Source organism: Clostridium beijerinckii HUN142 (genome assembly GCF_000621745.1).
Lineage (GTDB): Bacteria > Bacillota > Clostridia > Clostridiales > Clostridiaceae > Clostridium > Clostridium beijerinckii_A.
In genome coordinates this window covers 173,015-219,209 of the sequence record NZ_JHXK01000013.1, presented here as the reverse complement: position 1 = coordinate 219,209, position 46,195 = coordinate 173,015, and the positions used below count along the sequence as shown (strand labels likewise).

General features: G+C 28.5%; 43 protein-coding genes and 1 rRNA gene. 8 read left to right on the top strand and 36 right to left on the bottom strand.

Annotated features, from left to right (window positions below; all coding sequences use genetic code 11):
* The 3 genes from T483_RS0108840 to T483_RS0108830 all read right to left on the bottom strand — a co-directional run.
* Positions 1 to 220: ribosomal RNA gene (locus T483_RS0108840) — 16S ribosomal RNA — on the bottom strand; the annotation flags it as partial.
* Positions 221 to 945: 725 nt separating this feature from the next.
* Positions 946 to 1,365, bottom strand: a complete 420-nt coding sequence (locus tag T483_RS0108835) for a hypothetical protein (protein WP_026886535.1) — start codon at positions 1,363 to 1,365, stop codon at positions 946 to 948.
* A gap of 114 nt (positions 1,366 to 1,479) precedes the next feature.
* The gene (locus T483_RS0108830; protein WP_026886534.1) at positions 1,480 to 1,779 is read right to left on the bottom strand and encodes a hypothetical protein; all 300 of its coding nucleotides are present in this window, start codon (positions 1,777 to 1,779) and stop codon (positions 1,480 to 1,482) included.
* Positions 1,780 to 2,069: 290 nt separating this feature from the next.
* Here T483_RS0108830 and T483_RS0108825 point away from each other — a divergent pair, with 290 nt between their 5' ends.
* Entirely contained in the window at positions 2,070 to 2,483 is a 414-nt protein-coding gene (locus tag T483_RS0108825; RefSeq protein ID WP_026886533.1) for a DUF1284 domain-containing protein, read from the top strand.
* 149 nt (positions 2,484 to 2,632) lie between these two features.
* On the opposite strand, the gene trpA is transcribed toward T483_RS0108825, so the two are convergent.
* The 7 genes from trpA to trpE form a co-directional block, all read right to left on the bottom strand.
* Positions 2,633 to 3,409, bottom strand: a complete 777-nt coding sequence (gene trpA / locus T483_RS0108820; protein ID WP_026886532.1) for a tryptophan synthase subunit alpha — start codon at positions 3,407 to 3,409, stop codon at positions 2,633 to 2,635.
* Positions 3,409 to 4,584, bottom strand: coding sequence for a tryptophan synthase subunit beta (gene trpB, locus T483_RS0108815; protein ID WP_026886531.1), 1,176 nt, complete (start codon positions 4,582 to 4,584; stop codon positions 3,409 to 3,411). The genes trpA and trpB overlap by 1 nt, the downstream gene beginning before the upstream one ends.
* A 21-nt stretch (positions 4,585 to 4,605) precedes the next feature.
* Entirely contained in the window at positions 4,606 to 5,295 is a 690-nt protein-coding gene (locus T483_RS0108810) for a phosphoribosylanthranilate isomerase (RefSeq protein WP_026886530.1), read from the bottom strand.
* Between the two features lie 42 nt (positions 5,296 to 5,337).
* Entirely contained in the window at positions 5,338 to 6,141 is an 804-nt protein-coding gene (gene trpC / locus T483_RS0108805; protein ID WP_026886529.1) for an indole-3-glycerol phosphate synthase TrpC, read from the bottom strand.
* 35 nt (positions 6,142 to 6,176) lie between these two features.
* Complete coding sequence (trpD, locus tag T483_RS0108800) at positions 6,177 to 7,181, bottom strand: anthranilate phosphoribosyltransferase (protein WP_196244862.1); 1,005 nt, start codon at positions 7,179 to 7,181, stop codon at positions 6,177 to 6,179.
* 88 nt (positions 7,182 to 7,269) lie between these two features.
* A complete protein-coding gene (locus T483_RS0108795; protein WP_026886527.1) occupies positions 7,270 to 7,857 on the bottom strand; it encodes an anthranilate synthase component II in 588 nt (195 codons plus the stop codon).
* On the bottom strand, positions 7,854 to 9,245 hold the full coding sequence (gene trpE, locus T483_RS0108790; RefSeq protein WP_026886526.1) for an anthranilate synthase component I: 1,392 nt from the start codon (positions 9,243 to 9,245) through the stop codon (positions 7,854 to 7,856). Before trpE ends, T483_RS0108795 begins: the two co-directional genes overlap by 4 nt.
* A gap of 786 nt (positions 9,246 to 10,031) precedes the next feature.
* Between trpE and T483_RS0108785 the strand changes: the two genes are divergently transcribed.
* On the top strand, positions 10,032 to 10,217 hold the full coding sequence (locus T483_RS0108785) for a hypothetical protein (RefSeq protein WP_026886525.1): 186 nt from the start codon (positions 10,032 to 10,034) through the stop codon (positions 10,215 to 10,217).
* A 70-nt stretch (positions 10,218 to 10,287) separates the two neighbouring features.
* Here T483_RS0108785 and T483_RS0108780 read toward each other — a convergent pair whose 3' ends face one another.
* Positions 10,288 to 10,716 (bottom strand): RrF2 family transcriptional regulator, encoded by a 429-nt coding sequence (locus T483_RS0108780; RefSeq protein WP_011969072.1) that lies wholly within the window; start codon positions 10,714 to 10,716, stop codon positions 10,288 to 10,290.
* 324 nt (positions 10,717 to 11,040) lie between these two features.
* Between T483_RS0108780 and T483_RS0108775 the strand changes: the two genes are divergently transcribed.
* A complete protein-coding gene (locus tag T483_RS0108775; protein ID WP_026886524.1) occupies positions 11,041 to 12,150 on the top strand; it encodes a DEAD/DEAH box helicase in 1,110 nt (369 codons plus the stop codon).
* A gap of 279 nt (positions 12,151 to 12,429) precedes the next feature.
* Here the strand turns inward: T483_RS0108775 and T483_RS0108770 are convergent, their stop codons facing one another.
* Positions 12,430 to 13,122, bottom strand: a complete 693-nt coding sequence (locus T483_RS0108770) for a cyclic nucleotide-binding domain-containing protein (protein ID WP_026886523.1) — start codon at positions 13,120 to 13,122, stop codon at positions 12,430 to 12,432.
* Positions 13,123 to 13,293: 171 nt separating this feature from the next.
* Here T483_RS0108770 and T483_RS0108765 point away from each other — a divergent pair, with 171 nt between their 5' ends.
* Both T483_RS0108765 and T483_RS0108760 read left to right on the top strand, forming a co-directional pair.
* Positions 13,294 to 13,716: a DMT family transporter gene (locus T483_RS0108765; protein WP_026886522.1), complete on the top strand. Its 423-nt coding sequence runs from the start codon at positions 13,294 to 13,296 to the stop codon at positions 13,714 to 13,716.
* A gap of 21 nt (positions 13,717 to 13,737) precedes the next feature.
* Positions 13,738 to 14,199 (top strand): DMT family transporter, encoded by a 462-nt coding sequence (locus T483_RS0108760; RefSeq protein ID WP_026886521.1) that lies wholly within the window; start codon positions 13,738 to 13,740, stop codon positions 14,197 to 14,199.
* A gap of 97 nt (positions 14,200 to 14,296) precedes the next feature.
* Here the strand turns inward: T483_RS0108760 and T483_RS0108755 are convergent, their stop codons facing one another.
* The 7 genes from T483_RS0108755 to T483_RS0108725 all read right to left on the bottom strand — a co-directional run bounded on the left by T483_RS0108755 (position 14,297) and on the right by T483_RS0108725 (position 21,604).
* Positions 14,297 to 15,076, bottom strand: a complete 780-nt coding sequence (locus T483_RS0108755) for a M48 family metallopeptidase (RefSeq protein ID WP_026886520.1) — start codon at positions 15,074 to 15,076, stop codon at positions 14,297 to 14,299.
* 81 nt (positions 15,077 to 15,157) lie between these two features.
* Positions 15,158 to 17,176, bottom strand: coding sequence for a GTP-binding protein (locus T483_RS0108750; RefSeq protein WP_026886519.1), 2,019 nt, complete (start codon positions 17,174 to 17,176; stop codon positions 15,158 to 15,160).
* A gap of 271 nt (positions 17,177 to 17,447) precedes the next feature.
* The gene (locus tag T483_RS0108745; protein ID WP_026886518.1) at positions 17,448 to 18,149 is read right to left on the bottom strand and encodes a lysophospholipid acyltransferase family protein; all 702 of its coding nucleotides are present in this window, start codon (positions 18,147 to 18,149) and stop codon (positions 17,448 to 17,450) included.
* Between the two features lie 266 nt (positions 18,150 to 18,415).
* Positions 18,416 to 19,342 carry a ribonuclease Z gene (locus tag T483_RS0108740; RefSeq protein ID WP_026886517.1) on the bottom strand — a complete coding sequence of 309 codons (927 nt, stop codon included), beginning with the start codon at positions 19,340 to 19,342 and terminating at the stop codon, positions 18,416 to 18,418.
* A 72-nt stretch (positions 19,343 to 19,414) separates the two neighbouring features.
* Positions 19,415 to 20,194 (bottom strand): peroxide stress protein YaaA, encoded by a 780-nt coding sequence (gene yaaA, locus T483_RS0108735; RefSeq protein ID WP_026886516.1) that lies wholly within the window; start codon positions 20,192 to 20,194, stop codon positions 19,415 to 19,417.
* Between the two features lie 126 nt (positions 20,195 to 20,320).
* Positions 20,321 to 20,476 (bottom strand): hypothetical protein, encoded by a 156-nt coding sequence (locus tag T483_RS31560; RefSeq protein ID WP_196244861.1) that lies wholly within the window; start codon positions 20,474 to 20,476, stop codon positions 20,321 to 20,323.
* 531 nt (positions 20,477 to 21,007) lie between these two features.
* Positions 21,008 to 21,604 (bottom strand): FMN-dependent NADH-azoreductase, encoded by a 597-nt coding sequence (locus tag T483_RS0108725; protein ID WP_026886515.1) that lies wholly within the window; start codon positions 21,602 to 21,604, stop codon positions 21,008 to 21,010.
* Between the two features lie 363 nt (positions 21,605 to 21,967).
* Between T483_RS0108725 and T483_RS0108720 the strand changes: the two genes are divergently transcribed.
* Both T483_RS0108720 and T483_RS0108715 read left to right on the top strand, forming a co-directional pair.
* Complete coding sequence (locus tag T483_RS0108720) at positions 21,968 to 22,456, top strand: RNA polymerase sigma factor (protein ID WP_026886514.1); 489 nt, start codon at positions 21,968 to 21,970, stop codon at positions 22,454 to 22,456.
* A complete protein-coding gene (locus tag T483_RS0108715) occupies positions 22,449 to 23,840 on the top strand; it encodes a hypothetical protein (protein WP_026886513.1) in 1,392 nt (463 codons plus the stop codon). The genes T483_RS0108720 and T483_RS0108715 overlap by 8 nt, the downstream gene beginning before the upstream one ends.
* Positions 23,841 to 23,943: 103 nt before the next feature.
* On the opposite strand, the gene T483_RS0108710 is transcribed toward T483_RS0108715, so the two are convergent.
* Positions 23,944 to 25,179 carry a hypothetical protein gene (locus tag T483_RS0108710; RefSeq protein WP_026886512.1) on the bottom strand — a complete coding sequence of 412 codons (1,236 nt, stop codon included), beginning with the start codon at positions 25,177 to 25,179 and terminating at the stop codon, positions 23,944 to 23,946.
* 496 nt (positions 25,180 to 25,675) lie between these two features.
* Between T483_RS0108710 and T483_RS0108705 the strand changes: the two genes are divergently transcribed.
* Positions 25,676 to 25,978: a hypothetical protein gene (locus T483_RS0108705; protein ID WP_026886511.1), complete on the top strand. Its 303-nt coding sequence runs from the start codon at positions 25,676 to 25,678 to the stop codon at positions 25,976 to 25,978.
* Between the two features lie 176 nt (positions 25,979 to 26,154).
* Here the strand turns inward: T483_RS0108705 and T483_RS0108700 are convergent, their stop codons facing one another.
* The 16 genes from T483_RS0108700 to T483_RS0108625 all read right to left on the bottom strand — a co-directional run bounded on the left by T483_RS0108700 (position 26,155) and on the right by T483_RS0108625 (position 46,061).
* Positions 26,155 to 27,669, bottom strand: coding sequence for a sensor histidine kinase (locus T483_RS0108700; RefSeq protein WP_026886510.1), 1,515 nt, complete (start codon positions 27,667 to 27,669; stop codon positions 26,155 to 26,157).
* 2 nt (positions 27,670 to 27,671) lie between these two features.
* Positions 27,672 to 28,349 carry a response regulator gene (locus T483_RS0108695; protein ID WP_026886509.1) on the bottom strand — a complete coding sequence of 226 codons (678 nt, stop codon included), beginning with the start codon at positions 28,347 to 28,349 and terminating at the stop codon, positions 27,672 to 27,674.
* Between the two features lie 153 nt (positions 28,350 to 28,502).
* Positions 28,503 to 29,009, bottom strand: a complete 507-nt coding sequence (locus T483_RS0108690) for an NUDIX hydrolase (RefSeq protein WP_026886508.1) — start codon at positions 29,007 to 29,009, stop codon at positions 28,503 to 28,505.
* A 305-nt stretch (positions 29,010 to 29,314) separates the two neighbouring features.
* On the bottom strand, positions 29,315 to 30,538 hold the full coding sequence (locus T483_RS0108685) for a macrolide family glycosyltransferase (RefSeq protein ID WP_026886507.1): 1,224 nt from the start codon (positions 30,536 to 30,538) through the stop codon (positions 29,315 to 29,317).
* A 160-nt stretch (positions 30,539 to 30,698) separates the two neighbouring features.
* Positions 30,699 to 31,151: a hypothetical protein gene (locus tag T483_RS0108680; protein WP_026886506.1), complete on the bottom strand. Its 453-nt coding sequence runs from the start codon at positions 31,149 to 31,151 to the stop codon at positions 30,699 to 30,701.
* Positions 31,152 to 31,332: 181 nt separating this feature from the next.
* Positions 31,333 to 32,223 carry a UTP--glucose-1-phosphate uridylyltransferase GalU gene (gene galU, locus T483_RS0108675; protein WP_026886505.1) on the bottom strand — a complete coding sequence of 297 codons (891 nt, stop codon included), beginning with the start codon at positions 32,221 to 32,223 and terminating at the stop codon, positions 31,333 to 31,335.
* Positions 32,220 to 33,974, bottom strand: coding sequence for a glycosyltransferase family 39 protein (locus T483_RS0108670; RefSeq protein ID WP_026886504.1), 1,755 nt, complete (start codon positions 33,972 to 33,974; stop codon positions 32,220 to 32,222). The genes galU and T483_RS0108670 overlap by 4 nt, the downstream gene beginning before the upstream one ends.
* A gap of 238 nt (positions 33,975 to 34,212) precedes the next feature.
* Positions 34,213 to 36,426, bottom strand: coding sequence for a glycosyltransferase family 39 protein (locus T483_RS0108665; RefSeq protein ID WP_026886503.1), 2,214 nt, complete (start codon positions 36,424 to 36,426; stop codon positions 34,213 to 34,215).
* A gap of 13 nt (positions 36,427 to 36,439) precedes the next feature.
* Positions 36,440 to 37,426, bottom strand: coding sequence for a glycosyltransferase family 2 protein (locus tag T483_RS0108660; protein WP_026886502.1), 987 nt, complete (start codon positions 37,424 to 37,426; stop codon positions 36,440 to 36,442).
* A gap of 302 nt (positions 37,427 to 37,728) precedes the next feature.
* On the bottom strand, positions 37,729 to 39,447 hold the full coding sequence (locus tag T483_RS0108655; protein WP_026886501.1) for a methyl-accepting chemotaxis protein: 1,719 nt from the start codon (positions 39,445 to 39,447) through the stop codon (positions 37,729 to 37,731).
* 423 nt (positions 39,448 to 39,870) lie between these two features.
* On the bottom strand, positions 39,871 to 41,037 hold the full coding sequence (locus T483_RS0108650; RefSeq protein ID WP_026886500.1) for an iron-containing alcohol dehydrogenase: 1,167 nt from the start codon (positions 41,035 to 41,037) through the stop codon (positions 39,871 to 39,873).
* Between the two features lie 809 nt (positions 41,038 to 41,846).
* Entirely contained in the window at positions 41,847 to 43,004 is a 1,158-nt protein-coding gene (locus T483_RS0108645) for a metallophosphoesterase (protein ID WP_026886499.1), read from the bottom strand.
* A gap of 174 nt (positions 43,005 to 43,178) precedes the next feature.
* On the bottom strand, positions 43,179 to 43,790 hold the full coding sequence (locus T483_RS0108640; protein WP_026886498.1) for a histidine phosphatase family protein: 612 nt from the start codon (positions 43,788 to 43,790) through the stop codon (positions 43,179 to 43,181).
* Between the two features lie 25 nt (positions 43,791 to 43,815).
* Positions 43,816 to 44,826 (bottom strand): type II toxin-antitoxin system antitoxin SocA domain-containing protein, encoded by a 1,011-nt coding sequence (locus T483_RS0108635; protein ID WP_026886497.1) that lies wholly within the window; start codon positions 44,824 to 44,826, stop codon positions 43,816 to 43,818.
* 37 nt (positions 44,827 to 44,863) lie between these two features.
* Positions 44,864 to 45,265, bottom strand: a complete 402-nt coding sequence (locus tag T483_RS0108630) for a hypothetical protein (RefSeq protein ID WP_026886496.1) — start codon at positions 45,263 to 45,265, stop codon at positions 44,864 to 44,866.
* Positions 45,266 to 45,452: 187 nt separating this feature from the next.
* Complete coding sequence (locus T483_RS0108625; RefSeq protein WP_026886495.1) at positions 45,453 to 46,061, bottom strand: thioester domain-containing protein; 609 nt, start codon at positions 46,059 to 46,061, stop codon at positions 45,453 to 45,455.
* Positions 46,062 to 46,195 lie beyond the last annotated feature (134 nt).

The window sequence follows — 46,195 nt, the reverse complement described above, 5'->3', positions numbered from 1 at the left end:
TAGCGGATTACTCCTTTAATTGCTATGCCATGCGGCACTACAATCTTATGCGGTATTAATCTTCCTTTCGGAAGGCTATTCCCCTCTATGAGGCAGGTTACCCACGTGTTACTCACCCGTCCGCCGCTAATCCGTTCCCGAAGGAACTTCATCGCTCGACTTGCATGTGTTAAGCACGCCGCCAGCGTTCGTCCTGAGCCAGGATCAAACTCTCAATAAAAAGTTTAATCTTAGCTTACTCAAATAAAAATTGCTGGTTTACTTAAATGTATTTATGTTATTCTGTTCAATTTTCAAAGACCAATTTTTCTTTCTAAAGCCTGTTATTATAAGGCATTACAAGTTCCTGTCGTTTCTGACAGCTTACTCAGTATATCATCGCCTTCAGACTTTGTCAACAACCTTTTTTAAAAACTTTTCCAACATTCTTTGTTGTATGCTTTATTACCTTAAGTTATTGAATTTTGTGCTTTTCAGCAACGAATTACATCATACCATCGCTATTTATTCTTGTCAATAACTTTCCCAAAAGTTTTTCTATCTCAATTTCAAAGTAGTTTTGTAAAATATAGTTGTTTTAATATCTTTAACTATATATTTTCTCTTACACTATTACTATACCCAGTGACTTTAAATTTATACTATAAAATCAGATTATTTTTATATTTCATTATAATTCTATATTTATCTGATTATAGTACTTAGTTATACACTTGTATTAGGCATTTTGTATAATAATGACTTTTCTTTGATCTTACATTATAAATTGCTCCTATATTTAGTGCTTCGAACTTGCTGTATATAAAATAACCTAAAATATAATACACTATCAATTCATTCTAATTGTATTTTATTTTTTTATTAACACATAGAAGATTATAAAAATTACAGAAAAAAAATAAGTTTCCATTAATATGAAAACCTACTTGCTTTTGAAAAAATATTTTAATTATTATTCCTTGGTATAAATCCTCTTATAACTAATGTTGACCAATCACTATTCGTATTTTCAATCCACTCACATTGAATATCAAGAAACTTAAGCCAAGCATTAAGTCCATGACTTTTTTTACTAACATTTGGTGACTTTCTTCCGTGTATTTCTTTTATATCTTCTAATAATTTAACTTGTTCATCTTTTTCTAATTCTTTATTTAACAATTGCTTTAATATTTCTAAACTCTCACTATAAGCTACAGCGTCACCTATATACAATTCATCTGCATGTACTTGTCTTTCCTTATTTAACAAATCACTTATTTCATTAATTTCATCTTTATTTGATAAATATTGTTTAACCCTTCTTAAGGCCTCAATATCATTATCCAATTTGTTTATGGTTTTTTCTAAATTTTCAAATCTCATTTATTCTTCTCTCTTTACATTTATATTTTAATCATTAATTACTTAATGAAAATCAATTTATTATAACACTAATATTTATATTTTATCTATATAATTTAAATAATCTCTGATAAATTATAATTTCGAGGTAATTTTATCATAAAGATAAACTAAATACTCAACATTTACATTATTATCAGCTAACTTATCAATTCTATTTCTGGCAATCCCTAAGGTATCTCTTGCCTCTCTTAGATCTTTATCCTTTATGCAATTATTAGCATATGTTAATAAATAATCTATTTTCAGCACATCTTCAGCTAAATCTTCCCTATCAGCATTTACTAGTTCCACTAATAAGGAATAAACTTTAGGAGATGTTGTATTTTTAGTATCTTTTAATATATCTGTATTTCTGCTAGTCTTTTTTGTCATAAACTTAAACACCTCATTTCCTCAAAATTATAACATTATTACTTACAATTTACTATTGATATTCTATACACTTTAATAAAACTATTTTTAATTGATATATTTATTATATTTTGCTCCTATAAAAAATTCATATTCAGGCATTTTATAACCTTCTTTATCCTAAACTTTATTTTCAATTAAAGTATTTTATAAGATGGATTACGCAAATAGTCAACCTTGTTATTTTATCAAGTTGACAAACTATTTTTATATACTATATACTGGAATAAAAACTAGATGGAGTTATAAAAATGTTATTACTTAGACCACATCATATAAATTGTTTATTTTTTTATCAGGGACTAGGCTATAGTAAAAACTTTACAAAATGTATGGATAAATTAGTAACTTTAATTAAGGAAAATCCTTATTCCAAAGTTATGTTCAATGTAGAATGTGATATCCTATGTCATAATTGTCCTAGCAGGCAAATTAATAATCGCTGCATAACTCAAAATAAAGTTAATGAATTAGATTATAGTACTTTACAAACATACAATATCAAAGAACATGAAGTTTATACGTTTCATGAAATTATAGATACTATTTACAAAAATTTTAGTGAAACTAAATTTAATAAAATATGTAGATCATGTAACTGGTACAAAAGAGGAATATGTACTGAAAGTATAATTAGTTATCAAATTGAAAAATGGAGCTTGTAAAACAAATAACCTGTTTATACTTTTTACTCTTTCAGTCCTTTAACATCAGAATAAGAAACCCACTTTATCTTTACGATAAGGTGGGTTTAACTGAAATTATCCTGTAATAAATATGAGCTTTTTTATGGCTTATTATAATATATTTTTTATTATTTAAGACCATCGCTTAAATCTTTTACGAAATCTATTACCGCTTGTTTACTTTCTGCCATTCTCTTAACTATTGCACTACCTACAATCACTCCATCGCAATATTCTTTAACTTCTTTTACTACTTCTTTTGAAGAAATCCCAAAACCAATGCACATTGGTATATCTACGTTCTTTCTAACTTCTGCTAAATATTCATAAGTTCCAGAATCTAAAGTTTTTCTTTCCCCTGTAGTTCCATTTGTAGATACGCAATATACAAAACCTTTTGCCCCTTTTGTTATTGCCGCTATTCTATCTTTTGAAGTTCTAGCTACTAGAGGAATTAAGTATATGCCATTATCTTCACATACTTTATCAAGATCTCCCCTTTCCTCAAGAGGAACATCTGGAACTATAAGTCCATCTACACCGCTTTTGGCTGCTGTTTTCATGAAACTTTCTATTCCAGTAAAGTATACAACATTAAAATACACCATTAATACAATTGGAACTTCTGATCTTTTTCTTATTAGCTCTACACATTTAAATACATCTTTCACTTTTGTTCCATTTTGAAGTGCTTTAGTATATGCATTTTGTATTATTGGACCATCAGCCAGAGGATCTCTAAAAGGAACTCCAATTTCAACTACAGTTGCTCCTTCTTTTTCTAAAGACACTACCAAGTCAGCTGTTTCTTCAATTGTAAAATCTGCTCCACATGTTACAAAAGGTATTAAAGCTTTTCTATTTTCTTCTTTTACTTTATTAAATGATACATCTATTCTATTCATTATTTTTCACCTAGATATGCAAGCACAGCATCCATATCTTTATCTCCTCTCCCTGAAATATTAACAATTATGATTTTATCACCACCAAGTTTTGATGCTAATTTTTTAGCATATGCTACAGCATGAGATGATTCAAGTGCTGGTACTATTCCTTCTATTCTTGTTAAATACATAAATCCATCTCTTACAGCTTCTTCATCTGTTATACTTGCATATTCAGCCCTATTAGTTTCAGCTAAATATGCATGTTCAGGTCCAACTCCTGGATAATCAAGACCAGCTGATATTGAATATGCTTCAAGTACTCCACCATCATTATCCTGAAGTACATAGCTTAACATTCCATGTAAAATTCCTTTTTCCTTTTTTGTAATAGTTGCTGCATGTTCTCCAGTTTCAATGCCTTTACCTGCTGCTTCAACTCCAATAAGATTAACTTCCTTGTCTTGAATAAATGGATAAAATATTCCTATTGCATTGCTTCCGCCACCAACTGGAGCTAAAATATAATCCGGTAATCTTCCTTCAAGCTCTAAGATTTGCTTTCTCGCTTCATCACCTATTACTCTTTGAAAATTCCTAACCATAATTGGATATGGGTGAGGACCAGCAGCTGTTCCTAAAACGTAGTATGTATCTTCTACATTTGCAGCCCAATATCTAATTGCTTCAGTTACTGCATCATTTAATGTTCTTACTCCATTTAATACAGGGACAACTTCAGCGCCTAAAAGTTCCATCTTCTTAACGTTCATGGCTTGTCTCTTTATGTCTTCTTCTCCCATGAATATCTTACATTCCAAGCCAAACTTTGCTGCCACTGTAGCTGTTGCAACGCCATGTTGTCCAGCACCTGTTTCTGCTATAACCTTCTTCTTACCCATTCTTTTAGCTAAGAGTACTTGTCCTAAAGCATTATTAATTTTATGAGCACCAGTATGATTTAAATCTTCTCTTTTTAAATAAATTTTTGCCCCACCTAAATCTTTTGTCATATTTTCAGCATAATAAAGTGGACTTGGCCTTCCTGTATAATAATTTAAATAATACATGTACTCATCCATAAATTCTTTATCATCTATTACCTTATTATAAGCATCTTCAAGTTCTATCAATGCATTCATTACAGTTTCAGGAACGTATTGCCCCCCAAATTCGTTAAATTTACCTTTCATTACTTTTCCACCTTTCTTGATTCAATTAACATTAATCGCTCTTACTTTTTCAATTAAACTTCTTATCTTTTCAAAAGACTTTGTTCTAGTTCCATCTTCATTTGTAATTTCTACTCCTGATGAAACATCAATTCCAAAGGGATTTACTTTTTCTATTCTTTCAGCTGCATTTTCTGGTGTTATACCACCTGCTAAAAAGAAACTATATGGACTATTAGTTAGATCACAATTGTTTTTTTTATTAGAATCTACTTTTAATAATTTACATATATTTTCTAATGAAAAAGCTTCTCCACTACCTGGTTTATCTCCATCTATAAGGATATTATCAATTAAATCACTATACTTACTATCTGCATATTTTTTTATATTTTCAACATCGCTTATTGATAATGCTTTCCATATACTTACTGATTCACCCACGCTTGCCTTTAACGAGGACATAAAGTTTGCATCTTCTTTTCCATGAAGCTGAACGATATTTAATGGTATTGTATTAATGACCTCTAAAATTTCATCTATAGAACTATCTTTAAACACTCCAACTATTTTTATTTCTTTATCTAAATTATTAGATAACTGTTTAGCTTCTTCTGATGTTACCTGTCTTTTACTTTTTGCAAATACAAATCCTATATATTCTGGCTTTAATATATTTAAATAATCAATTTCATTTTTGTTAGTTATCCCACAAATTTTAACTTGAATCATATTAAATCCCCGCATAATCTAGTATTTTTTAGATTTAACAAATTACTTATTACTTCTAAACTCTTTATATTTAGTTTTAAATTCTGAATCGTTTATGTTTCTCATGAACAATTCTCCAATAAGAACTCCATCTGCTCCATACTTTTTAATCTTATTTAAATCCTCAATACTCAATATCCCACTTTCAGCTATAATTATCTTTTCTTTTGGGATATGCTGAATTAATTCTTTAGTAGTATCTAATGAGACATGAAAAGTTTTTAAGTCTCGATTGTTAATTCCGATAATTTCACAATCATATTTAAGTGCTAAATCTAATTCTTCTTTATTATGAACTTCTACCAACGGTTCTAAATTAAATCTTTTTGCCTCTTTATAAAACGCTCCCAAACTTTCTCCTAAAACACTAGTAATAAGCAAAATTGCATTAGCGCCTAAAACTTTTGCCTCATAAATTTGATAAAAATCAATAATAAAATCTTTACGTAATATTGGGATATGCGAAATTTTTCTAATTTCTTTTAAGTATTCATCACATCCTAAAAAGAAATCTTCTTCAGTTAAAATTGAAAACACATCTATTCCAAGGTACGTATAATAATTTAATATTTCTTTTATATTAAATTCTTCTACAATTACTCCTTTAGATGGAGATGCCTTCTTAAATTCCCCTATTACAGATAAACCTTCTTTTTTTAATGCAGTCATAAACGGATTTCTGAAATTCGACTCTTTTTCATCTTTAACTTTGCTTAATGCCTGCTTTTCTAATTCTTTTATTGGAATTTCTTTCTTTCTTTCTACTACTCTAATTTTTTTCATTTCAACAATATCATCTAAAATCAAAATTATCACCTCTTTATTATAATTTGAACTTTCACTTACAAACTAGAAAGTTCCTTATACTTTTTATAAGCTGCTCCTGAATCAATGAGTTCTGTTGCTTTTTTAATCCCTTCCTCAATGGAATCAGCTAAGTTTGCTACATATAGCGCGGCACCTGAATTCAAAACAACTATATCTCTTTGAGGTCCTTTTTCTCCTTTTAGTATTTTCATTATTATTTCTGCGTTCTCTTTTGCTTCTCCACCCTTTATATCCTCTAAGGTAGCCTTATTAAACCCTAGCTTAACCGGGTCCAGTTTGTACGTTTTAATTTCTCCGTCTTTTACTTCACATACACTTGTTAATGTAGTAGTGGTAATTTCATCTAATCCATCATCACCATGGACAACCATTGCTCTCTTTAATCCAAGATTTAGAAGAACCTCCCCAATAGTCTCTATTAAAGCCCCATCATATACTCCCATAAGTTGTCCACTAATTGGTGCTGGGTTTGCAAGTGGTCCTAATAAATTAAAAATTGTTCTTGTTCCCAGTTCCTTTCTTTCCTTTGCTACGTTTTTCATTGCACCATTATACTTTGGTGCAAATAAAAATGCCATTCCATTCTCCTCAATAATTTTTCTGCTTTGAATTTCATCAAAATCAATGTTTATTCCAAGCTCAACCAGGGCATCTGCACAACCGCTTTTACTAGAAACTGCACGGTTACCATGTTTTGCAACTTTAGCACCACCACTTGCTGCGATGATTGCAACTGCTGTAGAAATATTAAAAGTCTTTGATCTATCTCCTCCTGTACCGCAGGTATCAATTAAATGCTCAGTATTTTCTATTTCAACTTTTACTCCATTATCCCTAAGGGCTTTAACCGCTCCTAGAATATAATTTGGAGTCTCCCCATTTACTCTAAGTCCAATTAGAAAACCTCCAATCTGAGCCGAGGTCGCTTCCCCCTTCATGATTTGATTAATCACGCCTCTTACTTCATCTTCAGTCAATTCTTCTCTCGAAGCTAATTTCTTAATTGCATCATTTATAATCATTTTAATGCCCCCTTAAAATTTATAATATTGCTTATCTTAATAGCCTCTGTATTTACAATCTTTATTTAATCTAATTACTTTTTAATTAATCTTCTAATTTATCTTCACAAATGTTAATTACAAAATTTCCAATCATATGTTTGCCTTTAGGTGTATATATTGACTCAGGATGAAATTGAATTCCAAAAACATTGAATTCTTTATGTTTAATTGCCATAATATCATTACTATCAACAGTTAATGCTAAAACATCAAGACAACTTGGTAGTGAACTATTTTCGACTATAAGTGAATGATATCTCATAACATCTAATTTTCTTGGGATTCCTTCAAATATATCTTTGCCTTTAACTTGAACCTTTGAAGTTTTTCCATGGAAAATTTCATTGGCTCTGATTACCCTTCCACCATATGCTGCTGCAATACTTTGATGGCCAAGACAAATACCCAAAATAGGTATTCTATCTCCTAGCTTTTTTACCACCTCTATAGAAATCCCAGCATCTTCTGGAACTCCCGGCCCTGGTGAAATTACTATTCCTTTTGGATTTAATTTTCTAAGCTCTTCTACCGTTATCTCATCATTTCTAAAAACTTTAGTTTCTGCAAATTCACTTAAATACTGATATAAATTAAATGTAAATGAGTCATAATTATCTATTAACGCTATCATCTTAAAGCCTCCTTTAAAGCCATTAGTTTATTTTGAACTTCTTCAAATTCTTTTTCTGGAATTGAATCATATACTATTCCAGCGCCTGCTTGAAGATACGCCGTTTTATCTTTTAATATCATTGTTCTAATAGCAATTGCCGTGTCCATATTTCCACCATAAGAAAAATATCCAACAGCTCCTGAATAAACTCCTCTTTTAGAATCTTCAAGATCTTCTATAATATCCATCGCTCTTATTTTAGGAGCACCAGATACAGTCCCCGCTGGAAGACAAGCCACTAATGCATCGAATCCATCTAAATTATCTTTTATATTTCCAACAACTTTAGTCGTAATATGCATAACATGTGAAAATCTCTCAATTTTCATAAAATCACTTACATTAACTGTTCCTATTTTACTCACTTTCCCTATGTCATTTCTGCCTAGGTCAACAAGCATTACATGTTCTGCAAGTTCCTTTTTATCTTCCATAAGTTCTTTCTCAAGAGCATTATCTATCTCTGGTGTTTCACCTCTTTTTCTTGTTCCAGCTATAGGATTTGTAATAACTTTACCCTCTCTCACTGATACCAAGCTCTCTGGTGATGATCCTATAACTTGATAGTTATCATAATCTATTAGATACATGTAAGGTGAAGGATTCTCTTCTCTAAGCTTTCTATATATTTCAAGATGATTTTTTTGAGTTTCACAAGTCATTCTCTGAGATAGTACAACTTGAAAGATATCTCCTACTAATATATGTTCTTTTGCTTTTCTTACTTTTTCTTCAAAATCTTCTTTAGATGTGTGAAATTTAAAAGAAATCTCTTTCTTCTCTTCTGATGGTTCTGTTAAAATTGGCTTATAAAGTAAGCTATTTATATATTCATATTGTGATTCGATTATCTCATCATATTCTCTTATATCGTTTTTTAAGATGTTATCTATAATATAGACTTTATGGGTAAAATGATCATAACAAATATATCTGTTATAAAAGTTAAATCTTATTATAGGAAGTTTCAACTCATCTTTATTATCAAAATTAAGTTTTTTCTCATAAAACTGTATGGAATCATATCCCATATATCCTATAGCCCCGCCTTTAAACGAAAAAAGATTAGTACTATTATCAAACTTTAATCTACTTTCTTTCTTGAGTTCCTCTATTTCTTCTTTCCCATTTCCACAAATCTCCTTATAAGGATCTTCTCCCAGAAAAGAATACCTACCAAAATAATTTTCCTTAGTTCCGCTTTCGAAAATAAATTTTCTTCTGCCTTTGAATCCACCAAAAATTTTAATAGGAGTAATTTCATCTCCTCTAAATTCACTTATTAATGAAAATATATATTCAGTTTTCTTTTTTTGATTAAAACTTTCCTTTGAAATATTAATCATGATTCTCCCCCCAATTTTCGTAAATTATATATAAAAAAAGCCACTTCATCCCAACTATTGGGACGAAGTGACTCGCTATGCCACCCAAAATCAAACACAAATTAAATGGTATTTCTCATAGCTACTCTATCTTTAAATAATAATTAAATTTAATATGTACAATGACAAATACTTCGCCTTCTAATTTTCTATTTACTAGCATTAAAAGTATTTTATAAAACTAACTAACATATTAAACTTATTAAAATAAAAAAACATCTCATCCTAAAATAGGACGAAATGTATAAATTTCGCTATACCACCTAATGTATATACCTCATTCAGATACTATTATGAAATTTAGTTCGATACAAAACTTGCATAATCTATATCCTGTCATTTTAACGGCTGACTCCCCGTACATTCCTACTTTTAAAATTTCAAAATGTCACCTCAAAGACCCATTCAATAATATCTACAGTATTCGAATCTCACCAAACATCGAACTCTCTTTACACTAAGCTTTATTATCTACTATTCTTATCAAAGGTTTTAATTTATTGAAATTATAATAACATAGTATAAAAAATAATACAAGTACTTTTAAAGTAGATAATACATTTATAATATTAAACAAAAACTGTAAAAATTAATTTTATAAACTTAAATTCTTAGTATGTAATATATATTCTTTAACGGAGCTTATATATAATTCACAATATTATTTAAATTGAATATATTAACTTAGTAACTAATTATCAGTTACACTTACTAGATTCTTTATATTTCAATGAAAGGAGTTTTCGTATGGAAACAGCATATGATTTATTTAAAAAATTGCTAGTAATTATGGTCGATATAGATAGGAATTTAGACGAAAAATCTAAGGCTAGTGATTCTAAACGTATTGAAATCTTAGATAAAAAAATAGATTCCTTGGAATTAGAAATGTTTGATTTAAAAAATAAATTAAAAAGCATTAAACTAAAATAAAATAAGCCTACAGTAATAGTAGGCAGTACATATTTAGTAGCAGTACATATTTACTGCTACTAAATCATGATTAAATATAATACATATCTTCTTTATTATATTTTTTATAATCATTTACCAAATCCTCTAAAGTTATAGAATTGAAAAAATTAATTATTTTATTATTTATAACATTCCATAAATTTTCACTCATAAAATTTTCTATTTCATTCTCATCATTTTCTATATCAATTAGAAGCAAATCACCTTCTAGAACATTTAATATATCTCCAATTGTAAATTCTCTAGAACTTTTAGCCAAAAAATAACCTCCTTGAGCTCCTTTTTTAGCATTTATAATTCCTCCTTTTCTTAAAGAAGAAAATATTTGTTCCAAATATCGCTCAGATATTCCTTGTCTTTCAGAAATACTCTTTACCGTAACCATCTCTGAAACCGAGAATATACAAATATCAATTAATGCTCTTAATCCATATCTACCTTTTGTTGAAATCTTCATAAAATCACCGTTTCTTGCCTTTCTTCTATATTTAATTATATTAAGACATATTTAGAAAATCAACTATTAAAAGTTTTGTTTTATATGCGATCTTCTTTAAAACTTTCTTTATTAATATATTAAATAATATCTTTTTTCCCATAATTCTAAGTACATTGTATTCTTCTTAATTATAATTTAACACATTTTATTATTTTGTAAAACTCTTTTAATAGCAGATTGACTTTTAGTACCAGATAATTATATTATAAAGAATAGTGTTTAACATAAAGAGAAATACTTAAGTTGATACTTTATTTGTAAATTATGAAAGGTATGAAAATAATGAATTTTAAACAATTAGGTCTTAGTACCGATTTAATCAAAATACTAAATAAATCAGGAATCAGTGATCCCACACCAATCCAGAAACAAAGTATACCTCTGATAAAAGATGGTAAGGATGTTATCGCAGAAGCGGCTACAGGAACTGGAAAAACTCTTGCATTTTTACTGCCTCTTTTAGAAAATATAAATTCAGAATCTAATGAGATTCAGGCTCTTATATTAACCCCAACTCGAGAACTTGCAATACAAATAACTAATGAGGCTAGCAAACTAAAGGAATTTAATAATATAAATATTTTACCTACCTACGGGGGCAAAGATATTGCTTCACAGCTAAAAAAATTGAATAATAATATTCACTTAATTATTGCAACTCCAGGTAGACTATTAGACCATCTAGAAAGAAAAACTATCGACTTAAGTAAGTTAAAAACTTTTATTTTAGATGAAGCAGACCAAATGTTATTAATGGGATTTAAAAATGAAGTTGAATCAATTATAAGCAAGATGCCTAGAAAAAAACAAGTTCTTTGCTTTTCAGCCACAATGGACTCCTCTGTAAAAAAGCTAGCTTATAAATACATGAAAGATCCTATTGAAGTATTCATAAAACAAGACGATATAACTTTAGATGCTATTGAGCAGGATATTGTTGAAACTACCGATAGAAAAAAACGAGACGCTTTATGCAAAGTTTTAGATGAAGACAATCCATTTATGGCTATTATATTTTGTCGAACTAAAAGAAGAGTTGATGAACTTGAAGTAGTTCTACACACTCGCAAATATAATTGCGAAAAATTACATAGTGACATTCCTCAAAATAAAAGAGAGAGAATAATGAAATCTTTTAGAAATGCAGAAATTCAATACTTAATTGCTACTGACGTTGCTGCAAGAGGACTAGATATAAGTGGCATAACCCATATTTATAATTATGATATTCCTGAAAACGTGGAAAGCTATATACACCGTATTGGCAGAACTGGAAGAGCTGGTGAGAGCGGCTATACATGCATGTTTGTAGATCCTAAAAATATGAGAGACGTCAATGAAATTGAGGATATAATTGGATTTAAAATAAGAAGACGAAATGTAGAAATATAAAATTTAGAGTTTCAGTATTTTTAAAAAGCAATAAATAAAAATCCTCTGCTAAATATTATTTAAAAGTTAGCAGAGGATAACTTTCCTTTATGCGTTTTTATTAGAGAATTAATCTTTCTTGATATAATCCAATGCGTCTTTATCTCTCTTTAAATATAAATAGATACTTATATTTTTATATTTGATTGTAATTTTTATGTACCCACAAACTCAAAACACAATTTCTTCTCATTAGATGCGAATAGATCTTAAAACTAAGCAAATATTTTTAATAACCTGCTATTTATATAAATCTCCTGCTAAATACAGCAATTTATCAAAATCCCGAATGAAGTATTCCTTATTGTTTCTTTTCAAAATGCCTTCTAAGCAAAGCTTATTCAATGTTCTACTTAAATGCCTATAACTTGTTCCTAATAATTCTGCTATTTCAATATAGTTTTCTCTAAATACAATTTTTCTAGTATTCGAATTTTCAATTTCAGAGAATGCAATTATATAACTAGCAAGCCTATTCTCAAGAGGATATAATAAGTTTATTGAAGTATTAGTACTTCCATTTGTTAATTTCTCACTTAAATAGCTACATAAATTCACCAAAAACTTACAATCATTTATTAAAATTTTTCTCACAATATCAAATCTAATTCCTATACAGTAAGTGTCCTTAATTGCTTGAACACTGCAATCAGTTGGATTATTTCTCACAAATTCAGCATCTCCAATTATTGTAATGGGACTATAAAAAGATATTAATAGTGATTTACCATTTTCTAGATGCTTAGAAACTTTAGCTTTTCCCTCAACTAAAAAATACATATTTTCTAAAATCTCTTCTTCCCTACAGATATATTCATTTTTATTAAACATATATAGTTCCATATATCTTCCCATATCTTCTGAAAATAGGTTTTCTAATTTATTTTTATTTATATATTCTGAAAGCCTAATATTATCTTCTATCTTTATCAATGAAGTCAACTCCTAATAACTATTGAATAAAAAATTAATTTTAAACATGACATTTGTCCTATATAAATCTCATTATAGTAATTTACAATATAAAGAGCAACTTTCCTTTAAAAATAACTCTTAAAACTATTTATAAACAAAATAATAAATTTATTTAAGGAGATAGCACTTATGTATAATATTTTATCATTACTAATAGGCGTACTTATAACTATTATGATTGCTTTCAACGCCAAATTATCTGACGGACTTGGCAACTATTCTTCCTTAATTGTAATTCACTTTGTAGGATTGATAATTGTTATAGGAATAGTTATCTTTAAAAAGATTAAAATTACTTTTAAGAATAATTTACCATTATATCTTTATATTGCTGGGGCTATTAGTGTTTTCACCGTTATGTTTAATAACTTAAGCTATGCAGCTCTTGGAGTTTCTCTTCCTGTTGCATTAGGACTTCTAGGCCAACTATTAACTTCATTAGCTTTTGATCACTATGGATTCTTAGATGTACCAAAGTCTAGCTTTAATAAGAAGAAATTTATAGGACTCTTAATTATAACAGCTGGAATTTTTATCATGTCATTTTTTTAAAAGAAGGGAGCGATTATTAATATGTTTTTTGTTTTAATTTCGGTAGCAGCTGGCGCTATTGTAGTAATTTCAAGAATTCTAAACACTAGACTTTCTGAGAAGGTAGGGTTAGTACAATCAAGCTTTTTTAATTATATTACTGGTTTAGTTGCATCAATATTATTATTTCTTATTATAAAAGATAAATTATCACTTGAACAATTTCACACTCTTCCACTTTATGCTTATTTAGGTGGACTATTAGGAGTAATTGTTGTCATCTTATCTAGTGTTATAACACCAAAGATGTCTTCATTTTATGCTACTTTATTAATATTTATTGGACAACTTTTTACTGGAATCATTTTGGATTGTGTAATACAAAATACTATTCCATTAGCCAAAATTATCGGGGGGCTTTTAGTTGTCTTAGGTCTAGCGTACAATTTGCATATAGATGCATCTACACAAACACCTACACAAGTAGACGAAAATGTTATATAAGCTAATCTACAAACTATGTGATCATAAAAAGAGGTAACATACAAAAAAACAAAGCGTTACCTCTAGATCTACATATTATATTTCACAGTGTTATATCTTATAAATACATATTTAATCCATTTGTTTTAAGCCATTCATGTTTCGCTTTATAATCCGGCATTATTTCATGAACCCTATTCCAGAAATCCTTTGAATGATTCCTGTGGTCCATATGACACATTTCGTGTACAACAATATAATCTAACACATCAGGTCTTGCCATACTGCATCTCCAATTAAATAGAATAACATTTTTCCATGTGCAGCTTGCCCACCTTCTTTTTTGTTCCTTAACTCTTATACCTGTAACCCTGTCTCTAAAATTCTTTGAGTAATAATCTATTCTTTGTGTGACAATCTCTAAAGTTTCTTTCCTATACCACTTTTCAAATGCTGCCCTTAATTTTTCCATCTCAATTGTATTTGTGTGTATTATAAAACTTTTTTCTTTATTACTGATATCTATATCTCCTAATAGCTCTTCACCATTTCTATATACATTATTCGAATTTTCACCAAGTTGAATAGATATGTTTTTTATTTTTTCATCAAAAATCAAATTAAAAGAATACTCTTTTCCTAAATATATAAATGTGCTTCCTGGCGTAAAATCTCTCTTAATCTTTTTTAAATTTCTTTGGATCATTTCTTTCTGTTTTTCAAAAATCCAATCTGACCTTTTTTTCACAACTAACATAATATATTCTTTGTTAGTTTTTAAAGGAGCACTAACAACAACTTCTCCACTTTCTTCAATTTTAATACATATAGTTTTTCTTTTTCTCCGAATTAACTCAAATTCTATAATCTTCTTTTCAAACTCAAATTTATATTTCATTTTCTCTCCAAATTATTAAATTTGCATTATAATTATTAAAATGAGTAATTACCTAAATGCAAATTTACTATAGTAACTTATTTATGCATCAAATTCAATATGCATTTCCGCATCAGCTCTATCCCATGTGACCAAATAACCTTGACCATGCGAACAAAATACTGATGTTGACGTATATTCAATATCAGCGTTTTTATTGTATGCTTTAGTTTCTATTACTTCTTCACTATTATGGCATAAATTATATCCATCATATATCAAATTTATGCTTCCTTTCCCTCTTGTAAAAGCTATAACTTCCATACTGTAATCCATAAATGTTGAGACTGGCCCCCTCCCATTTATTATCACTTTATTTTCTAGCATCTCTATAGGTTCAAAAGTTCCACTGAGTTTTTGAATATCTGCTAAAATTCTTCCTACATGTTCATTAGAGGCTTCTATTACAAATTTATAATATGGTTCCAATAGTATATTTTTAACTTTCTCTAGTCCTTGCCTTAATGCCCTAAATGTCGCCTCTCTAAAATCCCCTCCGCAAGTATGCTTATTATGGGCTCTTCCAGTTAATAGTGTTAACTTTATATCTGTTATAGATGATCCTGTTAATATACCATGATGCTCTCTCTCAAAAATATGTGTTCTAATTAAATTCTGATTTCCTTGAGTCAAATCATCGTCATGACATTTATTTTCAAAAACAATTCCACTATTCCTTGGCAATGGTTCAAGTTTAAGATGCACTTCTGCGTAGTGTCTTAATGGCTCAAAGTGTCCACGACCTATAGATTCTTCTGCTATAGTCTCCTTATAAATAATTTGACACTTACCAAAATCAACTACTAAACTAAACCTTTCTTTAACTAACTCCTTCAATACCTCTAGCTGAATTTTCCCCATTACATGTACATGGATTTCTTGAAGAATTTCATTCCATGTAACATTTAGTGATGGGTCTTCTGATTCTAGCACCTTGAAATATCTTAAAACTTCACGAGCATTGTAATTTTTATCAAAAATCACTTTAGACATTAAGGTTGGAGTCATTTCGTATTGTGTTTTTTCTTTTAGGTCCCCAATACCATCTCCTGCTACTACCTTTGAAATACCTGTCACAGCAAATAAATCTCCAGCTTCTACAACATCCACTGCTTTAAATTTTTTCCCATTATATATTCTTATACTGCTTATTTTCTCAGTAATTTCGTTAGAATTATTTTGCACATGATCTAATTCTTTTACGAATTTACCACTATATCTTACTTCCTCTCTAATCTTTAACTTTCCTTTTAAAGCTTTAATAAAAGTTACACGATTTCCATTTTCATCATGACGAATTTTATATACACGCCCAGAAAATCTTTCGTTACTTTTATACTCTGTATATGTTAATTTATCAATAATATTTAAGAATTCTATTATTCCATCATCTTGGAGTGCAGATCCTCCAAAACATGGAAATACTTCATTTTCTTTTATGAGTGATATAAGCGTTTTTATCCAAAGATCATAATTATATTTTCCTTCAATATATTTTTCTAAAAGTTCATCATTATGCTCACTTATAAATTCCATTAAATACTCATTTAAATTGAACTCATCAATTTCTTTTTTGCTGTCATAAATAAAATCATTATCTATATAACACACATCATTAGATAAATCTCCTTTTATTTCTCTTATAACTCTATCTTTATCTGCTCCAGTTCTGTCTAATTTATTAATGAAAAATATAGTCGGTATATTATATTTTCTTAATAAATTCCACACTGTCTTTGTATGCCCCTGTACTCCTTCAACTCCGCTTATAATGATTATTGCATAATCCATAATTTCTATAGATCTTTCCATCTCTGCACTAAAGTCAATATGTCCTGGAGTATCAATCAGGTAATACGTAGAACCATTTAACTCGAAAGTCCCTTGATCAGAAAATACAGTTATCCCTCTTTCTTTTTCAATACTATGACTATCTAAAAATGAGTCTTTATGATCTACTCTGCCTCTATTTGTTATACTTTTTGTATGATAAAGCACCTGTTCTGAAAATGTAGTCTTGCCCGCATCAACATGTGCTAAAATGCCTACTGTCTTTTTCATCAAATCATCCTTATAGTTTATTTATAATAATAATTATTTATCTTTAATCTTCTACTAAAATTTACTTAAAGTATATCACATAAATTATTTGAAAGTAACATAAAACAAATGCACAATATTCAACTAAGTAATCTCATAGAAAAAATATAAATCAAATTATATCTATAATTATAATATAAAATAATTTGCTTTTTCCGATAAAATTATTTGCTAAAAATTGTGCATTAATATTAATAGTAATAATTTGATCCTAAAAATTATTAACTATTCTTTATTTTAAATTCTCTATAATTATATTTCTTATGTTCTCCGCTAAATTATACTCTTCTTCTTTTGATAAATTTTTAGTATCAATAGCTTTTCCGAATACCACTTTTATTTTTGTAGGTTTAAATTTTCTAGTATCCTCAAATGCTCTAGAAGCCCTATCTATACTTACTGGCATTATTAGAGCCTGAGATTTAGTTGCTAATTTCAAACTTCCTTTTTTGAATTGCCCTACTTTTCCTTCTTTATTTCTAGTTCCCTCTGGAAATATCACCATTGAACTTCCATTCTTAATATTTTCTATTGCTTCATTAATTGATGCAATAGCAGCTCTTGTATTACTTCTGTCTAAAGGTACACATTTGCTCTTTTTCAACCAGTAACCTAGTATTGGAGTTTTTAACAATTCTCTTTTAGCAATAAAACCCATCTTCTTATTCACTGTATAAAGTAATATTATTATATCTAATATACTTGAATGATTACCTACAAAAACGCATTGCTCTTCAGGTATATTTTCAGTACCTGTCACATCTAATTCTATTCCTATTATTTTCAAAGTGAATTTACTCCAAAGATATGCAGTTTTTCTTACATATTCCTCAGCAAATTCATCCCCCTTAGTTTTCAAAATAAATGTATGCTTAACTCCTTTTATCCTTACCCACAGCATATAAAAAACATAACATATTTTTTTAAAAAACATTTCTTGACTTCTCCTTTTTCTTTTGTCTCCCATTATTATATAATTTCTACAACATTATACTCTTTTTTTATTACATTGGCTATTTATATATGTAAAAATTATATAATTTGATTTTTCAAATACACGACTAGCTTAAATCTATATTAATTTTCTTATTATCTAGGCATAGCTTCAAAACTATATTAACATTTATACTATTATAATCAAATATTAAAATAAAAAAACATAAAACTAATATTCAAAATCAGTTCTATGTTTCTCCTGAACTAATCTCCATTAAAATTTAAAGTTGCTTTATACCTATCAAAGCCAATTATAGTTTTATCGAAAACTTCATTTGCATTACTTAAGTATTCTTCTGGTTCATTCATCGCCGTTCCAAAATGAGTTAATAAAAGTTTTTTAACATTACCTTTTAGTGCTAAATCAGCAGCCTCTCTAAAAGTCATATGTTTATTTTTAATAGCTTTAGGTAAATCTTTATCATCTCCATAAGTACCCTCACAAATAAAATAATCACTATCATTAATAAATTCTATTATATTTTCAATTGGTCTTGTATCTGTAATTATACTAACTTTTATTCCTTTTCTCTCTTCCCCCATTACCATATCATTCGTGTATAAAACACCATCTAATAAAAGATTTTTTTCATTTCTTTGTAGCCTATTCCACAGAGTTTTAGGAACTTTATTCTTTTCAGCTTTCTCTACATCAAATTTAGGCTGCCGTTTAAAATAAAAGCAATAGCCTATACATGGTGAAGAATGATCTAACTCTAGAACTGATATATCTATATCTAAATTTATACTATCATCAAATAATTTAAATGTTTCTTTAGGATTTTCTATTATATTAATTTCATAAGGCAACCAATTTGCTATTACTCTTAATTTTTCTACTGTTTCTCTTATTCCTTCCGGTCCTATAATTGTTATTGGCTCAGTTCTTCCACTATTTCCTATCGTTCCAAGAAGTCCTGGAAGTCCTACAATATGGTCGCCATGGATATGAGTGATGCAAATAATATCTATAGACTTAAATCCTGTATTCGATATTCTCATTGATACTTGAGTTCCTTCACCACAGTCAACCAAGATCTTCCTACCTCTATAATTTATCAATGTAGCTGATAGAAATCTATTGGGCATAGGCATTCCGCCTCCGCAACCTAATAAAAGTATATCAATCATCTAATTTCACCTCCTTTATGTAAAACACATTAAATTAGCTTGTCTAAAAGCAAGTAAATCCAAGATTATCTACTACCTATTATGCATATCTCTAGTAAATACTAAGTCTGTCTCATTAGATAACTCTTCATTAAATTCATAACCATCGTGATTAAATTTTCTTAATTCCTCTAAATCTTCTATTTTATTTCTTATAATAAAAGATGTCATCAGCCCTCTTGCTCTTTTCGCCATTATGGTTATTATTTTATATTCCCCGTCTCTATATTCCTTAAATATTGGTGTTATAACCTTTATATCACCTATTGTTTTAATATCTTCTATTGCTTTGAAATATTCATAAGAAGCTAAATTAACAATGGTCTTATTTTTACGTATTTCTATATCTTTCAAAATACTATTTATTAATTTATTTCCCCAATAATCATATAGATTTTTAAAATCACCAATACTTAACCTTGTTGCCATTTCTAGCCTATATAAATTTATCCCATCAAAGGGCTTTAAAACTCCATAAAGTCCGGATAAGATTCTCAAGTTATCATTTGCATAAAAATAATCCTCCATTGTATAACTCCCTACATCAAGTCCTTTAAAAACTTCACCTTTAAATGCAACTAGACATTGCCTTGCAAATTCTAAAGACTCTGACCAATTTTGAAATCTTTGAGTATTCAATTTTGCTAACTTAGGACTTATTTTCATAAGCTTTTCCAAAGAAAAATTATCATACTTTTTCAATTCCTCAATTAATTCTCTGGCCTCATTTAAGAAATACGGCTTAGTCATTGGTAATGTTTCATTAAATTTAGAAAAATCTAAAGTTTTGGCTGGGGAAATTACTATCATCATTAAGTTTCTCCGCCTTTCATTTATAATATACTCTCCTAGTTAATATGACTGTATTATTAAATACTTACTTTTCAGGCTACATCTTAAAGTTTTCCTTCGCCATACAATTTTTATTTTACCGCCCTATTACCTATCAAATAAACCTCCACCGTTACCCACTTTTACACCTTTAGAATGTTTTCCTATAACTTTTTTTGCCTTTTGATTATTCTTACTACTATTATTTTTTTGCTTCTTTTCCTCAATTATTTTTTTCATAATTTCCATGCTTTTATCGTTCATGTAAAATTCCTCCATTTATAATATATTTGTTTCTGCATTTTAATATTAATAGAACACTTTGCTTATTAGATCTTTAAATGTAGATTTATTATTGTAACATATATAATATAGTTTAATATTCACAAAATTATTTTACAACGTAGAAGTTTATGATTGCTACATAAAAATATTTTTTAATAATTTATGAATGTTTTTCTAACACTTACACGCAGAAATAATAGAATAGATAAAAAAGAGTTTGAAATGCTATATATAGCAAATAAGAGTTTATCCTAAAAGATTTACTTAGATATAGTTCTACCTATTACGAATTTCCAGATAGCAACCTAACTTATAGAAGTAATTTTAATAAATGATGTGATTTTTGAGATATTGAGTTGCATATATTTGGGTTCCTATTAATGCAAAGTAGACTAATATCATAAATATATGCTATTTTAACCTCAATATATCTAGAATTAAATTAATCATTCTTAATTAGTCTATTTAATAGCTAGACTAATTAAGAATGAATAAATGATCTTGTTATATTTAGAAGCTTTTGGCAGTTTCTTTAGCTCTATTGATAGCTTCTTCTATTATTTTATCAACATTTTCTCCTTGTACATCTAATTTTTCAGCTGAGATAGTGGTAATATCTTTAATTCCAAAAAAGCCCAGTATACTTCTTAAATAAATACCATCAAGTTCATATGGTGTTTCAGTATACGATCCACCTCTTGCTGCAATATATACAGCCTTTTTATTTTCTAAAAGTCCTACTGCTCCTTCTTGTGTGTATTTAAATGAGATCCCTACTACACTTATATAATCAACATATGCCTTTAATATCGCTGGAATACTTAAATTCCACATTGGTGCTGCTATCACATATTTATCAGCTTCTGCAAATTGATATGCATATTTAAGTGTTGGATGAGTTTTACTTTCGTCATTTTTAGGTCCGAATACTGTATCTAGATCCTTACTTCTTAGAAAATCTATATCTTCTTTATACAAATCTAATGTAATAATTTCATCATCAAGATTATTTTTTTTGTATTCATCTATGAAGTTATCTGAAATTTTAAAAGTTCTTGACTGACCTTCCGGTTTTACATTTGCTTTAATATATAATACTTTGCTCATATATCTATCTCCCTTACTACGTTATTCATATATAAGTTTGCACAGCTTTTTCATTTCTATTACTAAAAAGTGAGAGTTTTCTTTTACCTTGATTTCTCCCTATCAGTTGCTCCAATATATTTCAGAAAAAGTGCTTTTATATTATATGTTATTTAGTTTAATGACAGACATATATGAAAATATTATTTTTCGAATTTTGATTGATTAAATTATTAATATCTTTTAAAGTATTCTATATACGATTATTACTCTTATATCCTTATTCTAATAAATTGAAATTCATCATAAACTAAGAAAATTATTATCGTTTGCAAAATTTTGTTGTTATAAATCGTATTAAGTATTGGAGGGGGTAAAAATCAAATGGATGAGTTGGACAATAAAAAAGGTTACATTCATTACTTAATAGAAACGTATTCCGATATGCTGATTCGAATTTCGTATTCATATATGAAAAATTTAAGTGATGCCGAAGACATAACCCAAGAGGTTTTTATAAAATTACTTGAAAAACAACCTGATTTTAAGAACGAAACACATGAGAAATCCTGGTTAATTAGGGTTGCTATAAATTTAAGTAAAGATAAATTAAAGTCTTCTTATTTTAAAAATACTACATCATTAGAAGATGATTTTGTTGATACAACTCAGGAGGATAATGATGTAATCCAAGCAGTACTTAACCTGCCAGTAAAATATAGAAGTATCGTTTTTTTATATTATTATGAGAATTATAGTATTTCTGAAATTTCTAATATTTTAAACATAAAGGAATCTACTGTAGGTTCACAACTTAGCAGAGGACGAAAATTGCTAAAATCTATACTAAATGAGGATTTTGAATATGAATAAAATTAAGAGCTCTTTTTCCAAAATAAAAGCAAGTGAAGAATTTAAAGACAAGCTAAAAATGGAATTACTAAATGATGCTTCACAATTAAGAAAAAAAATAAATAAAAATTATTCTCCACTTGGATTAAAAGCTGCTGCTGTCTTATTAATACTTTTAGGTACCGCTAGTTTTAAGCTAATTATAAATAATACATATAAACACCAAAATATAGATGCGGGAAATACGACATATGCCTCAAAAGATGACTTAGATAAATTCACTAATGATAATTCAATTTCTTCTCCTGTTTCTAACAAAAATGATAACCATACTATTGATAATAGTAAATCAAATGTAAAAGCTGAAAACTCTGCTGATATAGAAAATAGTTCAAATTTTCATGATAATTCACCAATTACCAACAATAACAATAATAATAGCACTAATAAAGTTAAGTATTCTAAAGAGACACCTTCGGGAGATATTAACACTAATGAAAATATAGCACCAGTTTCCCAGAATTCTAATAATAATAATTTAACACCTTCAAATGATATAAATTCACCACAATATGCAACAACTTCAAACACTACTAATAATAATTCTAACAAGAATGCGGCTTTATCCCTTAATTCAACCTTGAGAAGTTTTAGTTCGAATGCAGTGTACATTCCAAAATTCCAAATACCAACTATTCAAGAAAAAACTAAATACGTAAAAATGGTTCCGTTAATTATTTACAATGGAAATGTATATATCAAATCCCCTATATCCATAGATTCAAAAAACTCAAAAAATATTTTAGGCAGAAAAATCGGTACTACAACAGGTGGATTAAATAACTTTAATCCTATGAACACCTATTCTAAAAATATCATTTCTAATATAGGAATTACTGATGTATATGCCGTAAACGGATATGACGAGGATTTTAGAATAATGACTAATGTAACTTTAAGTGATGGGACGAATTACCCCGAAATTTATGAGTGCCTTAATGGAATTACAATAACTACTGGTAATGACTTTTTCGGAAAACTTAATCTCCCGGGAAATATCGTAAATGCCAAAGTTCAAATTCAAACATTTAGTAATTCGAATAATGAAAAAGAAAACTTCTATACAACTAGTGATCCTAGTTTTCTTAATTCTTTTGTTCGAGAACTAAACAATTCAACTCCATATCTACCAGAAAATATAGAGAATTCTTTAGATGACTATAAAAATAATGATAAATGTAAAAAGATATTCTTGGATTTAAAAGATGGTAGTAAAAATGTTCCTTTTACGATATTAAGGAATGGTTATATATACTATGGAGAATCTCCTACAATCTACTTTAAAATTAGCACTAACTTTATAAATGAAATTTGGGGTACCCCCTCTATAATTAGCGCTAATTGACCTGTGAATAAAAAAATAGTAGGGTCTATCTGTTATATTCCCTACTATTTTTATAAAAGTCTTCTTACCATAACATATTTATCAATAATCTCGTTAAATAATTCTACTCTAGTGGCTTTGAATCCACAAATTCTTTAACCACTTCATCACAATTTTCAATATTTATAAAAAATATTACACTATAATAGATGTTATTTTCTTTCCAGACATAATTAACCTGAGGTACAATACCTCCTTGTGAACGTTTAAATACTTGATTGTTTTTAATTTTTAATTCTTGAATTTTTTGCTCTACATTTCCTTCTTTATTAGTTTTAGTATACTTATTTTTCATCATTTCATCATAAGCTGATGAGTTCATGGACTGATTAAATGTTATTGAACCATTTTTGTTTGAGTACGAATTACTTATTTCATAGCATGTTTTTTCTTTGTTATTATTCAAATGTCCAATTAATCTAGCAATAGAGTTAGTTATACTTATATCATTATTAATTCTAATCGGAAATTTAGGATCAAATCCAAGAGCATTTTTTGATTTTTCTATATCATCCCTATCATAAATGTTCATTTCTACATTTCCATCATTAAAATCCTTTATGCAATAATTTGAATCTTTTATTTCTTGAGGATATTTTAACGATTTCACTATATTTTTTATATCATCACTTGAAAATTCTAATGAGTTATTGCTACTCTTTTCACTTTTAGACTCTGATTTATATTCCACACTATACCATAATCCATCATCTTTCCATGAAAAATAATTATTAACAGCTTTTATTTCGCTTAATTGGTTTTCTATAGCTTTCTTTACCGGAAATGTGGTTGTTAAAATAACACTTAATCCATTTATATCTCCTACTTTCATAGGCTGCTTAGAGATTTCCACTTGAGAATTTTCTAATGCCTTAGATTTTTCACTCTCTATCGCTTTTAGTGACTCTAAAGGATCTTGTTCAGATATTTGAAGTGAACATATTCCATCTTTATTTCCATAAATTATTTCTAAAACGTTATCCTTATTGGAAAGCTTTCTAAATTGAAGGCCCTGTACTTTATAGCTCTCTGGAAAAAAATCTGGAACTTTAAATTTGAAGTCTGCTACTTGCTCCACTCTTTTTATATCATTGTAAAATTTTATAGGTGCATCAATAATAAATTTATGTTGTTCCTTCATCATATTAGTACTATCTGAACTCATTTCATAAATGCTATTTCCTTGTGCAGCTTCAACCATTATAAAATTTGTAAAAAATACTGCTGTTATTGCTATGCAGCTTAAAATAATTCTTGTCGATTTTTTATTATTGTCTATATTTCTTGACACTTTCCCCACTGTATTCCTCCTTTATATGCATTATTGTTTTCCTTTCGTTTAAAGATACTTTGTAATTATTCCAATAATTTGAGAATAAAAGAACCACTGATCCCAATTCTAAATAATTTATAGAAATCATATATAGATAAGTTTAGCTATCTCTTAATATCTAACAATATAATTATTGTAATAATTTTACAATAATTATATCATAACTTTTACTTTATTAAATTTGTTTTTATAAAACATTTTTTCTTATTTTTCAAACATTTAGTCCCTATTTTTACTTATTTTTTTATTTTTGTTATGTCTAAAAGAATAATTATATACAACTACAGATAATAGCGTCCTCTACTAGATATGCTCTTTTATAAGAATATAATTGCTCTAATGTAATAAATCACTATTTGTCTATTTATCTTAGCTATATTATAATTAGGTATAACAATACTTATTATTAAAACTTACATATCTCAATAACTAAACTACCTTTTATGGAGGATGGCAAAATAATATGATAGATTTACTTTATAAGTTATTACCCATGGTATTCTTATTAACACTAAGTCAGGCTATCTATTTAAAATTCGATGAAAAATATAAATTTACAGATATAATAAATTCAAAAATTAAAATTCAACAAAAATGGAAGCAATTTTTCTGTATACTCTTTTTAATGATTTCTTTATTATTTATTGCCGCTATTGGTATTTATGTGATTGAAATTCCTACAATTGTTTACTCCATGTTATGTGGTGTTTTAACTGGTACAAGCATTGGTATTTCGAACAAAATAAAAATTAAAAATAATTTATAATATGTATTTTCTAGAAAATTTAGTTCATCGAAACTTATCTTAATCTATCAGGCTATATAAAATAAATAATTTTATTTTATATAAATTATCTTATTGAAAACTTATATATAAATTAGGGAGCTGCCGCTAACAGATTTTAATCTGATATATCGACAACTCCCTTTGTATTTTTATTTTTAATTTGCTACTGAACTTAAATTCATCTTATCAATTTCAAACCAAAAGTTAACTCCACCTTCAGTGTTTTCCACTCCATAAGCATTACTATGAAGATCTGCTATTGCCTTTACTATAGATAAGCCCAAGCCATACCCCCCATAAGCTCTTGTCCTAGCTTTATCTACTTTATAAAAGCTATTCCATATCTTATCCAAATATTCATCTGGTATATGCTTTCCTGTATTAAATACATTTATTCTTATTTTATCTTTAACACTAATCTTAGTTATCATAATGATCTTATTATTGTCTACATGATTAATTGCATTATTAATGTAGTTTGTAAGTATTTGCTCTATACGAGTCATATCTCCGTATACAATCACGCTTTCTCCGGGTTCAAATTTGATTTCTATGCTTTTTTCTTCGAAAGTTGATTTATATCTATTAAGTACATATTCTATTAATGATACTAAATTAAATTCTGTTTTTTCTATATGAAAATAACCAGATTCAATTTGTGATAAGTTTAATAGATCTCTTACTAATTTGTTCATTTTATCAGTTTCATTCATAATAACATCACAGTAAAATTTCCTATCTTCATCACTTTCTGTAACATTGCTTATAAGACCTTCTGCATAGCCTTGTATTACTGATAGCGGAGTTCTTAACTCATGAGAAACACTTGAGATAAATTCTTTTCTCATTTCATCTATTTTTCTTTCCTTCTCTATATCTTCTTCTAATTTCTTATTCTTTACATTCAATTCGGTAATTGCCCGACTTAGCTCTCCAGATAGATAATTAACACTTTGTCCAAGCTGTCCGATTTCATCTTTTCCATTTATATTGCATTTTTTACCAAAATCGAATTTAGCCATATTCTGCGCTATGCTATTTAATTCTAGTATTGGTTTTGTAAATCTTTTTGAAAACCAAAATGCCCATAAGCTACCTAAAAGTATAATTACTCCTCCAATAATTAATATAAATCTATTTGCAATATCAACACTTTCACTTATTGAGACTAATGGAACTCTTATAGCAAGGATGTCACCATTACTTATTTTGGTTACAAGAGTTAGAAAGTCTATTTTAAGTTGAACATCTCTTCTATTTTCAAATGTATACTTGCCCTCACTATATGTATTGTTAATCTTATCATTTTGAGCATCAGAATCTGGTGGTGGCTCCACATTAGGTCTAAATTTATTTCCCATATTATCAACTATATTTTTTTCATTTGGTAGACGTCTTGAAGATTTATATATTAGCTTACCATCTTTATCTCTAATATCAATACTGCCACCTACTATATTAGCGGTCCTATCCAATTCATCTTGGATATCATTTGGATCTCCGGTGTACATATCAACTAAATGTTTTGCATTATTTTCAAGCATATTTTCTTTATTCTTAATGTAGTATTGCTGAAGATATAAGTTATTTAATATCCATAAAGCAGAGATAAAAAAAACTAACAATAAAGTTATCGATAAAAAAAGTTTTGATCTTAATGACTTATTCATACTTATTCCTCAAACCTATAACCGTAACCACGTACTGTTTGTATATAATCACTTTTTCTATCTAACTTTATTCTTAATCTATTTATATGTGTATCCACTGTCCTTAAGTCCCCATAGTAATCATATCCCCATACCTTATCTAATATTTGCTCTCTACTTAATGCTTTCCCATAATTTTCAGAAAGATAAATCAATAGTTCATATTCCTTAGGACTTAAGTCAACAACTTCACCATCTATAACAACTTGATGGGCACTATGGTCTATTGTCAATCCATTAAAATCTTTGAGCTCCTTACCTCTCTCTTCTGAATTTGCTCTCCTCAGAACAGCATTAACCCTTGCTATTAGTATATTAGGACTAAATGGTTTTGATATATATTCGTCAGCTCCAATATCTAAACCAAAAACTTCATCAAATTCCTCTCCTCTTGCCGTCAGCATAATAATCGGAACTTTAGATTTCTTTCTTATCTCTCTACATACAGTGAAACCATCATATTCTGGCAACATGACATCAAGAATTATTAAATCTATATTTTCGTCACTAGAAAACAAATTCATAGCTTTCTTTCCATCACCAGCCTCAATTGTTAAATACCCTTGTTTTTTTAGAAAATCTGTTACAAGTTTTCTTATCAATGGTTCGTCATCAACAACTAGTATCCTTTTCCCCTTCATTATATCCCTCCACAAAAATATCTAATTATTCTTATTGTAGCTGATTTTTGTTACAAACATGTCACAGATCATTCTGTTATCTCAAAATAAACAAATATTGATATATGTATTATAAATTATCTTGTCTTATTTAATATAAATAACCAACTATCCCTAACATTCAATAATTTTATTCTTAATTAGCGATAAAATATCATAAATTTCTGGATATTCAAATAACTCTCCAGATAAAAGCATATTATTAAACCCTTCAATAGAGACAAGCTTTACGTTACTAACTTCTTCATTTTGAAGAATTAACTTGGATAATTCAATATCCTTATATACAAAATATATATCCCAAATAGAATTTTGACGAAATATTCTACGAATAAAATTTAATTCATCTTTTTCAAGAGATAATCCAATCTCCTCCTTAACTTCTCTCAAAGCGCCCTCTGATGTATCCTCTCCGCTAACCATACATCCTGTAGTTAGCCCCCACATATTAGGAAGTATATCTTTAGTACTTGATCTTTGTTGAATTAATATTTGGCTGTCACTATTAATTATCCATACTTCAGTTGCCAAATAATATTCTCCATCTTCTAGATTTTCAGAACGTTCTTTTTTTAATCCAGTTTTATAGCCTTTACTATTGTATATATCTCTTAATTCCATATTACATCTCCTATTCAATTAATATAAGCCTAATACTTAAATCATATATAAGCTTTATTCATTTTCGAAATATTATAATAAATTTACTACATAAATTATAATATTATATTTCATTTAATGCGAACTTCTTCAATATAAATTACAATTTATTAATCTCAAGACCACCATGTTATTGAGTGGTTTTCCGAATGCTAAAGCATAAAATAAATATCGCATAATTCAAATGAATTTGCGATATTCTAACACCCTATTTTTATATACAATAAATCCAAACCAATTAAATTTAATTTATCAATAGTTAAATACTATTTCATAGAATCTTTTAGCTTTATTATTTCATCAACTCCAACTTTATATCCTCCTGCTTCCCTTAAAGATTCACCTATCTTCTCACTGTTAAGCCTAAAATTATCATCTGATAGTATCTCAGCTACACATTTATTTAGCGCTTCCGGCGTAATTCTATTTTTTTCTATGACAATTCCTGCGCCAAGCTCAGCCACCCTATTAGCTACAAAAGGTTGATCAACTGATTGAGGTATTAAAATTAATGGTATGTTAAAGTATAAGCCTTCATTTGTACTATTCATACCACCATGAGTGATAAATACATCTGCATATTTTAATACTTCTAATTGTGGTACATAGTTACGAACTATAAAGTTGGATGGAATATTTTTAAACATACTTATATCAATTTTCCTGCCTACAGACATAATAACTTTTACATTCATATTGCAAAAAGCTTTAAAGCAACACTCATAGAATTCAGTAGAATTATTGAATATAGTTCCTAGAGATATATAAATTACCTTCTTATCCTCATCATTTGATAAATCAAAGTCGATACTTTCTTTTCTATCTATTACTGATGACCCAATAAATTTATAACTTTCATCAAAACTTTCGCTATATGGTTGAAAGTACTTAGATGTATATACAATATTAAGCATGCCTTTCTTTCCAGATCTATCTACCATGCTAGGAAACTTTATATTATACTTCTCTTGTAATTCATTGACAAATTCCACATAATTATGACTGCTTAGAATTTCTTTAATCTTTGGCTTAGCTCCTTCCATCTTTAACTTAAATTCTTGTGAGATTGGTAGATCTAACAAACTTTTTATTATTTTTTCATTTATTGCAAAAATGCTACTAGAAGAAATTGTTGGTATATTTAATACTCTTCCCACTTCTCCACCTAATACAAACGAAGAATCGTAAATAATATAATCAAATTTTTCATCTAATTTGAAGATCTCTTCGATTATTTCTTTAAAAGTATTAAGGGCATTCAATAGTTTTTCATTAGTTTCTAAATTTAAACTACTGGTAATTAAACTAGATAAATCAAATAAATTTTTATGCCCAATAAACTTAGCACCTGTTTTTTCTATTTTATCTCTAAACTCTTCTCCTGCTATATATGTAACATCTTCTCCCCTATTTATGAGCTCCCTAACTATTCCTATAGTTGGATTAACATGTCCGTGACCTAACATATTTACAAATAAAGCTTTTGACATTTTTTTCACTCCTTTGCCCTTATATATTTATAGTGATAATCCACAAATATTTGTTTATTTGCAAGACTTTCAATTTTAATTTTATGTTATCTAATTTTTTATTTAAAAAATCCACGTATTACTAAGAAGTAATCCATGGATTTTTATTTTTAAGAAAGATTTAAAACCTCTTATTGGGTTGGATTTGATATGCTGCCATGCTTATATTTTGGCAATACTCCGCATCAAAGTCTGGTACATCCCAATCTATTTCAGATTTATGGAACACGCCTTCATTGTGACTACCTTTTTCTATATATACTTCTCCATCCTGTATTACTGTAACTGGCATCAAGCTTCCAAACTTTACAGCTACTGGACCTTGTATAGTTTCATCGCTCATTTGCATAAATTTTCTATCCTTAGGAATAAAAATTCCATCACATTGCCAATCACTAGGAATAGTTTCTCCTGAGTGGAGAACATACCACGAATTATCATAGTTTCCTCCATCTGTTTCTCTTCTTGGTCCATATACAATAATAGTTTCAGATGTTGAATTCGTTATTATAGCATTCTGATCCTTATGTTCTAACTTTTTTTTAGTCGCAATAGTCATAGTTGAACTACTCATATTTCTCCTCCTTTGATTACTTTTTATCTTACGTTACTAATATACCCAACATTAATTAACTATACTCATACTATAAATTTGTTTTTCCTAACTATTGATATATTAATTTATTTATAAAATATTTTTATACAAACGGGGAAAATTATATAAAGTTTGCATCATCTAGACAATGTATTACGTTTTAATGAATCAAATCTAGATTAACACTTCTATCTCTTAAATCTGACAAGTAAGTTATAAAATCATCCCTTAAATCATCGCGTTTTAAAGTAAATTCTATATTAGCTTGAAGGTATCCTAACTTATCACCAACATCATACCTTTTTCCTTCAAAGCAATAAGCATATACTGCTTCTTGCCTTGTTAATTCTTTTAACGCATCTGTCAATTGAATTTCTCCTGATTTTCCTGGTTTGGTACTTTCAAGTATATCAAATATATCTGGCGTTATTATATATCTACCTAAAATAGCTATGTTAGATGGTGCCTCTTCAATTTTAGGCTTTTCTACCATATCACTAACCTTATAAAGTCCATCATCAATCTCTATCCCTTTTATTATTCCATATTTCGGTATATTACATTCAGAGATTTCTTGAACGCCTAATACTGAAGTCTTATATTTATCGTAGCAATTTATCAATTGTTTTAAGCATGGAACTTCATTATCAACTATATCATCACCAAGCATTACTGCAAAAGGTTCATTTCCAACAAAATTTTTAGCATGACTTATTGCATCTCCAAGTCCTTTGGGTTCTTTTTGACGTGTATAGTAAATATCTACCATATTAGATATACTTTGTACCATCTTAAGCAACTCGTCTTTTTTACTATTCTCAAGCTCATCTTCAAGCTCTACAGATTTATCAAAATGATCTTCTATGGCCCGTTTATTTCTCCCTGTTATTATAAGTATTTCCTCAATGCCAGATTCAACTGCTTCTTCTACTATATATTGGATAGTAGGTTTATCTACTATAGGTAACATTTCTTTTGGCTGGGCTTTAGTTGCTGGCAAAAACCTAGTTCCAAGGCCAGCTGCAGGTATTACAGCTTTTCTTACGTTCATAACAATTCACTCTCCTTATTATCAATTTTCAAAGAAAATTTTTTAACAGTGTTATCTATAATAACTTTTACTAAATATAAAACTAATATTACATTAAATAATGAAGTTACTTTCAATAAAACCGCAAAAACTGATGTGTTTGTTTTGAAGAAAACCGTGGAGATGTTGATATAGCTAGTAATACTAAACCCAATAGCCATTATAAAAAATCTCCTGTCTTTTGAATATATAAATGCTAAAATTGATAATGCTACCGCTGGAAATAAGTATCTTTCGTGCATTCCAACCGAAAACGTAAATACTCCTGCAATTTGAAGTAAGGATATTGCTGAAATATACTTTCTATCATTCCCTTTTATATATATAATCCAGCCAATTAAAGTTGTTAGAATTATAAACATAATTCCAATTGTATGATAGTTAAATATAAAAAATGTAGTATTATCATTTTTATAATTTGCCCCTACTAAACCAAAAAAATTGAACGCATTTACAGAAGCATATGGATATTCTGATATTGTCTTTAAATAGAGATTAAAAATCCAAGTTGGACTTTGTTCGTTTACCGAAAAAGGAATTATAATTACAATTACAGTTGCTACCGCTGAAACTGCAGCATATATAAAATTTCTAATTTTTCTTTGTCTAACTAATTCAAAGAAAAGTACTGGAAGAAATATAATTCCCTGTGGTTTCATAAATACAGATAATGCAAACATTACTGATGAAAATACATATTTTTTTTCATATAACAGATATATCGAAATAACAATGAGTAATGTAAATAAAGAATCAACTTGTCCCCAAAATGTGGAATCTATAAAAATTGCTGGATTAAAGATGTAAAATGTGGCCAAAAAAATACTAGTTACTGCATTTAGAAACCTTTTCCCAATCCTATATATAAAATAGGCTGTCACAACATCTGCTATTATAGATGGAATTTTAAGTAATAATATATAATACAAATTAAATACTTGTATATTTGCAATTTTTCCTATGCACCCTAATATGTATATATATACAGGTGGATAATCGGCTTGTCTAGCATTAGCATAAAATTGTGTAAAACCGTTTGCCGCAGTTTCTGCCCAATTTTTAAATAAATTAATATCATTATGTCCATTTATAAGTGTGGAAGCCGAGATTCTTAAAAAGATTCCTGTAAATACTAATGTAATTATTAATAATTTTTCATCTTTATAATTAAATTCTATATTTTTTCGTTTAACTAAACAGTAAACACTACATGACACAATTAGAAATAATACTGAGTATATTGTGATACTTAAAAGATATCTATCATCAACTCCCCCTCTTTGAATATTGCCATTGAACTCTCCTTGTTTAGCATTTTTATTTTTTTCTCTCTGTTTATTTCTATTAGAGTCAAATTGATTATCCCGACTTTCATTTGATCCTATATTATCATCTTTCTGTGGTTTGTCATTCATGCCTATCTCAAATGAATCTGCATTTGGTGAAACTATTCCTTTCGAATCATATTGATTATTATCACTTTTAATATTATTATTCTGTAAATCAGGTTCACTATTATTTAAGGAAGGTATATTATCTGGTAAATTCTCACTATTTTTAATATTTAAAGTCCTTTTAAATCCACCACTTTGTTCCATAATATTATCGCTTTTATAATTTTTTATCGCATAAATGCTAGAAAACATTGATACTAATAATATAAAAGCCAACCCTATTCTAAATATATATTTTTTAAAGTTTACTTCGCTCATTACTATTGTTTCCTTTCACGATATCTAAATATATGCTGCAATTTAATTTCTACATTTTAATCCTAATCAAGCCCTTGACTTACTAAAATTTTAAATGTAATAAAAAAGGGCTTGCTTCTGCAAATATTAAACTATAAAAATCAGCTTTAAAATCGCCTTAAGAGCTAAACTCTTTAGTCTTTGTGTAGCTAAATTTTAATAACTTGCACGAATGCATGCCCTTTTTATTTGAAAAAACTTATTTTAAAATATTTGATTCATCCTTTAAATCATATAATTGTTCCGAATTATTTCCTCCTGGTCCTCCCATATCCTGCCTTACTGAATTGGTATTTTGATTTTCATTTTTGGATTTATTTTTTATGTCGTTACTGTCTTTAACATTTTGTTCATCATTTGATACAACATCCTTATATTGACTTTCCGGAACTAACGTTCCATTTTCAGCAACCCAATTTAAAATTTCACTACTTCCGCCTCTGCCCATGCCCCCAGTGAGTACATATCTTACTTCTCCATTCTTAACCATCTCTTTAAATTCGTCTAAAGAAAGAATTTTATCAGATCCTGAAAATCCACCAAGAGCCATTACTGGTTCACCAGTTTGGATTATTATACTATCAGCGCTTTGTGATGATGGTACGACAAGTGAATATTTTTCAGTTGTTATATTACTTTTTAAGAAATCAAGCAACTTCGAATTTTTACCATTGTCACTTCTTTCCTTGCCAAAACTTGCTCCGCCTCTTTCACTGTTTGAAAGAAGTTCCAATCCAGCAGTGGGAATAGTACTATTTACACTATGAGTAATTGCTGAACTTGATCCAATAAATGGTACTGTTAAAATACTAACCATAGAAATTCCTAGCAATATCTTTTTCAAGTGTATGTCCTTATTATCACTTAAATTAGTATCATTTTTTCTTCTAATAAAGCTCAATAAATTTAATATTGCTAATATTAATGAAGTTAAAAAACATAGTAACAAGGCTATTAAAATTATTTTTCTTACACTATCTGATAGGTTATTTGAAAAATAAGATAACATCATCATATTAACAAAACCTTCTATAATTAACGTTATTGGTAATAACCATGATGCCCATTTTTTTTCATTATAAAGCTTCCACATTATTACTATTCCAATTCCAGCTAATGCTGCTGCTGGCGGTGCCATCATTGTTAAATAATATGGATGGAACAAACCTGTTGTGTAGCTAAAATAGATGAATTCAGGCACTAACCATATGATCCATAATGCTAACGATATTTTTCTTTTATTATCTAACTTTAATCTTAGTTTTTCTTTTATAGCACCAGCTACAAAACCTAATAATGCAAGTGGTAAAAACCAAACTATTTGATCAGATAAACTATTTTTAGAAAATAATCTTGTTATTCCTGCTTTTGTCTGTCCTCCAAAAGAGCCTTGAAGTCCTCCTTGTCCCCCTGGGCCTCCACCTAGCATTCCTCCATTAGGCGCTTCCTTCACACTTTCATTATCTTGTCCATCTCTGTTTTGTAACTCACTTCCAATTCCATTAGAATTTCCTTTACTCACTTGTTTATTCTGATCATTACTTATCTCGATATTATTGTATGATTGCATTTGTCTATCATCTTTTTTATTATTACTAGCATTAGGTCCCTTATTTGATTTACTGCCAAGTCCAAGTCTTTCTAATCCATTGTGACCAACTATAAGTTCCATAACACTATTATCTGTACTGCTACCAATATAAGGTCTATTTTGTGCTGGCACTAGATCTACAATTAATGCCCAAGACAGTGATACTGACAAAAGAATAAATGTCCCTATAACAACATGAGTTATTCTCTTTTTTAATGTTATAGATGAAGAAAGAAGGTATGTTATATAAATTGCTGGTCCAATCATATATGCTTCTAGCATTTTTATATTAAAACCAATTCCAACAAGTATTAAACTTAGATAAAGATATTTAGCCTTTCCACTTTCAGCAGCTATTGTAAGAGCCAAACAAGCAAAGAGCAGTGTTAAGACAAGCAAGTTATCTATGGTGTTGTTTCTGCTTGCTGCTACAAAAACTGGAGTTACTGAAAGACATAATCCTGAAATAAGTCCCGCTACACTCCCAAAAGATCTTTTCACTAGAAAATATACAAGATAAACTGAAATTACTCCAGCTAATGCTTGCGGTAATAATATACTCCATCCGCTAAATCCAAGTATCTTAGCAAATAAAGCCTGTATCCAAAATCCCATTGGCGGTTTATCAATTGTAACAAAACTCCCTGGATCGAAGGATACAAAAAAGAAATTTTTAATATTCATAGTCATGCTCTTTACTCCAGCAGCATAGTAACTATTACCATATCCTTCAATTCTTATATTAGCAAAATTCAATATCGCAGATAATATTAAAATTAAAGATATACTTATATTCTCTTTAGTTAATTTTAATTTCTTCAAATTCGTTCCCCCTCTATAATGTCTTTTTCTCTAGATTAATAATATTATATTTTTTACTTGATCTATTATAATTTGTTGTACTCGAAATTATATAAATTGGCCTGCCTTTACTTTCATCAAATATTCTTCCAATATACTGCCCCATTATTCCAATACAACCTAAAACTACTCCAAACATCATCATGTTAATTCCTACCATCATTGTAATGTTCAATAAACTACTTTTATTAATTATAGACTTAATAATATCAACAAACATTAAAACTATTCCAACTAACAAAGCTAGAGCTCCAAAATGTCCTGCAATAATAAGTGGCTTATATGATAGTGATGTTATACCATCACATGCCAACTTAAACATCTTTTTTAAAGGGTATTTAGTTTCTCCTGCAAATCTTTCCTGTCTTATAAACTCAACATAAGTCTGCTTATAGCCAACCCAACTCACAAGTCCTCTTACATATCTATTTCTTTCTGGTAAAGCTATTAGCGTATTACAAACTTTCCTATCTATAAGTCTGAAATCTCCTGTATCTACCGGAACATCAACTGTTGTCATGCTTCTTAATAATCTATAATATACTCTTGCAGTAAATTTTTTAAAAAAGGTTTCCCCTTCTCTCTTTACTCTTTTTCCATAGACAACCTCATAGCCTTCTTTCCATTTTTCAATCATTTTAAGCATTACTTCTGGTGGATCTTGAAGATCAGCATCTATCACAATAATTGCATCTCCTAATGCTAAATCCATCCCTGCTGTTATCGCTGCTTGATGACCAAAATTTCTTGAAAAATTGATAAGTTTTATATTCTCATCTCTGCTACATATTTCTTCTGCTATTTCTCTTGTTCTATCTTTACTCCCATCATTTACAAATACAATTTCATAACTTTCATTTATGGAATCCATAACTTCCTTAAGTCTTTTGTAGCTTTGATTTATGACAAGTTCCTCATTATATAAAGGTACTATAATAGAATAAACTATTTTATCATTCATATTTATCACCTCAAATATTATTCATAAATTAAATGTTGAGTTGTAAACTCTCTTAAATCTATATTTATATTCTAGAAAATAATTGTCACAGTTTTGTTACATTCTAATTACAAATTATATACAATTTAAGTAAACATCATTATAAAAGATTTACTTGTAGACTTACACTAATGTAATTAGACAAGATAGATCTCTCATCAAATGAAAAAATAGTTTATAAAAAAAGATAGCACTTCATCTTGAAAGCGCTATCTTCATTTTAAATAATATAATTTTTAAATAAATTTATTAATTATAATTGCTTATACCTTAAATTGGTTTACAACTTCATTTAGCTTTTCTGCTAACAGCGCCTGCTGTTGTGCAGCTTTTGCTACCTGCTCTATTTCACTTGTTGTTTCACTTACACTATCTTTTATTGTTTCAGCATTTTCAGATGATTTCTGTGCAATTTCAGCTGTATTCTGTACCACATTAGTTATTTCATGAATTGTTGCTGTAAGTTCCTCTGACATAGAAGCTATTTCTTCAGACATATTTGCTACAAATTCAGCATCATTATAATATTGATTTCCCATATTCTTCATATCCTCAAATTTGGAATTTACATCTTCTTTTATAAAATCTAATACTTCTACGTTATTATCAGAAAGATTTCTAAACGCAGCTTGTACTTTTACTATTGTATCTTTTATAATAGTAACCGCCTGGGATGCCCCTTCCGCTAACTTCCTAACTTCTTCTGCTACCACTGCAAAACCTTTTCCATGGTCTCCTGCTCTCGCTGCTTCAATTGCCGCATTAAGAGCAAGTAAGTTTGTTTGCTCTGATATATCAGCTATAGTATCTGCCATGGCCTTTATATCTTCTACAACCTTGCCAGATTCAATTGCTTTAACCCCCTTTTCTCTCTTTTCTTCATATAATCTTCTTGCTTCCTCTAATGATGCTTTACCTTGGCTTTGTACTTCTGTGGCTCTTTCTTTTGATTTACTCGCATTATTACTTCCCTCCATTGATTTACTTGATAGCAAATTAATGTTGGAATCCACTTCCTGAATAGATGCGCTTATTTCTTCTGATGATGCACTTGTTTCTTGCAAATCATTTGATATATTTCTAATTGATGCGTCTATGCTCTCTACAGTTGTTGTTAATTCCTCCACAGTAGCAGAAAGTTCTTGACTAGAGGCGTTCATATCCTGTGATCTTTCCATTATCTCCTTCACTAAAATACTAATATCATTTTTCATTAAAAATATGGAATTAGCTAGCTCCCCCATTTCATCCTTTCTTTTTAAAAGTAGCTCAGGAACTGATACTGTAAAATCTCTCTTGGCTAAAACTCTAATGCATTCTACTGATAATTTCAATGGATTAGCAATTGTTTTAGATATAATAACTGATAAAGTAGTGGCTATCACTACGGACAAAAAACCTAATACCATAAAAATATTTCTAGAATAATTAAAACTATTGTTATTTTGAATATTTATTTCTTGTGCTTTATCAGCATTATATGTCGCCAAAGCTTTTAAGTTTTTTTGAAATTCATCTACTTTCCCAGTTATTGATTTATATTTTTCCAAAGCCTCTTCTTGCTTTCCTTCCATAGCTAATTTTATAATTTCATCTCTTGTCGCTCTATATTCTTTAAGATCATTCTCAACTAATGGTACGGTTTCTAATTCAAATTGTTCAAGCTCAGTTTCTTTATAAGCCTGCCAGTTTTTATCATATGCCTTTACTCTATCTTTAATATCATTCAATTTCTTATTTTGTTCTTCAGTATCTTTTACGTTCAAAATAATATTATATGTATCTGCTTCTATTGCTCTTGATTGGTTCCTATTATCATTTAGCCACTCTACTGGAAGCAATCTCTCTTTGTACATAGATGTTACATTATAATTTGATTGCAAATTATAATAATATCCAATTCCCCCCATAAAGATAATCAATAAAATCATTATCCCTGAAAATAAGAAAATTTTCTGTTTAACTTTTAAATTATTAATCATATTTTATCCCCCTTTAAGCATCGAAAACTTAATTTAATCGTTTAATTATTTAATATTTACTCCTACTAAAATATAATAATAGACCAATTAAAACTATTAAGTTTGAACCGGCCTTTTGTAACTTTAAGTATAAACTACTAAAGCATTTAATGAAAATAACTCATCACATTCTTCTATATTATTGCATTAAATTACATTATATGACCCCTAATCATTTCGTAACAATTGTTATTTTCTTAATATTAAAGTAATTTTATCATTTAAATAAAAAAATAACAATAAATATTATTGTTTTCCGATAATTTTTTTCATAATAAAAAGCCCTCGATAGAGAGCTTTTTATTATGAAAATCAAAATCATTGATTTATACAATCATATTGCTTTATTCTTATGTTTTTACATTTATATATAAATACTAAGTATTATAGTTCAACCTTTGTTCCATAATATGTGCATTCAAATAGTTTTTCCATTGTCGCATCATCTATTTCTCTAGGATTTGATCCTGTACATGCATCTAACACTGCGTTATGAGCAATGAATGAAAGATTTGCTTTAAAATCATCCTCTGTAACTCCATATTCTTTCATTGAATGAGGAATATTCAAGTCACTATTCATTTTATTAATCATTCCAATTAATGAATCAGTTAATTCTGTATCTGTATTTCCTTCTAATTTTAATGCTCTGGCAATATCAGCATACCTATCTTCGCATTTTGTTCTATTATATTGAATTACATATGGTAAGAATATAGCATTTGCACACCCATGAGGAATATGGAATACAGCACCAACCTTGTGAGCCATTGAATGAACTATTCCAAGTAACGCATTAGAAAATGCCATTCCTGCTAGACATTGAGCCTCATGCATTAAGTTTCTAGCTTCCTTGTCTCCTTCAAATGATTTAATTAAATTTTCTTGAACCATTTGTAAGGCTTTGATTGCCAAAGGGTCAGAAAAATTTGATCTAAGTGATGCAGTATATGCTTCTATAGCATGAGTTAGTGCATCCATTCCAGTATGAGCTGTTAATGTTTTTGGCATAGTTTGAGCTAATACTGGGTCAACTATTGCTATATCTGGAGTTATGTTAAAATCAGCCAAAGGATACTTAATCTTTTCTGTATAATTCGTTATAACTGAAAATGCTGTAACTTCTGTAGCTGTACCACTTGTTGATGGAATAGCTACAAACTTAGCTTTTTGTCTAAGCTCTGGCAATCCAAATGGAATAACTGCTTGTTCAAAAGTAAAGTCTGGGTATTCATAGAATATCCACATAGCTTTTGCGGCATCTATTGGTGAACCTCCACCCATAGCAATTATCCAATCAGGCTCGAAGTTTCTCATTGCTTCGGCACCCTTCATTACTGTTTCTACCGATGGATCTGGTTCTACTCCTTCAAACAATTCTACTTCCATTCCTGCTTCTGCTAAATAATCTTCAACTTGTTTAAGAAAACCAAATCTTTTCATTGATCCTCCACCAACAACTACAAAAGCCTTTTTACCTTTTAAGGTTTTAAGTACTTCCAGCGCCCCTTCTCCATGATATAAGTCCCTAGGTAAAGTAAAACGTGCCATAAATTTATACCTCCTAAAATTCATCTGTCATTTTTATTTGCTTTTAACCACATTAATTATGTAAAGCAATATTTATGCCAAATGTTGTATTTTATCAATTTATTATATTAGTTTATGTAATATTCTGGTATAGTTTATCGCATAATTTTTATTTCATAAGAATACAAAAAAGGATATATTTACCTAGAAATAAGGGGTCCTAATCCATAAATTTATATATATGATTTAAAATATATTAATAGAGCAATTTCTCTATTTATCAAAATTCTATAATCTAATTATTAATAATATTGCTTTTCCGTGGCAAATTTGCCGTCCTAAAAAAATACACTTTATGATTACATTGTTCAATTTTATTACATTGTAATTTTTTAGGACATATTCTTTCAATCTATACTCTTTTCTATCGGATTTATTCCTAATGATTTGGCTTTTATCTGAACTCACAATAACTAATACTGTATCTACAGCTTTTACTATTTAAACTACTAAACCTACAGACTTAATCCTGACCCACAAACTTCATTAACTGTAAATACTAAAATTCCCTATGAATAGTTATGGATTTGCAGCAGCTTGACTAGCTGAATTTTCTCCTAAACTTGCTTGAAGCACATTTCAAAAAATGACTTCAATAATTTTTAACTCTTCTTATTAATAATAAAAGGTTATATGAATTTATATTCTAAATACATATAACCTTAAAGACTTAAAATAGTACTTATAATATACGTACTGTTTTAAATTATGCGATTACAATAGTTACTAGGTTCTTATCCTAAATTATTATAGTCAATGGAAATATTCCTTTATTGAAATGTTACATTTATATTTACTATCTCACATTTACTCCCAACTCGTATAGGCGGTCCCCAGGTTCTTGTACCGCATGAAACGATTATTTGAAATTTATTCATTTTTAAATATCCATAATCAATTTTAAATACTCTTTTCGTTATTAAATTAAAAGGAAAAAACTGTCCTTTATGAGTATGACCTGATAATTGTAAATCAATTCTTTCGCTAACAGGTTCATTTAGATTATTGGGCTGATGATCCAATACTATTATAGGTAATTCTCTACCTATTTCATTTACAGTTTCTGATAGATTTTTTCGTTTTACCCTACTTATTCTTTCATAAGAGATATCTTCACGTCCTATTAAATAAAAGCTATCATGAATCTTTACATAGCTATCTCGTAGTATATTAACTCCTACTTTTTCCAAATTATTTATTCTATTTGATGAATCCCCATTATGATCATAGTCATGATTCCCTAAACATGCATAAATCCCATATTTGCTCTTTATTTTTTGAAAATCACTTTCTATTTTAGAAAAATCATAAGTTATCATATCTCTATTAGAATCTATTATATCTCCTGCAATTAAAACAATATCTGGTTGTATAGAATTAATCTTATCAATTAATTTTTCTACTCCTTTATCCATTAAATCACTTAGATGAATATCCGATAAAAGCGCTATTCGCAATTTGTTTATCTTTCCGGATTTTTTAGGCAATTTTATATTGTATGGCGTAATTATTACATTTTTAGCATTTATCGTTCCGTATAGAATTATAATTATTACAGTAAAAAGAACTATCAAAGCAAGATAAAAAGAAATATTTGAGTTAGATTTAATATCACTAGATATAATGTGTAAAGTATGACCTAAAATAAAAAAACACTCAATTGTACCAATAAGTATTGCAAAGTACACTACAGCCGCAAGCCAATATGATGCCATCAAATAAATTCCATCTTGAAGAAATTTAGGCAGATGGCGATTCCATATGACTCCGACTAAGCTTATTATAAATATAATAAAAAAAAAGCTAAAGTATATTTCACTATTTAAAAAAGGCATTATATCACACAAATTTCTCCAAAACCATATGCTAATGTAATAATTTATTCCAGAATATAAAATCAGTATAATACTTATCATTATGTATATCATTCTCATTGCTCCTTATGAATCTTACCAAAATATATTTGGGATGATTTCAAAAAATTCATTAGTAAAATAATTTTTATCTATTTATTAGATTAGTTATTTATATTTAACATTTAGTATGTTTTCACGCCTTTTATAGAACTAAATTTATTGATTAACTCATACAATTTTAATGCATTAATCTAAATGAGTTGTATCATTTAAGCTAACTAACATTGGCATCAAATCATCATTGAAAGTTATTTTATTAATACAAGTATTACCAAGTGCTATTTTATGATACATTGTCATATCCCATTCAAATATTCCTATAAGTCCGGCTTTTATTATCCCTCCATGAGCAACAATTACTATCTTCTCACCTCTATGTTTAGATACTATGTCTAAAATACACTTCTTAGCTCTACCTACTGCATTACGGATGCTAGAATCTCCACCGCAAATATAACTTTCTTTTTTATCAGTTCTCCAAGCTTTAAAAACATCAGGATATTTTTCACTAATTTGCTGAATAGTTAGTCCTTCCCACTCACCAAAATTAATTTCTCTTATCTCAGGTTCTATTATAACTTCTTTATCGGTAATTGATGCCAATATATTTGCCGTTTTAAAGGCTCTGCTTAATGGACTAGCATATATCCAGTCAAATGTTCCATTAAGTCTATTTTTTAACACTTGGGCTTGCTTTATACCTTCCTTTGATAACTCTATATCTGTACACCCTTGAAATTTTCCCAAAGCATTCCAATCTGTTTCTCCATGTCTAATAAGTAATAATGTAGTTTTCATAAGTTACCTCTTTCTTAGCTCCATATTAAATAGATATTTTATCGAATAAATCTCTACTATAATTTTGTATATCTAATAAACTATTAATATTATATTTTTCCTTAATATTAGTAAAATACTCTTGAATCAAGCTTTTTTCAATTACCTTATTAAGCTTACCACATTTAATTCTCTTTCCATTAATAGAATTAGTTCTTGTTAATATCCAAGGAGCTTCGTTTTTGCTCATCTCCTTTAATATTTTTCCACTATAGCAACCATAAAATTTTATTATACTTTCTACAACATTCCTTTCAAAATCCTTTAACCTTAATTTATCATTAGCCAATATATCTTTATTAACTTTTTCATATCCAAATTGTTCATATCTTTCACATAAACTCGGATAAACTGGTCCATCCTTCCAAGCTTCGCAATTTTCTTCAAATATAAAATTGCCAGTAAATACATAGTGAAATACTTGTACATAATATAGCAGCTTTTGGATTGATAAAGCTGTAAAATCTTCATATCTTATTAACAAATACTTTATTACTGCATCAATTTTTTCTTCTGTCTGATTTTGTGCTAAGATGTGTCTAATAGCTTGTCTGCTTTTATTGTAATCTACAGGGCTTATCATTTCCTTGTTATTTTGCAATATGATAGAGTAGTAATTAGTATTCTCATATATTTTTCTTAATAAATCACTATTAGAGATTACAATCATATCACCATCTAAATATCTTTCTATAGTTTCGACATTCCATCCTAATACTAGCGAAAGTGATTCTGAATTAATTGAATACTTAGTTTTAATTTTTTGTATTTCATCTACACTAATAATATTATAATTCCTTCTATATTCTTTATATAAATTCATCAAATTGTAATCACCTACGTCTGAAACAAAAATCTCATTACCACAAACATTACAAATAGCTTCTTTCGCCTTGTAATTTACCTCTTCATCTTTTAGTATAGATGTTCTTCTTACTTTATATACTTGATATTCTCTTTCACTAAAGCAATATTCGCAAAATGCTGACTTCTTCATGAGTTCATCCCTCCTTTTAAAATGGAGATAATTCCTTTTACCTAAAAATGTATGTAATGGGCTTATTTCTTTTATGTAGAGAAACCAATACTCTATACTCATTTACTTCATTACATATTACATCAAACTTTAAATAAATATCTACTATTTCTCTCTTATCTTCAACATTGTACAACTCTTTTTGTAGACAAAATACGTAAAGATCATTTTGCTCAACTCCATTCTTTACGTTTTGAAGACCATAACAAAAATCTTTGTAGTCTATATCACATAATATGCCTATTCTCTTCTTTTGATTTATGTTGTATTCTTCTACAAATTGAATATTTTCTGACTTATTTTCTTCTAAAGATATAGTGTATCTGTCTTCACGAACACAGTCCTTAATAATTTCAACTAAATTCTTAATTTGTTCCTTACTATAATCCTTTAGCAGCAATCTTCTTCACCACCTTGGTTACTTCTAATAATCTAACAAAAGGTTATCATTTTAAAGGATTGGTGTCAATAATAGCCAAGATTTCCTTCTAATTTAATTAACTATTAATGCTGTTACAAATTATTTTTTTAATTCAGTACAAAATGTTAATTCTGTAACAGCATTAACATGTAAAATATAGTCTTATTTAACCTTCTTGTGGTGCATATTCTGTTTGAATTGACTCTGCTTTTTCTTCTGATACTAAATCATCAGTATAAACAACTACAATTTCTTGTATAGATTCATCGCTTGTTTTATATACTTTACTTCTTATTTTACTTGAGTATTTCCCGTTTACTCCGTCATTATATATGCTCTTTATAGCGTCTACTATCTTAGAGTTATTTCCTTTTATTTTGTTAACATCGTATCCTTCCATTGAACTCCATATTGCTATCTGAGTTGCGAAATATGCTTCATTTTCATTATCTAGATTTAATTCAGCTACAGATCTATTTGGATATCCTGCAGCAATGGTATTACGAATGGATTCACTTAGATTACTATTTGCCGAAAAATTTTGCCCAGACGGATATTTTTCGTTTATCTCTAAACAATACGCAATATTATTGCTTCCAGCAATTCTTATTCTTCTCGCTGTAAGATCATAGCCATCGTACTCTACTGTATATAATGGTTCCTTATCAGTAGTTATTTTCACGCTATTAGCATCAGCGCCAATGAAAGCAAAACTCATAATTACGTTAAAAATAATAAAATAACTTAATACTTTTATGTATCTTTTTAATTTCATTTGTATTCCTCCTATACATTTATCTTCATACATAGTTTCTCTTTTAATACTCTTATATATTCATAAATTAACTATAAAAATATAAATAGTTAAATATATCTACTTTCTTTAATTTTATACTTCTTTTCTTTAAA

Excerpts from the sequence above, each read along its gene's own strand:
- T483_RS0108835 (WP_026886535.1), bottom strand. The coding sequence starts at position 1,365 with ATGAGATTTGAAAATTTAGAAAAAACCATAAACAAATTGGATAATGAT.
- T483_RS0108830 (WP_026886534.1), bottom strand. The coding sequence starts at position 1,779 with ATGACAAAAAAGACTAGCAGAAATACAGATATATTAAAAGATACTAAA.
- T483_RS0108825 (WP_026886533.1), top strand. The coding sequence starts at position 2,070 with ATGTTATTACTTAGACCACATCATATAAATTGTTTATTTTTTTATCAG.
- trpA (WP_026886532.1), bottom strand. The coding sequence starts at position 3,409 with ATGAATAGAATAGATGTATCATTTAATAAAGTAAAAGAAGAAAATAGA.
- trpB (WP_026886531.1), bottom strand. The coding sequence starts at position 4,584 with ATGAAAGGTAAATTTAACGAATTTGGGGGGCAATACGTTCCTGAAACT.
- T483_RS0108810 (WP_026886530.1), bottom strand. The coding sequence starts at position 5,295 with ATGATTCAAGTTAAAATTTGTGGGATAACTAACAAAAATGAAATTGAT.
- T483_RS0108795 (WP_026886527.1), bottom strand. The coding sequence starts at position 7,857 with ATGATAGCGTTAATAGATAATTATGACTCATTTACATTTAATTTATAT.
- trpE (WP_026886526.1), bottom strand. The coding sequence starts at position 9,245 with ATGATTAATATTTCAAAGGAAAGTTTTAATCAAAAAAAGAAAACTGAA.
- T483_RS0108785 (WP_026886525.1), top strand. The coding sequence starts at position 10,032 with ATGGAAACAGCATATGATTTATTTAAAAAATTGCTAGTAATTATGGTC.
- T483_RS0108780 (WP_011969072.1), bottom strand. The coding sequence starts at position 10,716 with ATGAAGATTTCAACAAAAGGTAGATATGGATTAAGAGCATTAATTGAT.
- T483_RS0108775 (WP_026886524.1), top strand. The coding sequence starts at position 11,041 with ATGAATTTTAAACAATTAGGTCTTAGTACCGATTTAATCAAAATACTA.
- T483_RS0108765 (WP_026886522.1), top strand. The coding sequence starts at position 13,294 with ATGTATAATATTTTATCATTACTAATAGGCGTACTTATAACTATTATG.
- T483_RS0108760 (WP_026886521.1), top strand. The coding sequence starts at position 13,738 with ATGTTTTTTGTTTTAATTTCGGTAGCAGCTGGCGCTATTGTAGTAATT.
- T483_RS0108755 (WP_026886520.1), bottom strand. The coding sequence starts at position 15,076 with ATGAAATATAAATTTGAGTTTGAAAAGAAGATTATAGAATTTGAGTTA.
- T483_RS0108750 (WP_026886519.1), bottom strand. The coding sequence starts at position 17,176 with ATGAAAAAGACAGTAGGCATTTTAGCACATGTTGATGCGGGCAAGACT.
- T483_RS0108745 (WP_026886518.1), bottom strand. The coding sequence starts at position 18,149 with ATGTTTTTTAAAAAAATATGTTATGTTTTTTATATGCTGTGGGTAAGG.
- T483_RS0108740 (WP_026886517.1), bottom strand. The coding sequence starts at position 19,342 with ATGATTGATATACTTTTATTAGGTTGCGGAGGCGGAATGCCTATGCCC.
- yaaA (WP_026886516.1), bottom strand. The coding sequence starts at position 20,194 with ATGATGATAGTAATTTCCCCAGCCAAAACTTTAGATTTTTCTAAATTT.
- T483_RS31560 (WP_196244861.1), bottom strand. The coding sequence starts at position 20,476 with ATGAACGATAAAAGCATGGAAATTATGAAAAAAATAATTGAGGAAAAG.
- T483_RS0108725 (WP_026886515.1), bottom strand. The coding sequence starts at position 21,604 with ATGAGCAAAGTATTATATATTAAAGCAAATGTAAAACCGGAAGGTCAG.
- T483_RS0108720 (WP_026886514.1), top strand. The coding sequence starts at position 21,968 with ATGGATGAGTTGGACAATAAAAAAGGTTACATTCATTACTTAATAGAA.
- T483_RS0108715 (WP_026886513.1), top strand. The coding sequence starts at position 22,449 with ATGAATAAAATTAAGAGCTCTTTTTCCAAAATAAAAGCAAGTGAAGAA.
- T483_RS0108705 (WP_026886511.1), top strand. The coding sequence starts at position 25,676 with ATGATAGATTTACTTTATAAGTTATTACCCATGGTATTCTTATTAACA.
- T483_RS0108700 (WP_026886510.1), bottom strand. The coding sequence starts at position 27,669 with ATGAATAAGTCATTAAGATCAAAACTTTTTTTATCGATAACTTTATTG.
- T483_RS0108695 (WP_026886509.1), bottom strand. The coding sequence starts at position 28,349 with ATGAAGGGGAAAAGGATACTAGTTGTTGATGACGAACCATTGATAAGA.
- T483_RS0108690 (WP_026886508.1), bottom strand. The coding sequence starts at position 29,009 with ATGGAATTAAGAGATATATACAATAGTAAAGGCTATAAAACTGGATTA.
- T483_RS0108685 (WP_026886507.1), bottom strand. The coding sequence starts at position 30,538 with ATGTCAAAAGCTTTATTTGTAAATATGTTAGGTCACGGACATGTTAAT.
- T483_RS0108680 (WP_026886506.1), bottom strand. The coding sequence starts at position 31,151 with ATGAGTAGTTCAACTATGACTATTGCGACTAAAAAAAAGTTAGAACAT.
- galU (WP_026886505.1), bottom strand. The coding sequence starts at position 32,223 with ATGAACGTAAGAAAAGCTGTAATACCTGCAGCTGGCCTTGGAACTAGG.
- T483_RS0108670 (WP_026886504.1), bottom strand. The coding sequence starts at position 33,974 with ATGAGCGAAGTAAACTTTAAAAAATATATATTTAGAATAGGGTTGGCT.
- T483_RS0108660 (WP_026886502.1), bottom strand. The coding sequence starts at position 37,426 with ATGAATGATAAAATAGTTTATTCTATTATAGTACCTTTATATAATGAG.
- T483_RS0108655 (WP_026886501.1), bottom strand. The coding sequence starts at position 39,447 with ATGATTAATAATTTAAAAGTTAAACAGAAAATTTTCTTATTTTCAGGG.
- T483_RS0108650 (WP_026886500.1), bottom strand. The coding sequence starts at position 41,037 with ATGGCACGTTTTACTTTACCTAGGGACTTATATCATGGAGAAGGGGCG.
- T483_RS0108645 (WP_026886499.1), bottom strand. The coding sequence starts at position 43,004 with ATGATATACATAATGATAAGTATTATACTGATTTTATATTCTGGAATA.
- T483_RS0108640 (WP_026886498.1), bottom strand. The coding sequence starts at position 43,790 with ATGAAAACTACATTATTACTTATTAGACATGGAGAAACAGATTGGAAT.
- T483_RS0108635 (WP_026886497.1), bottom strand. The coding sequence starts at position 44,826 with ATGAAGAAGTCAGCATTTTGCGAATATTGCTTTAGTGAAAGAGAATAT.
- T483_RS0108625 (WP_026886495.1), bottom strand. The coding sequence starts at position 46,061 with ATGAAATTAAAAAGATACATAAAAGTATTAAGTTATTTTATTATTTTT.